The sequence below is a fragment of the Streptomyces sp. NRRL S-1022 genome, assembly GCF_000720135.1.
In the GTDB taxonomy this organism is placed as follows: Bacteria; Actinomycetota; Actinomycetes; order Streptomycetales; family Streptomycetaceae; genus Streptomyces.
The window spans coordinates 56199-110474 of record NZ_JOIU01000005.1 but is presented as its reverse complement, the minus strand read 5'-3'; the positions used below and the strand labels follow the sequence as shown (position 1 = coordinate 110474).

59 protein-coding genes, 2 pseudogenes and 2 riboswitches (1 of these 63 cut by a window edge) are annotated in these 54276 nt (G+C 73.1%); of the genes and pseudogenes, 36 read left to right on the top strand and 25 right to left on the bottom strand.

Annotation, left to right across the window (positions count from 1 at the left end; genetic code table 11):
• The 5 genes from IG05_RS0106565 to IG05_RS0106545 all read left to right on the top strand — a co-directional run.
• On the top strand, positions 1–1216 hold the 3' portion of the coding sequence (locus IG05_RS0106565) for an NADP-dependent succinic semialdehyde dehydrogenase (RefSeq protein ID WP_030340035.1). 170 nt of this gene lie to the left of the window's left edge; 1216 of the gene's 1386 nt are visible here — the last part of the coding sequence; its start codon lies off the left edge, out of view; it ends in the stop codon at positions 1214–1216.
• 26 nt (positions 1217–1242) lie between these two features.
• Positions 1243–1476: a DUF6213 family protein gene (locus IG05_RS0106560; protein WP_030340034.1), complete on the top strand. Its 234-nt coding sequence runs from the start codon at positions 1243–1245 to the stop codon at positions 1474–1476.
• A 174-nt stretch (positions 1477–1650) separates the two neighbouring features.
• Positions 1651–2715, top strand: a complete 1065-nt coding sequence (locus IG05_RS0106555; RefSeq protein WP_030340032.1) for a type III polyketide synthase — start codon at positions 1651–1653, stop codon at positions 2713–2715.
• Positions 2712–3929 (top strand): cytochrome P450, encoded by a 1218-nt coding sequence (locus IG05_RS0106550; RefSeq protein ID WP_030340031.1) that lies wholly within the window; start codon positions 2712–2714, stop codon positions 3927–3929. Before IG05_RS0106555 ends, IG05_RS0106550 begins: the two co-directional genes overlap by 4 nt.
• A gap of 7 nt (positions 3930–3936) precedes the next feature.
• On the top strand, positions 3937–4476 hold the full coding sequence (locus tag IG05_RS0106545; RefSeq protein WP_030340029.1) for a cupin domain-containing protein: 540 nt from the start codon (positions 3937–3939) through the stop codon (positions 4474–4476).
• Positions 4477–4494: 18 nt separating this feature from the next.
• On the opposite strand, the gene IG05_RS0106540 is transcribed toward IG05_RS0106545, so the two are convergent.
• Positions 4495–5724 carry an acyl-CoA dehydrogenase family protein gene (locus IG05_RS0106540; protein WP_030340028.1) on the bottom strand — a complete coding sequence of 410 codons (1230 nt, stop codon included), beginning with the start codon at positions 5722–5724 and terminating at the stop codon, positions 4495–4497.
• A gap of 171 nt (positions 5725–5895) precedes the next feature.
• Here IG05_RS0106540 and IG05_RS0106535 point away from each other — a divergent pair, with 171 nt between their 5' ends.
• Positions 5896–6540 carry a TetR family transcriptional regulator gene (locus IG05_RS0106535; RefSeq protein WP_030340026.1) on the top strand — a complete coding sequence of 215 codons (645 nt, stop codon included), beginning with the start codon at positions 5896–5898 and terminating at the stop codon, positions 6538–6540.
• Between the two features lie 15 nt (positions 6541–6555).
• Here IG05_RS0106535 and def read toward each other — a convergent pair whose 3' ends face one another.
• On the bottom strand, positions 6556–7110 hold the full coding sequence (def, locus tag IG05_RS0106530; RefSeq protein ID WP_030340021.1) for a peptide deformylase: 555 nt from the start codon (positions 7108–7110) through the stop codon (positions 6556–6558).
• A gap of 152 nt (positions 7111–7262) precedes the next feature.
• Here def and IG05_RS0106525 point away from each other — a divergent pair, with 152 nt between their 5' ends.
• The 8 genes from IG05_RS0106525 (at position 7263) to rocD (ending at position 14539) form a co-directional block, all read left to right on the top strand.
• Entirely contained in the window at positions 7263–8501 is a 1239-nt protein-coding gene (locus tag IG05_RS0106525) for a MurT ligase domain-containing protein (RefSeq protein ID WP_030340019.1), read from the top strand.
• Between the two features lie 21 nt (positions 8502–8522).
• Positions 8523–9251 carry a type 1 glutamine amidotransferase gene (locus IG05_RS0106520; protein WP_030340018.1) on the top strand — a complete coding sequence of 243 codons (729 nt, stop codon included), beginning with the start codon at positions 8523–8525 and terminating at the stop codon, positions 9249–9251.
• A gap of 214 nt (positions 9252–9465) precedes the next feature.
• On the top strand, positions 9466–10491 hold the full coding sequence (locus IG05_RS0106515) for a 6-phosphofructokinase (RefSeq protein WP_030340016.1): 1026 nt from the start codon (positions 9466–9468) through the stop codon (positions 10489–10491).
• A 133-nt stretch (positions 10492–10624) separates the two neighbouring features.
• Positions 10625–11575, top strand: a complete 951-nt coding sequence (locus tag IG05_RS0106510) for a cytochrome c oxidase assembly protein (RefSeq protein WP_030340015.1) — start codon at positions 10625–10627, stop codon at positions 11573–11575.
• 82 nt (positions 11576–11657) lie between these two features.
• Positions 11658–11837, top strand: coding sequence for a hypothetical protein (locus tag IG05_RS0106505; protein WP_030340013.1), 180 nt, complete (start codon positions 11658–11660; stop codon positions 11835–11837).
• 37 nt (positions 11838–11874) lie between these two features.
• A complete protein-coding gene (locus IG05_RS0106500; protein ID WP_030340011.1) occupies positions 11875–12360 on the top strand; it encodes an Lrp/AsnC family transcriptional regulator in 486 nt (161 codons plus the stop codon).
• 152 nt (positions 12361–12512) lie between these two features.
• Positions 12513–13322 carry a dimethylargininase gene (ddaH, locus tag IG05_RS0106495; RefSeq protein ID WP_030340010.1) on the top strand — a complete coding sequence of 270 codons (810 nt, stop codon included), beginning with the start codon at positions 12513–12515 and terminating at the stop codon, positions 13320–13322.
• Positions 13322–14539, top strand: a complete 1218-nt coding sequence (rocD, locus tag IG05_RS0106490) for an ornithine--oxo-acid transaminase (protein ID WP_030340008.1) — start codon at positions 13322–13324, stop codon at positions 14537–14539. The genes ddaH and rocD overlap by 1 nt, the downstream gene beginning before the upstream one ends.
• A gap of 50 nt (positions 14540–14589) precedes the next feature.
• On the opposite strand, the gene IG05_RS0106485 is transcribed toward rocD, so the two are convergent.
• Together IG05_RS0106485 and IG05_RS0106480 are read right to left on the bottom strand one after the other, a co-directional pair.
• A complete protein-coding gene (locus IG05_RS0106485) occupies positions 14590–15234 on the bottom strand; it encodes a DUF305 domain-containing protein (protein WP_030340007.1) in 645 nt (214 codons plus the stop codon).
• 92 nt (positions 15235–15326) lie between these two features.
• Entirely contained in the window at positions 15327–15725 is a 399-nt protein-coding gene (locus tag IG05_RS0106480) for a DUF6153 family protein (RefSeq protein ID WP_030340005.1), read from the bottom strand.
• A gap of 42 nt (positions 15726–15767) precedes the next feature.
• Here IG05_RS0106480 and IG05_RS44680 point away from each other — a divergent pair.
• From IG05_RS44680 to IG05_RS0106470, 3 genes and pseudogenes are all read left to right on the top strand, one after another.
• A pseudogene (locus IG05_RS44680) lies at positions 15768–16190 on the top strand (MMPL family transporter); the annotation flags it as partial.
• A gap of 93 nt (positions 16191–16283) precedes the next feature.
• Positions 16284–16871, top strand: a complete 588-nt coding sequence (locus IG05_RS0106475) for an RNA polymerase sigma factor (RefSeq protein WP_030340004.1) — start codon at positions 16284–16286, stop codon at positions 16869–16871.
• Between the two features lie 6 nt (positions 16872–16877).
• Positions 16878–17912, top strand: a complete 1035-nt coding sequence (locus IG05_RS0106470; RefSeq protein ID WP_420707566.1) for a MerR family transcriptional regulator — start codon at positions 16878–16880, stop codon at positions 17910–17912.
• A 130-nt stretch (positions 17913–18042) separates the two neighbouring features.
• Here the strand turns inward: IG05_RS0106470 and IG05_RS0106465 are convergent, their stop codons facing one another.
• A complete protein-coding gene (locus IG05_RS0106465) occupies positions 18043–19416 on the bottom strand; it encodes a cryptochrome/photolyase family protein (protein WP_030340001.1) in 1374 nt (457 codons plus the stop codon).
• Between the two features lie 441 nt (positions 19417–19857).
• On the opposite strand from IG05_RS0106465, the gene IG05_RS41930 reads away from it, so the two are divergent.
• Positions 19858–20118 (top strand): WhiB family transcriptional regulator, encoded by a 261-nt coding sequence (locus IG05_RS41930; RefSeq protein ID WP_030339999.1) that lies wholly within the window; start codon positions 19858–19860, stop codon positions 20116–20118.
• Between the two features lie 42 nt (positions 20119–20160).
• Here IG05_RS41930 and IG05_RS0106455 read toward each other — a convergent pair whose 3' ends face one another.
• The 4 genes and pseudogenes from IG05_RS0106455 to IG05_RS0106440 form a co-directional block, all read right to left on the bottom strand.
• Complete coding sequence (locus IG05_RS0106455; RefSeq protein WP_030339998.1) at positions 20161–21165, bottom strand: DUF5914 domain-containing protein; 1005 nt, start codon at positions 21163–21165, stop codon at positions 20161–20163.
• The gene (locus IG05_RS0106450) at positions 21162–22193 is read right to left on the bottom strand and encodes a phytoene/squalene synthase family protein (RefSeq protein ID WP_030339996.1); all 1032 of its coding nucleotides are present in this window, start codon (positions 22191–22193) and stop codon (positions 21162–21164) included. The genes IG05_RS0106455 and IG05_RS0106450 overlap by 4 nt, the downstream gene beginning before the upstream one ends.
• Positions 22194–22714: 521 nt before the next feature.
• Positions 22715–24247: pseudogene (locus IG05_RS0106445) on the bottom strand (phytoene desaturase); the annotation flags it as partial.
• Positions 24244–25602 (bottom strand): polyprenyl synthetase family protein, encoded by a 1359-nt coding sequence (locus tag IG05_RS0106440; protein WP_030339993.1) that lies wholly within the window; start codon positions 25600–25602, stop codon positions 24244–24246. The pseudogene IG05_RS0106445 and the gene IG05_RS0106440, both read right to left, overlap by 4 nt.
• A gap of 247 nt (positions 25603–25849) precedes the next feature.
• Here IG05_RS0106440 and IG05_RS0106435 point away from each other — a divergent pair, with 247 nt between their 5' ends.
• The 6 genes from IG05_RS0106435 (at position 25850) to IG05_RS0106410 (ending at position 31651) form a co-directional block, all read left to right on the top strand.
• Entirely contained in the window at positions 25850–27103 is a 1254-nt protein-coding gene (locus IG05_RS0106435; protein ID WP_030339991.1) for a lycopene cyclase family protein, read from the top strand.
• Positions 27100–27828, top strand: coding sequence for a class I SAM-dependent methyltransferase (locus IG05_RS0106430; RefSeq protein WP_030339989.1), 729 nt, complete (start codon positions 27100–27102; stop codon positions 27826–27828). Before IG05_RS0106435 ends, IG05_RS0106430 begins: the two co-directional genes overlap by 4 nt.
• Positions 27825–29405 (top strand): NAD(P)/FAD-dependent oxidoreductase, encoded by a 1581-nt coding sequence (locus tag IG05_RS0106425; RefSeq protein ID WP_324604994.1) that lies wholly within the window; start codon positions 27825–27827, stop codon positions 29403–29405. Before IG05_RS0106430 ends, IG05_RS0106425 begins: the two co-directional genes overlap by 4 nt.
• On the top strand, positions 29405–30187 hold the full coding sequence (locus IG05_RS0106420; protein WP_030339986.1) for an MEDS domain-containing protein: 783 nt from the start codon (positions 29405–29407) through the stop codon (positions 30185–30187). Before IG05_RS0106425 ends, IG05_RS0106420 begins: the two co-directional genes overlap by 1 nt.
• A complete protein-coding gene (locus IG05_RS0106415) occupies positions 30184–31137 on the top strand; it encodes a sensor histidine kinase (protein WP_030339984.1) in 954 nt (317 codons plus the stop codon). Before IG05_RS0106420 ends, IG05_RS0106415 begins: the two co-directional genes overlap by 4 nt.
• 142 nt (positions 31138–31279) lie before the next feature.
• Positions 31280–31651 (top strand): STAS domain-containing protein, encoded by a 372-nt coding sequence (locus IG05_RS0106410; RefSeq protein ID WP_051789550.1) that lies wholly within the window; start codon positions 31280–31282, stop codon positions 31649–31651.
• A gap of 54 nt (positions 31652–31705) precedes the next feature.
• On the opposite strand, the gene IG05_RS0106405 is transcribed toward IG05_RS0106410, so the two are convergent.
• The 3 genes from IG05_RS0106405 to IG05_RS0106395 all read right to left on the bottom strand — a co-directional run bounded on the left by IG05_RS0106405 (position 31706) and on the right by IG05_RS0106395 (position 33824).
• Positions 31706–32458, bottom strand: a complete 753-nt coding sequence (locus IG05_RS0106405) for a CbtA family protein (protein ID WP_030339981.1) — start codon at positions 32456–32458, stop codon at positions 31706–31708.
• A 21-nt stretch (positions 32459–32479) separates the two neighbouring features.
• The gene (locus tag IG05_RS0106400) at positions 32480–32701 is read right to left on the bottom strand and encodes a CbtB domain-containing protein (RefSeq protein WP_030339979.1); all 222 of its coding nucleotides are present in this window, start codon (positions 32699–32701) and stop codon (positions 32480–32482) included.
• A 36-nt stretch (positions 32702–32737) separates the two neighbouring features.
• A riboswitch (cobalamin riboswitch) is annotated at positions 32738–32881 on the bottom strand.
• Positions 32882–33176: 295 nt separating this feature from the next.
• Positions 33177–33824, bottom strand: coding sequence for a superoxide dismutase (locus IG05_RS0106395; RefSeq protein WP_030339977.1), 648 nt, complete (start codon positions 33822–33824; stop codon positions 33177–33179).
• Positions 33825–34146: 322 nt separating this feature from the next.
• Here IG05_RS0106395 and IG05_RS0106390 point away from each other — a divergent pair, with 322 nt between their 5' ends.
• Positions 34147–34869 (top strand): DUF998 domain-containing protein, encoded by a 723-nt coding sequence (locus IG05_RS0106390; RefSeq protein ID WP_051789546.1) that lies wholly within the window; start codon positions 34147–34149, stop codon positions 34867–34869.
• Between the two features lie 224 nt (positions 34870–35093).
• On the top strand, positions 35094–35819 hold the full coding sequence (locus IG05_RS0106385; protein ID WP_030339974.1) for a lysophospholipid acyltransferase family protein: 726 nt from the start codon (positions 35094–35096) through the stop codon (positions 35817–35819).
• Between the two features lie 89 nt (positions 35820–35908).
• On the opposite strand, the gene IG05_RS0106380 is transcribed toward IG05_RS0106385, so the two are convergent.
• From IG05_RS0106380 to IG05_RS0106345, 8 genes are all read right to left on the bottom strand, one after another.
• A complete protein-coding gene (locus IG05_RS0106380) occupies positions 35909–37504 on the bottom strand; it encodes an alpha/beta hydrolase (protein WP_030339972.1) in 1596 nt (531 codons plus the stop codon).
• Positions 37505–37648: 144 nt separating this feature from the next.
• A complete protein-coding gene (locus tag IG05_RS0106375) occupies positions 37649–38416 on the bottom strand; it encodes an urease accessory protein UreD (RefSeq protein WP_030339970.1) in 768 nt (255 codons plus the stop codon).
• Positions 38404–39081, bottom strand: coding sequence for an urease accessory protein UreG (ureG, locus tag IG05_RS0106370; protein WP_030339968.1), 678 nt, complete (start codon positions 39079–39081; stop codon positions 38404–38406). Before ureG ends, IG05_RS0106375 begins: the two co-directional genes overlap by 13 nt.
• 80 nt (positions 39082–39161) lie before the next feature.
• Positions 39162–39836: an urease accessory protein UreF gene (locus IG05_RS0106365; protein ID WP_030339966.1), complete on the bottom strand. Its 675-nt coding sequence runs from the start codon at positions 39834–39836 to the stop codon at positions 39162–39164.
• A gap of 10 nt (positions 39837–39846) precedes the next feature.
• Positions 39847–41568: an urease subunit alpha gene (locus IG05_RS0106360; protein ID WP_030339964.1), complete on the bottom strand. Its 1722-nt coding sequence runs from the start codon at positions 41566–41568 to the stop codon at positions 39847–39849.
• The gene (locus tag IG05_RS0106355) at positions 41561–41872 is read right to left on the bottom strand and encodes an urease subunit beta (protein WP_030339962.1); all 312 of its coding nucleotides are present in this window, start codon (positions 41870–41872) and stop codon (positions 41561–41563) included. The genes IG05_RS0106360 and IG05_RS0106355 overlap by 8 nt, the downstream gene beginning before the upstream one ends.
• 10 nt (positions 41873–41882) lie before the next feature.
• The gene (locus IG05_RS0106350) at positions 41883–42185 is read right to left on the bottom strand and encodes an urease subunit gamma (protein ID WP_030339960.1); all 303 of its coding nucleotides are present in this window, start codon (positions 42183–42185) and stop codon (positions 41883–41885) included.
• Positions 42186–42411: 226 nt separating this feature from the next.
• Positions 42412–42690: a type II toxin-antitoxin system Phd/YefM family antitoxin gene (locus tag IG05_RS0106345; protein WP_030339959.1), complete on the bottom strand. Its 279-nt coding sequence runs from the start codon at positions 42688–42690 to the stop codon at positions 42412–42414.
• An 86-nt stretch (positions 42691–42776) separates the two neighbouring features.
• Between IG05_RS0106345 and IG05_RS0106340 the strand changes: the two genes are divergently transcribed.
• The 3 genes from IG05_RS0106340 to IG05_RS0106330 all read left to right on the top strand — a co-directional run bounded on the left by IG05_RS0106340 (position 42777) and on the right by IG05_RS0106330 (position 44776).
• Complete coding sequence (locus IG05_RS0106340) at positions 42777–43412, top strand: ATP-dependent Clp protease proteolytic subunit (RefSeq protein ID WP_030339958.1); 636 nt, start codon at positions 42777–42779, stop codon at positions 43410–43412.
• Between the two features lie 7 nt (positions 43413–43419).
• A complete protein-coding gene (locus IG05_RS0106335; RefSeq protein WP_030339956.1) occupies positions 43420–43725 on the top strand; it encodes a hypothetical protein in 306 nt (101 codons plus the stop codon).
• A gap of 341 nt (positions 43726–44066) precedes the next feature.
• A riboswitch (cyclic di-AMP (ydaO/yuaA leader) is annotated at positions 44067–44299 on the top strand.
• Between the two features lie 3 nt (positions 44300–44302).
• Complete coding sequence (locus tag IG05_RS0106330) at positions 44303–44776, top strand: C40 family peptidase (protein WP_030339954.1); 474 nt, start codon at positions 44303–44305, stop codon at positions 44774–44776.
• A gap of 7 nt (positions 44777–44783) precedes the next feature.
• Here IG05_RS0106330 and IG05_RS0106325 read toward each other — a convergent pair whose 3' ends face one another.
• Entirely contained in the window at positions 44784–45401 is a 618-nt protein-coding gene (locus IG05_RS0106325) for a LysE family translocator (RefSeq protein WP_030339952.1), read from the bottom strand.
• A gap of 84 nt (positions 45402–45485) precedes the next feature.
• Here IG05_RS0106325 and IG05_RS0106320 point away from each other — a divergent pair, with 84 nt between their 5' ends.
• Positions 45486–46409 carry a LysR family transcriptional regulator gene (locus tag IG05_RS0106320; protein WP_030339951.1) on the top strand — a complete coding sequence of 308 codons (924 nt, stop codon included), beginning with the start codon at positions 45486–45488 and terminating at the stop codon, positions 46407–46409.
• Positions 46410–46463: 54 nt separating this feature from the next.
• Here the strand turns inward: IG05_RS0106320 and IG05_RS0106315 are convergent, their stop codons facing one another.
• Positions 46464–46919 (bottom strand): ATP-binding protein, encoded by a 456-nt coding sequence (locus IG05_RS0106315; protein WP_030339949.1) that lies wholly within the window; start codon positions 46917–46919, stop codon positions 46464–46466.
• A gap of 213 nt (positions 46920–47132) precedes the next feature.
• On the opposite strand from IG05_RS0106315, the gene IG05_RS0106310 reads away from it, so the two are divergent.
• Both IG05_RS0106310 and IG05_RS0106305 read left to right on the top strand, forming a co-directional pair.
• Positions 47133–47993, top strand: a complete 861-nt coding sequence (locus IG05_RS0106310; protein WP_030339947.1) for a helix-turn-helix domain-containing protein — start codon at positions 47133–47135, stop codon at positions 47991–47993.
• A gap of 9 nt (positions 47994–48002) precedes the next feature.
• Positions 48003–48224 (top strand): DUF397 domain-containing protein, encoded by a 222-nt coding sequence (locus IG05_RS0106305; RefSeq protein ID WP_030339946.1) that lies wholly within the window; start codon positions 48003–48005, stop codon positions 48222–48224.
• A 57-nt stretch (positions 48225–48281) separates the two neighbouring features.
• Here the strand turns inward: IG05_RS0106305 and IG05_RS0106300 are convergent, their stop codons facing one another.
• Positions 48282–49409 (bottom strand): 8-amino-7-oxononanoate synthase, encoded by a 1128-nt coding sequence (locus tag IG05_RS0106300; RefSeq protein ID WP_030339944.1) that lies wholly within the window; start codon positions 49407–49409, stop codon positions 48282–48284.
• A 147-nt stretch (positions 49410–49556) separates the two neighbouring features.
• Here IG05_RS0106300 and bioB point away from each other — a divergent pair, with 147 nt between their 5' ends.
• The 4 genes from bioB to IG05_RS0106280 all read left to right on the top strand — a co-directional run bounded on the left by bioB (position 49557) and on the right by IG05_RS0106280 (position 53647).
• A complete protein-coding gene (gene bioB, locus IG05_RS0106295; protein ID WP_030339943.1) occupies positions 49557–50777 on the top strand; it encodes a biotin synthase BioB in 1221 nt (406 codons plus the stop codon).
• Positions 50770–52050 (top strand): adenosylmethionine--8-amino-7-oxononanoate transaminase, encoded by a 1281-nt coding sequence (locus IG05_RS0106290; protein WP_030339941.1) that lies wholly within the window; start codon positions 50770–50772, stop codon positions 52048–52050. The genes bioB and IG05_RS0106290 overlap by 8 nt, the downstream gene beginning before the upstream one ends.
• Before the next feature lies 1 nt (position 52051).
• On the top strand, positions 52052–52768 hold the full coding sequence (bioD, locus tag IG05_RS0106285) for a dethiobiotin synthase (protein WP_030339940.1): 717 nt from the start codon (positions 52052–52054) through the stop codon (positions 52766–52768).
• A gap of 186 nt (positions 52769–52954) precedes the next feature.
• On the top strand, positions 52955–53647 hold the full coding sequence (locus tag IG05_RS0106280) for a class I SAM-dependent methyltransferase (protein ID WP_030339938.1): 693 nt from the start codon (positions 52955–52957) through the stop codon (positions 53645–53647).
• On the opposite strand, the gene IG05_RS0106275 is transcribed toward IG05_RS0106280, so the two are convergent.
• Both IG05_RS0106275 and IG05_RS0106270 read right to left on the bottom strand, forming a co-directional pair.
• Positions 53648–54022, bottom strand: coding sequence for a hypothetical protein (locus IG05_RS0106275; RefSeq protein WP_030339937.1), 375 nt, complete (start codon positions 54020–54022; stop codon positions 53648–53650).
• A gap of 4 nt (positions 54023–54026) precedes the next feature.
• A complete protein-coding gene (locus IG05_RS0106270; RefSeq protein WP_030339935.1) occupies positions 54027–54269 on the bottom strand; it encodes a toxin-antitoxin system HicB family antitoxin in 243 nt (80 codons plus the stop codon).
• Positions 54270–54276: the final 7 nt, after the last annotated feature.

Genomic DNA, 54276 nt, shown 5'->3' with positions numbered 1-54276 from the left:
GCTGGACGAGGACCAGCGGGAGATCGGCCGGATCATGACCACCGAGATGGGCAAGCCGGTCAGGCAGGCCCGCGCGGAGGCCGCGAAGTGCGCCAAGGCGATGCGCTGGTACGCGGAACGCGCCGAGGGGCTGCTGGCCGACGAGGAGCCCCCCGAGACGGACGTGCGCGACTCCGGTGCCTCCCGGGTCCGGGTCCGCTATCGGCCACTCGGCCCGGTCCTCGCCGTGATGCCCTGGAACTTCCCGCTGTGGCAGGTGATCCGGTTCGCCGCGCCCGCGCTGATGGCGGGCAACGTGGGCCTGCTCAAGCACGCCTCCAACGTCCCGCAGACGGCCCTCTACCTGGAGGACCTGTTCCACCGGGCCGGCTTCCCGGAGGGCTGCTTCCAGACGCTGCTGATCGGCTCGGGCGCGGTGGACGACATCCTGCGCGACGAGCGTGTGAAGGCGGCCACCCTGACCGGCAGCGAGCCCGCGGGCCGGGCGGTCGCCTCCACCGCCGGGCAGATGGTCAAGAAGACGGTGCTGGAGCTGGGCGGCAGCGACCCCTACGTCGTCATGCCCTCCGCCGACGTGGACCGCGCGGCCGAGGTCGCGGTGACCGCGCGCGTGCAGAACAACGGGCAGTCCTGCATCGCCGCCAAGCGGTTCATCGTGCACACCGACGTCTACGACGCCTTCGCCGAGAAGTTCGTCGCGGGCATGCGGGCGCTCAGGATCGGCGACCCGCTGGCGGAGGACACCGAGATCGGGCCGCTCGCCAGCGAGCGGGGCAGGACCGACCTGGAGGAGCTGGTGGACGACGCCCGGCGCAGCGGGGCCGAGGTGCTGTGCGGCGGACAGCGGCCGGACGGGCCCGGCTGGTACTACCCGCCGACCGTTCTGTCCGGCATCACGCGGGAGATGCGCATCCACCGCGAGGAGGCCTTCGGACCGGTCGCCACGCTGTACCGGGCGGACGACCTCGACGAGGCCGTGCTGATCGCCAACGACACGCCGTTCGGGCTGAGTTCGAACGTATGGACGCGGGACGAGAACGAGGTGGAACGGTTCGCGCTGGACCTGGAGGCCGGCGCCGTGTACGTCAACGGGATGACCGCCTCGCACCCGGCGTTCCCGTTCGGCGGGGTGAAGCGGTCCGGGTACGGGCGTGAGCTGTCCGGGCACGGAATCCGGGAGTTCTGCAACATCACCACGGTTTGGCAGGGTGCGTGAGCACCACGCGGCTACCATCCCGTTTTGTGAACCGCGAAGTGACCCTGCCTCTGATCGTCGACGACCGCGGTACCTTGCAGGTGGCCGCGGCCGACGTGAGTAAGTTGTTGCGGACCGTGGGTGCGCGATGGCTGCATCTGGTCGAGGCCGGGGAGCAGGTGCTGGACGAGGACACGGTCGCCGCGCTGACCATCGAGCTGGCGAAACTGGCGGACCGCATCGACGTCGCGTGCATCGCGCACAGCAGCGGGGCGCCGTAACGGTCCTTCCCGTGTTTTCCCTCGTCCGGCGGCATGAATCGCCCGTCGGGCCGGACCCGGGGGTCCCCGGTTCGGAGTAATCCAGCGCGAGATCGTCGTCCTCCCGGGTGACGGTGGGTGGAGCACCCAAAAGGTGTGGACCACCTTCCGGACAGCGGAAAGCAGGGACGGTTCATGGCGACTTTGTGCAGACCCTCGGTGTCGGTCCCGGAGCATGTGATCACGATGGAGCAGACGCTGGAACTGGCGCGCTCCCGCCACCCGGACCACCCCCAACTGCCACTGGCGCTCAGGCTCATCGAGAACACCGGCGTCAGGACGCGGCACATCGTGCAGCCCATCGAGGAGACCCTGAAGCATCCGGGCTTCGAGGAGCGCAACAAGCTCTACGAGGCCGAGGCCAAGGCACGGGTACCCGCGGTGATCCAGCGCGCGCTGGACGACGCGGAGCTGCTGACCAGCGACATCGACGTGATCATCTACGTGTCGTGCACGGGCTTCATGATGCCCTCGCTGACGGCCTGGCTGATCAACGAGATGGACTTCGACAGCACCACCCGCCAGCTCCCGATCGCCCAGCTGGGCTGCGCGGCCGGCGGGGCGGCGATCAACCGGGCGCACGACTTCTGCTCGGCCTACCCGCACGCCAACGCCCTGATCGTGGCCTGCGAGTTCTGCTCCCTGTGCTACCAGCCCACCGACCTCGGTATCGGCTCGCTGCTCTCCAACGGCCTGTTCGGCGACGGCATCGCCGCGGCGGTGGTGCGCGGCAACGGCGGCACGGGCGTGCGGCTGGAGCGCAACGGCTCGTACCTGATCCCGAAGACGGAGGACTGGATCGCCTACGACGTCCGGGCGACCGGCTTCCACTTCCTGCTCGACAAGCGGGTGCCGACGACGATGGAGCCGCTCGCCCCGGCGCTGAAGGACCTGGCAGGCGAGCACGGCTGGGACGCCTCCGACCTGGACTTCTACATCATCCACGCGGGCGGCCCCCGAATACTCGACGACCTCAGCAAGTTCCTGCAGGTCGATCCGCACGCCTTCCGGTTCAGCCGGGCCACGCTCACCGAGTACGGCAACATCGCCAGCGCCGTCGTCCTGGACGCGCTGCGCCGGCTGTTCGACGAGGGCGGCGCCGAGGACCGCGCCCGTGGACTGCTCGCCGGCTTCGGCCCCGGTATCACCGCCGAGATGACGGTGGGCCGCTGGGTCAACGCCGACGGGAACACCCGATGACCGAGCGGACCACGCTGGCAGGGACCCGGCCTCCGGTCCGGCACTGGCCGGCGCTCGACCTCACCGGGACGGACTTCGACCCGGTGCTGGCGGAGCTGATGACCGAGGGCCCGGTCACCCGGGTCCAGCTGCCCAACGGGGACGGCTGGGCCTGGCTGGTCACCCGGTACGACGATGTACGCAGGGTGACCAACGACCCCCGCTTCAGCCGCGCGGCGGTCCGGGACCGGCAGGTCACCCGGCTCGCCCCGCACTTCATCCCCGACCGGGACGCGGTCGGTTTCCTCGACCCGCCCGACCACACCCGGCTGCGCCGCTCGGTCGCCGCCGCCTTCACGGCGAAGGGCGTCGAGCGGGTCCGCGCCCGGGCCCGCGCCGTGCTGGCCGAGCTGGTCGAGGACCTGCTCCGGGGCGGTCCGCCCGCGGATCTCACGGCGGCGGTCCTCGGCCCGTTCCCCATCGCGGTGATCTGCGAGCTGATGGGCGTCCCGGCCGGCGACCGGCACCGCATGCACACCTGGACCCAGCTGATCCTGTCCGCCGCGCACGGCAAGGACGTCAGCGAGACGGCCAAGCGGGAGATGAGCGCCTACTTCGCCGACCTGATCGCCGGGCGGGCGGACAGCACCGGGGAGGACGTCACCTCGCTCCTCGGCGCCGCCGTGGCCCGGGGCGAGGTCACGCCCGAGGAGGCCGTCGGCCTCGCCGTCCTGCTCCAGATCGGCGGCGAGGCGGTCACCAACAACAGCGGGCAGCTGTTCTACCTGCTGCTGACCCGCCCCGGCCTGCTGAGGCGGCTGCGCGCGGAGCCGGGGCTGCGGCCCCGGGCGATCGACGAGCTCCTGCGCTGGATCCCGCACCGCAACGCGGTCGGGCTCTCCCGGATCGCCCTGCGGGACGTGGACATCGGCGGCGTCCGCATCCGTGCCGGCGACGCGGTCTACGTCTCCTACCTGGCCGCCAACCGCGATCCGGCCGTCTTCACCGACCCGGACACCATCGACTTCTCCCGCGACCCGAACCCGCACCTGGCGTTCGGCTTCGGCCCGCACTACTGCCCCGGCGGCATGCTGGCCCGGCTTGAGGAGGAACTCCTGATGGACGCCCTGCTGGACCGGACACCGAGCCTGCGACTGGCCGTACCACCGGACCAAGTGACCTTCCGCAAGGGCGCGTTGATCCGCGGCCCCGAATCCCTCCCGGTGACCTGGTGAGACGCCCATGACCGAGACCGAGGGACTGACCGGGACCGAGGGACTGTACGTGCCGCCGGGCCACGGCCGGGTCGTGGCGACCCCGGCCCAGCGGGTGACCTTCAAGGTCACCGGCACCCACTCGCGGATGGCCTCCACCTTCGAGGTGGAGGTCCCCCCGGGCTTCGACGTGGGCGCCCATGTGCACACGCGCAGCGAGGAGCTGTTCTACGTCCTCGAAGGCGAGCTGGACGTCCTCGCCTTCGAGCCGCGCGTCCGCACCCCCGACAACTGGCGGAAGTGGGAGTCGCGTTCGGGCAGCCGGGTGGTCCGCGCGACACCGGGCACGGTCATCGTCGTACCACCGGGCTGCCCCCACGCCTTCGCCAATCCGACGGAGAGCGTGGCCCGGATGTTCTTCCAGGCCTCTCCCCCACCGGACCACGAGCGCTACTTCGAGGAGCTGCTGGAGATCCTGGCCGACGGCGGGCCGCCGGACCAGGAGGCGATCGAGGCGCTCCGGGCCAAGTACGACATCGAGCAGCTCACGCCGCTCAGACACCGGTGAGCGCCCCGCCTCCGGGAGCTACCGGATCGGCATCCCGGACAGGGTCCGGGCGATGACGAGCCGCTGGATCTCGCTCGTTCCCTCGAAGATGGTGTAGATCGCCGCGTCCCGGTGCATCCGCTCGACGGGGTACTCACGGGTGTAACCGTTGCCGCCGAGGATCTGAATCGCCTGGGCCGTGACCTTCTTGGCGGTCTCGCTGGCGAACAGCTTGGACATGGAGCCCTCGGCCGCCGTGAACGGCTTGCCGTTCACCGCCATCCACGAGGCCCGCCACACCAGCAGGCGCGCGGCGTCGATCTGCGTCCGCATGTCCGCGAGCTGGAAGGCGACGCCCTGGTTGTCGATGATCGGCCGGCCGAACTGCTCCCGGGTCGCGGCGTACTCCAGGGCGACCTCGTACGCGGCCCGGGCGGTGCCGACCGCCATGGCACCGACGGCCGGGCGGGAGGCCTCGAACGTGGCCATCGCCGCGTTCTTCACCCGCTCGCCGCCGCCGGCCTTCGCCCTCTCCCGGGCCCGGGCCAGCCGCTCGTCCAGCTTCTCCTTGCCGCCGAGCAGGCACGAGCCGGGCACCCGGACGTGGTCGAGGACGACCTCGGCGGTGTGCGAGGCACGGATGCCGTGCTTCTTGAACTTCTGCCCCTGGGACAGACCGGCCGTACCCGGCGGCACGATGAAGGAGGCGTGTCCCTTGGAGCCCAGCTCCGGGTCGACCACGGCGACGACGACGTGGACGTTGGCGATGCCGCCGTTGGTCGCCCAGGTCTTCGTGCCGTTGAGCACCCACTCGTCCGTGGCCTCGTCGTACACCGCGCGCGTGCGCATGGAGGCGACGTCGGAGCCGGCGTCCGGCTCGGAGGAGCAGAACGCGGCGACCTTGACGTCGTTCTGGTCGCCGTACATCTGCGGGATCCAGGTGCCGATCTGCTCCTCGGTCCCGTTGGCGAGGACGCCCACGGCGGCGAGGCCGGTGCCGACGATGGACAGGGCGATGCCGGCGTCGCCCCAGAACAGCTCCTCCATCGCCATCGGGATGCCGAGGCCGGTGGGGTCGAAGTACTGCTGCGCGTAGAAGTCGAGGGAGTAGATGCCGACCTTCGCGGCCTCCTGGATGACCGGCCAGGGCGTCTCCTCGCGCTCGTCCCACTCGGCCGCTGCGGGACGGATCACATCCGCGGCGAAGCCATGGAGCCAGTCGCGTACTTCCCTCTGTTCCTCGTTCAGCTCCATGGTGAACTCGGCCATGTCCCCTCCAGCGGCGGCGGTGCGATGTTACTAGCGGTAACGCGAGTCTGTTACTGATCGGTAGGAAAAGTCAATCGGTGGTGACACCTCGGCATCCCCGTTCGATGTCGGGGGCGCGGTCAGTGTTAGTTTGCGCAGGCGTCACCGAATCAGCACGGGTGGGGAGAGCACATGGACACCACGCAGCGGACCGAGCAGCAGCGGTCCGCCGACCGCCGACGGCGCGAGCTGCTGGAGGCCGCCGACCGGGTGGTGCTGCGCGACGGCCCGCAGGCGTCGATGAACGCGATCGCGGCGGAAGCGGGCATCACCAAGCCGATCCTCTACCGGCACTTCGGCGACAAGGGCGGACTGTACGCGGCGCTCGCCAAGCGGCACACCGACGCACTGCTCGACTCCCTGCGGGCGGCCCTCGACGCCCCCGCCGACCGGCGCGAGCGGGTCGAGTCCACGCTGGAGACCTATCTGGCCGCGATCGAGGCGCGGCCCCAGGTGTACCGGTTCCTGATGCACCCGGCGGAGGGCAGCACCGGGGGCGACCAGGGCTTCGACGTCGGCAAGCACAGCGCTCCCCTGCTCCGGCGGATGGGCGAGGAACTCGCCCGGGTCATCGAGGAGCGGGTCGACCTGGGCCCGGAGAGTCAGCAGCTGGCCCGGGTCTGGGGGCACGGCATCGTCGGGATGATGCATGCCGCGGGTGACTGGTGGCTGGGTGAACGCCCCTGCTCCCGGGCCGAGTTGGTGCGGTCCCTCGCCGATCTGCTGTGGGGGCGCCTCGCGGCCGCGGGCGACCGGGTCGGGGGCCCGGGGTTCTGACGGCCCCCGCCCCCCTCAGGCCGGTGCGCCCGCCCGGTGCCAGGAGGCCCTGGCGACCTGCCTCAGCAGCCTGCGCTTGCGCCACCCCGTGAGGTGGTCCGCGTACACCCGGCCCTCCAGGTGGTCGCACTCGTGTTGCAAGCATCTGGCAAAGAAGCCGGTGCCGTGGACGGTGACCGGCTCCCCCGTCACCGTGAAACCCTCGACCACCGCGTGGTCGTAGCGCTCGGTTCCCGCTTCCAGACCCGGCAGGGACAGGCAGCCCTCCGGGCCCCGGACCACCACACCGTCGGCCTCCACCAGCCGCGGGTTCACCACGTGGCCGAGGTGACGGACGTCCTCGTCGTCGGGGCAGTCGTACACGAACACCCGCAAACCGACGCCGATCTGGTTGGCTGCCAGGCCCACCCCCCGCGCCGCGTACATCGTGGCGAACAGGTCCTCCACGAGGTCCGCGAGGCCGGGGCCGAAGTCGGTGACGTCCCCGCAGGGCTCGCGCAGCACCGCGTCGCCGTGCAGGGTGAGGGGCCGGACGCGCCCGTGGGCGCCCGGAATGGAACCGTGTCGCATGGCGGCAAGGGTACGGTTCCTTCAGCTCATGCCCGCCGCCCAAGGCCCGGACCGGGATTCGGGTGTGGGAACGGATCTCGATAGGCTGAGGTTCACACCACGTAGCCGGATGGCCCCAGGCGCGGCGCGTACGCAAGGAGGATCGAGAACTGATGGCAGGCAACTCGGACCCGCTCTCGCCGCGGGCCAAGCTGGCCGTGACCGCGGGCAAGGCGGTCGCTGCGGCATCGCGCGCCGCAGGACGCGGCAGCGGGTCGGTGATCGGTGGCCGGGTCGCGCTGAAACTCGACCCCGATCTGCTCGGGCGGCTCGCCCAGAACCTGGACGTCGTCCTGGTGTCCGCCACCAACGGCAAGACCACGACCACCCGGCTCATCGCGGAGGCGCTGCGCGCCGCGGGCCCGGTCGTGTCGAACGCGCTCGGCGCCAACATGCCGGCCGGCATCACGTCCGCGCTGGCGGGCGGCTCGGACGCGAAGTTCGGCGTTATCGAGGTGGACGAGAAGTACCTGGCCGGAGTGGCCCGGGACACCGCCCCCAAGTGCATCGCCCTGCTGAACCTGTCCCGCGACCAGCTGGACCGGGCCGCCGAGACCCGGATGCTCGCCGAGAACTGGCGGGAGGGACTGGCCGGTTCCAAGGCGGTCGTCGTCGCCAACTGCGACGACCCGCTGGTGGTGTGGGCCGCGTCCTCCTCCTCGAATGTGATCTGGGTCGCGGCCGGACAGATGTGGAAGGACGACGCCTGGTCCTGCCCGTCGTGCGGCGGCGTGATGCAGCGCCCCGGCGACGACTGGTTCTGCGGTGAGTGCGGCTTCCGCCGGCCCACGCCGAGCTGGGCGCTGTCCGGGGACCACGTGCTGGACCCGCACGGGTCCGCCTGGCCGATCCACCTGCAGCTGCCGGGGCGCGCCAACAAGGCGAACGCCGCCTCCTCCGCGGCCGTCGCCGCCGTCTTCGGGGTGCCGCCGCAGGTCGCCCTGGAGCGGATGTACCAGGTGCAGGCGGTGGCCGGCCGGTACGACGTCGTCCAGTTCCAGAACCGCGACCTCAGGCTGCTGCTGGCCAAGAACCCGGCCGGCTGGCTGGAGACGTTCTCCCTGATCGACCCGCCGCCCGCGCCGGTGATCCTGTCCGTGAACGCCCGTGGCGCCGACGGCACCGACACCTCCTGGCTGTGGGACGTCGACTACACCCGGCTGACCGGCCACCCGATCTTCGTCGTCGGCGACCGGAAGCTGGACCTCGCCGTCCGCCTGGAGGTCGCGAACCAGCACTTCCAGGTCTGCGACAACCTCGACCAGGCCGTGCAGATGTGTCCGCCGGGCCGGATCGAGGTCATCGCGAACTACACCGCGTTCCAGGACCTGCGCCGCCGCGTCGGCAATTGATCTTCGAAGGGCGATCACCTCATGAGCGACAACCAACTGCGGCTGGTGTGGATCTACCCGGACCTGCTCAGCACCTACGGCGACCAGGGCAACGCCCTCGTCGTGGAGCGCCGGGCCCGGCAGCGCGGCCTGGACGTGGCCCGGCTGGACGTGCGCAGCGACCAGCCGATCCCGACCTCCGGCGACATCTACCTGATCGGCGGCGGCGAGGACCGTCCGCAGCGGCTCGCGGCCGAGCGGCTGCGCCGTGACGGGCACCTGCACCGGGCGGTGGAGAACGGCGCGATCGTCTTCTCGGTCTGCGCCGGCTACCAGATCCTCGGCCACGAGTTCATCAACGACCTCGGCCAGCGCGAGCCGGGCCTCGGGCTGCTCGACGTGGTGTCGGTGCGCGGCGAGGGCGAGCGGTGCGTCGGCGACGTGCTGGGCGACATCGACCCGCAGCTCGGCCTGCCCCAGCTGACCGGTTTCGAGAACCACCAGGGCGTCACCCACCTCGGCCCCACCGCCCGCCCCTTCGCCCGCGTGCAGATCGGCAAGGGCAACGGCACCGGGGACGGCACGGAGGGCGCGTACAACGGGACGGTCTTCGGCACGTACATGCACGGGCCGGTGCTGGCCCGCAACCCGCTGATCGCCGACCTGCTGCTGAAGCTGGCGCTGGACGTCAACGCCCTGCCGCCGATCGACGACCGCTGGTACGAGGCGCTCCGCGACGAGCGCATCGCGGCGGCGCAGCAGCCCGCGTAGTGGCGGCTGCGTAACCCGTTCTTCAGCTGGATGTCAACGGGGTCCGGCAGACTCCCGGCGGGCCCGCCTGACGGTCCGTCCGCTCACATGTGCGGGCGCGTCCAGCAGGCGGACGCCCGCTACGGAGCCACCCCCTCACGCCGGTAGGGTGGCCGGGAATCCGCCGGACAACGTGGTCCGGTTACCCGGCCCACGTTGAGAAGGTATTCGGGCTATGCGCATTGGTGTCCTCACGTCCGGCGGCGACTGCCCCGGCCTGAACGCCGTCATCCGGTCCGTCGTGCACCGTGCCGTCGCCGACCACGGCGACGAGGTCATCGGTTTCCGGGACGGCTGGAAAGGCCTCCTGGAGTGCGACTACCTGAAGCTCGACCTCGACGCCGTCGGCGGCATCCTGGCCCGCGGCGGCACCATCCTCGGCTCCTCCCGGGTCCGCCCGGAGCACCTGCGGGACGGGGTGGAGCGGGCCAGGGGCCACGTCGCGGAACTCGGCCTGGACGCGATCATCCCGATCGGCGGCGAGGGCACGCTGAAGGCGGCCCGGCTGCTGTCGGACAACGGGCTGCCCATCGTGGGCGTGCCCAAGACGATCGACAACGACATCGCCGTCACGGACGTGACCTTCGGCTTCGACACCGCGGTGACCGTGGCGACCGAGGCCCTGGACCGGCTGAAGACCACCGCCGAGTCGCACCAGCGGGTGCTGATCGTGGAGGTCATGGGCCGGCACACCGGCTGGATCGCGCTGCACTCCGGTATGGCGGCCGGCGCGCACGCCGTCGTCGTACCCGAACGGCCCTTCGACATCGACGAGCTGACCCGGAAGGTCGGCGAGCGGTTCGAGGCGGGCAAGCGGTTCGCCATCGTGGTCGCCGCGGAGGGGGCCAAGCCGCGGCCCGGGTCCATGGAGTTCGACGAGGGCGGCAAGGACATCTACGGCCACGAGCGGTTCGCCGGCATCGCCCGGCAGCTGTCGGTCGAGCTGGAGCAGCGACTCGGCAAGGAGGCCCGGCCGGTGATCCTCGGGCACGTGCAGCGGGGCGGCACGCCGACCGCGTACGACCGGGTGCTGGCGACCCGGTTCGGCTGGCACGCGGTGGAGGCCGTGCACCGGGGCGAATTCGGCCGGATGACGGCGCTGCGCGGCACGGACATCGTGATGGTGTCGCTGGCGGAGGCGGTGGAGACGCTGAAGACGGTGCCCACCGAGCGGTACGACGAGGCGGAGTGCGTCCTCTGACCCAGCCCAGTGGTTCGGGTGAGGACGAACCGGCCCCGGTCACCGCGGTGACCGGGGCCGGTTCTACTCTTGGTGCGGACACAGACAGCTGTGGACAGACACCGCACAACCCCCATGAACCAGGAGACGCCGGATGGATCACAGCGGACACGGCATGATGACGGATCTGCCGCCGTTCACGCTGGGGCGGGGTCTGCAGTGGTCGGCCGACCCGTTCTTCCTCGTGGCCTGCCTCGCCGGTCTGGCGCTCTACGGCTGGGGTGTCGTGCGGCTGCGGCGGCGCGGGGACGCGTGGCCGGTGTCGCGCACGGTGTCCTACGTCGTCGGCGTGCTCACGATCGCGCTGGTGATGTGCACCAGGCTGAACGACTACGGCATGGTCATGTTCAGCGTGCACATGGTGCAGCACATGGTGATCAGCATGCTGTCGCCGATCCTGATCCTGCTCGGCGCCCCCGTCACGCTGGCGCTGCGCGCCCTGCCCGCGGCCGGCCGGGGCCGCAAGGGCCCGCGCGAGCTGCTGCTGATGCTGCTGCACAGCCGGTACATGCGGATCATCACCCACCCGGCGTTCACGATCCCGCTGTTCATCGCGAGCCTGTACGGCCTGTACTTCACGCCGGTCTTCGACTTCCTGATGGGCTCGAAGACCGGGCACGTCGCGATGATGGTGCACTTCCTCGCGGTCGGTGTCGTGTTCTTCTGGCCGATCATCGGTATCGACCCGGGCCCGCACCGGCCCGGTCACCTGATGCGGATGCTGGAGCTGTTCGCGGGCATGCCGTTCCACGCGTTCTTCGGCATCGCGCTGATGATGGCGTCGACGCCGATGGTGGAGACCTTCCAGAACCCGCCGGCCTCGCTCGGCGTCGAGGCGCTGTCCGACCAGAGCGCGGCGGGCGGCATCGCCTGGGCGTTCAGCGAGATCCCGTCGGTGCTGGTGCTGATCGCGCTGCTGTTCCAGTGGTACGGCTCCGAGCAGCGGCAGGCCAAGCGCAAGGACCGGGCCGCAGACCGGGACGGCGACAAGGAGCTGGAGGCGTACAACGCCTACCTGGCGTCGCTGAACGCGCGCGAGGGCTGAGCAGCCGCGGCGTCCGGGCAGGCGCCGTATCCCGGGATCCGGGGCACCATGGTCAGGGACGGACCATGAGGAGGGTGTCGCGATGCCCGGTTCCATGAACGGTTCCACGAACGGCTCCATCAGGACGATGGGGGCACTCACGGTCGGCGGGCTGGTCCTCGTGACCGCCTACACGGTCGCGCTCGGCAGCAACGGCTGGCTGTGGTTCGGCTGGGTGGTGCTGGGGCTGCTCACCCTCACCCTGATCGTCACCCAGTCCTGAGCCGTGCGGCGCGGGCGGGGCTGGCTACAGTGCCCGCATGAACAGCAGGACGCCCTCGTTCGACGAGCTGGACCGCCGGATCATCACCGCGCTCATGGCGAACGCGCGGACCAGTTTCGCCGAGATAGGGGCGGCGATCGGGCTGTCCGCCACGGCGGTCAAACGGCGGGTGGACCGGCTGCGCGAGACCGGGGTGATCACCGGGTTCACGGCGACCGTCAAACCGTCCGCGCTGGGCTGGCGCACGGAGGCGTACGTCGAGGTGTACTGCGAGGGCGCGGCCCCGCCCCGGCGGCTGGCGGAGGTCGTCCGCAACCATCCGGAGATCGCGGCGGCGATGACGGTCACCGGCGGCGCCGACGCGCTGCTGCACGTGCGCGCCCGGGACGTGGAGCACTTCGAGGAGGTGCTGGAGCGGATCCGCGCCGAGCCGTTCATCCGGAAGACGATCAGTGTGATGGTGCTGTCCCATCTGCTCCCGGAAAGCCCGGAAGCCGGCGCCACCCACGCGGCCCCCGAGTGATCGCGGAGCGCGAAGGTAACGTGCGTCTCGGCTTGTGAGAACGCAGCGATGCTGCGCATCTGCGCAGCTTTTCTCGCTTGTCGTCCGTCTCCTTCCCTTCCTACCGTGGTGTCACCCCTCAGTGACACACAGGAAAGCGGAGGAAACCCTCTGTGCCCGAAAGCCGTGTGCCGCGTTCCCGGCGCTTCCTCGTCTGCGAACCCCGACACTTCGCCGTCCAGTACGCGATCAATCCCTGGATGCATCCCGACCGGCCCGTCGACGTGGACCTGGCCCAGGAGCAGTGGCAGTCGCTGATCCGCGCCTACCGGGCGCACGGCCACACCGTCGACGCCGTCGAGCCGGTCCCCGGCCTGCCGGACATGGTGTTCGCCGCGAACGCGGCCTTCGTCGTCGGCGGCCGGGTCTTCGGCTCCCTGTTCCACGCCCCGGAGCGCCGCCCGGAGTCGGACCACTACGACACCTGGTTCAAGGCGGCCGGCTACGACGTCCACCGGCCCGAGTCGGTCACGGAGGGCGAGGGCGACCTGGTGTGGACGGGCCGCTACGTGCTCGCCGGCACCGGGTTCCGCACCACCCGCGAGGCGCACCGGGAGGCACAGGAGTTCCTCGGCCACCCGGTGATCGGCCTGACCCTGGTCGATCCGTACTTCTACCACCTGGACACCGCGCTGTTCGTCCTCGACGACGACAACGTCTGCTACTACCCGGAGGCGTTCTCGCCGGGCAGCCGGGAGGTCCTGCGGCGGCTGTACCCGGACGCGGTGCTCGCCACCCGCGAGGACGCGATGGCGTTCGGCCTGAACTCCGTCTCCGACGGCCGGAACGTCTTCATCGCGCCCCGCGCCGAGGCGCTCGCCGAGCGCCTCGCCGACCACGGCTACGTCCCCGTCCCCGTCGACCTGTCCGAGTTCCACAAGGCCGGCGGCGGCATCAAGTGCTGCACCCAGGAGATCCGCTGATGACCGCACCCGTGCGCACGCGTACGTCCGACGACCTGATCCGCGCGGAGGAGCCGGTACTCGCGCACAACTACCACCCGCTGCCCGTGGTCGTGGCCCGGGCCGAGGGCACGTGGGTGGAGGACGTCGAGGGCAACCGCTACCTCGACATGCTGGCCGGCTACTCGGCCCTGAACTTCGGCCACCGGCACCCGGCGCTCGTCGAGGCGGCCCACCGCCAGCTCGACCAGCTGACGCTGACCTCCCGCGCCTTCCACAACGACCGGCTCGCGGAGTTCGCCGAGCGGCTGACGGCGCTGACCGGCCTGGACATGGTGCTGCCGATGAACACCGGTGCGGAGGCGGTGGAGAGCGGCGTCAAGGTGGCCCGCAAGTGGGCGTACGACGTGAAGGGCGTCCCGGCCGGGCAGGCGACGATCGTGGTCGCGGCGGACAACTTCCACGGCCGGACGACGACCATCGTCAGCTTCTCCACGGACGAGACGGCCCGCGCCGGCTTCGGCCCGTTCACGCCCGGCTTCAAGGTCGTGCCGTTCAACGACCTGGCCGCGCTGGAGGCGGCGGTCGACGACACCACGGCGGCGGTGCTGATCGAGCCCGTCCAGGGCGAGGCCGGTGTGATCGTCCCGGACGACGGCTACCTCACCGGGGTACGCGAGCTGACCCGCCGCAAGGGCTGCCTGTTCATCGCCGACGAGATCCAGTCGGGCCTCGGCCGCACCGGCCGTACCCTCGCCGTCGAGCACGAGGACGTCGTCCCGGACGTGCTGCTGCTCGGCAAGGCGCTGGGCGGCGGCATCGTGCCGGTGTCGGCGGTGGTGGCCCGGCGCGAGGTGCTGGGCGTGCTGCACCCGGGTGAGCACGGCTCGACGTTCGGCGGAAACCCCCTCGCGGCGGCGGTCGGCACGGCCGTGGTCGGTCTGCTGGAGACCGGTGAGTTCCAGCGGCGGGCGGCCGAGCTGGGCGTGATCCTGCGGGACGGGCTGACCGAGCTGGCCGGCAGGGGCGTCACCGGGTTCCGTTCGCGCGGGCTGTGGGCCGGGGTGGACGTCGACCCGGCGCTCGGCACCGGCCGCGAGATCAGTGAGCGCCTGATGCGCGAGGGGGTCCTGGTCAAGGACACCCATGGCTCCACGATCCGGCTGGCGCCGCCGCTGACCATCACGGCGGAGGAGCTGCGCTCCGCGCTGGCCGCGCTGGAGAAGGTGCTGGCCTGAGGACGGGCGGGCGGGGGCCGGTGCTGCACCGGCCCCCCCCCGCCGCGCCGTCACTCGGTGCCGAGGAGCTGCCTCATCTCCTTGATCTCGGCGTTCTGCGCGGTGACGATGTCGTCCGCCATGGCCTTGGCGGCGCCGGAGCGGCCCTTGGCCTGCTCGGTGGCGGCCATCGCGACGGCGCCCCGGTGGTGCTCGACCATCAGGGTCAGGAACCGGGTGTCGAAGTCCTTGCCGGTGGCCTTCTCCAGGGCCGACATGTCGGCCTCGCTCATCATCCCGGACATGCCCGGCATCCCGGAGTGGCCGGAGTGGTCCATGCCGGCCATGGGTACGTCCTCGCCCCAGGACGTCAGCCAGCCGGTCATGGTGCGGATCTCCGGGTCCTGCGCCTTCTCGATGCGCGAGGCGAGGTCCTTCACCCGGGCCGAGGCGGCCCGGCCGGCGGCCAGCTTCGCCATCTCCAGGGCCTGCCGGTGGTGCGGGATCATGCCCTGCGCGAAGGCGACGTCCTGCGCGTTGTGCGAGGTGGCCGAGGCGCTCGGCGCGGCGGAGGTGCCGTGGCCGCCGTGGGCGCCGCCGCCGCTGTCGCTGTCGCCGCCGCAGGCGGCGAGGACCAGGGCGCCGGTCACGGCGACCGTGGCCAGCGCGGCGCGGCGGAGCAGAGTACGGCGGGTCAGGGAACGGGTGGTGGTCATGCGGGAACTCCTGCTGTTCTGAGGGATCTTCGGGCACGCGTGAGCACGACCGCGACACCTGCGCTCGGCAGGGCGGGCGGCCGGCGCGGCCTCTAGATCCGCAGGAGTTGGAGTTCGGCCAGGTCGGGCGGGGCCCGGGCGCTGTCCGGTGCCGTGGCCGGGGCGGAGCGCGGGCAGCGGGCCGGCGCGGCGGCCACGGGGCCGGGGGCCGGCGCGGGCAGCTGCGGGGCGCCGTCCGGCGCGCCCGAGGCACAGCTGGGGTCGGCGTGGTGCAGCTGGTGACCGCCGCAGTGACCGGCACCGCCCGGGCAGTCGTCCGGCGCGGTGACGGCGACGGTTCCGTGCACGGCCGGAGCGTGTCCGGCGTGGGCCATGCCGCCGCCGGGCGCCAGGGCGTGCATGCCGAGCAGCCCGGCCAGCAGGGCCAGCACGAGCAGCGCGCGGCGCCGCCACAGGGGCGGTCGCGGAGCGTGCGCTCGGGTGCCGGTCATGGGGGACATCGTACGAGGCCCGGGATCGGCCGCCGCGCAGGGCGCACCGCGCTGCACGCGCTGCCCGGCGCGGACGCCCTGGTCGGCGGCTACACCGCGCAGCAGTACGACACCCTGCGCGCGGCCGAACGCGACCGCACCGTCATCGTCCCGGTCGTGCTCGCCGTCATCCTGGCCATCCTCGTGCTGCTGCTGCGCTCCTTCGCGGTCCCCGTCCTGCTGATGCTGACCGTCGCCCTCAACTTCATCGCGACCCTCGGCGTGGCGGCGTCCGTCTTCCGCGGTCTGTTCGGGTTCCGTGCCGCTGTACGGGTTCGTCTTCCTGGTCCCGCTCGGCTGCGGCACGGCGCCCGCCACCTTCGCGGCGCTGGGCGTAATCCCTCTCGCGTTCCTGGTGCAGACCTGCCGGTGCCGGCGCTGGTCCGGGACGCGGGGAACCGCGTGTGGTGGCCCACCACGGGATAAGTCGATGCAGAGTCGATGCGAGTTGCCCCCGCAAGCGTGCCGGACGGACCGTGGCCGTCAGACGGGGAGCCACCCCGGACAAGGGAGCAGGCCATGACCGCACTCGCTGTGACCGAATCCGAGCCCGTGCCCCTGGCGCGTCCGGAGGACGAACTGGCCTCGCGTTTCGCGGCCGGTGACGAGGACGGCATGGAGGCCGTCTACCGCCGCTGGGCCCCGCTCGTCCTGTCCCTGGCGCGGCAGTCCCTGGGCGACGGCGCGGAGGCCGAGGACGTCACCCAGACGGTGTTCCTCGCGGCCTGGCGCGGACGCCACGGCTACCACCCGGGCCGTGGACCGCTGCCCGCCTGGCTCGTGGGCATCGCCCGGCGCAAGATCGCCGACGCGCTGTCGGCCCGCACCCGGCGCACGGACGTGGCCGCGGCGGCGGCGCGCGAGTCACCCCCCTCGCCGGTTACGTCGTACGCGCAGGACGCCGTACTGAACCGCGTGGACGTGACCCGGGAACTGCGCCGCCTCCCCGAGGCCCAGCGGCGGGTGCTGTGCCTGGCCTTCTACGGTGACCTGACCCAGACGCAGATCGCCCGCGTCACCGGCTGGCCGCTGGGTACGGTCAAGAGTCACACCCGGCGCGGCCTGCTGCGCCTGGGCCGCAGCCTGGACGCCGAGGCCACGGGGTGAGCACACTTGACGGAAGAGGACCACGTGACCGCCGCCCGCTCCGCCGCGCAGCCTGACCCCGGACCGCCCGCCGTACCGGCCGACGCCGGACTGACCACCGGTGTGCTGGCCCGCCGCCTCGGCGTGTCGCCGATGACGCTGCGCTCGTGGGACCGCCGCTACGGCATCGGGCCGACCGCACGCACCGGGGGCGGGCACCGGCGCTGGACCGCGGCGGACGTGGCGACGGTCGAGGAGATGTGCCGGCTGACGGCGACCGGCATCCCGCCGGCGGACGCGGCCCGCGCCGCCCGTACGGCCACCGCGGGCCCGCCCGCCGCGGCGGGAGCCGCCACCGCCGCACCGCCCCCGGCTCCCGCGGGGCGGTCGCGGGCCGCGGGCGCGCTGCCCCTCGGTGATGTGCGTCTGGAGTGCCGGGGCCTTGCGCGCGCCGCCGTACGGCTGGACGCCCCCGCGCTCGAACAGCAGCTCATCGCCGCCGTGGAGCGCTACGGCCTGGTGGCCGCCTGGCAGGAGGTGATGGTTCCCACCCTGCACGCCGTGGGACGCCGCTGGGCCTCCTCCGAGGACCAGTACGTGGAGGTGGAGCACCTGCTCGCCTGGCACGTCTCCACCGTGCTGCGCCGCAGCACGCCGCCCGCCGCGCCCGCCGCCTCCCCCGGGGCCGGCTGCGTGCTGCTGGCCTGTGTCCCCGGCGAACAGCACACCCTGCCCCTGGAGGCCCTGCACGCGGCACTCGCGGGTGAAGGGGTGCCGGTGCGCATGATGGGCGCCGCGCTGCCCGTCGAGGCGCTGGACGCGGCGGTACGCCGGCTCGGCCCGGTCGCGGTCGTGCTGTGGGCCCAGGAGAGCGCACGCGCGGCCCCCGCCCTGGCCCGGCACGTCGCCGGCCTGCGCTGGGGCATGAAGGGGACGCGGCGCGGTCCGGCGGTGCTGCTGGGCGGCCCCGGCTGGAGCCGGTCCCGGCCCGCCGGCGTGCTCAGGCCCGCCGGGCTGGCGCAGGCGGTGGAGGCGTTGCGCGCGCTGCACACCGCGGGGTGAGCCGGGGGCGCGACTGCACCGGGTGGTGAGCCGCGGACGCGCGTGCACCGCGGGATGAGCCGCGGGTGCGCTGTACACCACGAGGTGAGCCGCGGGCTCGTCCTCGGCCTCCCGCCGCACCGCCGCTTCCTCAGAGCCGTCCCCGGGCCTGCTTGAAGCGGTCGAGGCCCTCCGCCAGCGACACCACGGGCTCGGGGTAACCGGTCGCGGAGCGCACCGGTGCCGGGAGCTTCCACGGCTCGTGCGCGGCCGCACCGGCCACGTCCGCCAGTTCCGCCACCCAGCGCCGCACGTACGTCCCGTCCGGGTCGTACCGCTTGCCCTGGGTGACGGGGTTGAGCACGCGGTAGGGGCGGGTGTCGGTGCCCGTGCCGGCCATCCACTGCCAGTTCAGCTGGTTGTTCGCCACGTCGCCGTCGACCAGCAGGTCCAGGAAGTGCCGCGCGCCCACCCGCCAGTCGACGTACAGCGTCTTGCTGAGGAAGCTCGCCGCCAGCAGCCTGGCCCGGTTGTGCATCCAGCCCTCGTGGCGCAGCTGACGCATCGCCGCGTCGACCACCGGGTAGCCGGTGCGGCCCTCCCGCCACGCCTCGGTGTCCGCCTCCGCCTCCTTGCCGCGGCGCCACCGGTCGCGCTGGGTGCGGTAGTCCTGCGCGGCGGCGTCGGGGCGTGCGGCGAGCACCTGCCGGTTGAAGTCGCGCCAGGCGACCTGCCGTACGAACGCCTCCGCGCCCGCGCCGCCGGCCCTCCGGGCCCGGTGCACCACCTCCACCGGTGACAGCGTGCCGAAGTGCAGGTGGGGAGAGAGACGGGAGGTCGCGTCGCCGGCCAGGTCGTCGTGCCGTTCCTCGTAGGCGTCCACGCCGGCACGCAGCCACGCGGTGAGCAGGCGCCGCCCCTCCGTCTCGCCGCCCGAGCACAGCCCCGGCGACACGCCGCGCACGCCGGCGCGCTCCGGCAGCGGGGCGGAGCCCACCTCCTCCGGCACGGTGATCGCCCGCGGCGCGTCCAGCACGTCCCGCGTGCCCTGCGCGGACCAGCACCGGTAGTACGGGGTGAACACCGCGAAGTGGTCGGAGGAGGCCGGCGTCACCGCGCCCGGGGCCACGGCGGTGCTCACCGTCTCGTGGACGTACAGACGCCGCCCGTCGGCCTCCAGCGCCCGCCGCAGCCGCCGTTCGCGCCCGTGCGCGAAGCCGCTGGCGTCGCCCGCCATGTGCACCTCGTCGGCGTCCGCCTCGGCGGCCACCCGGCACACCTCCGTGACCGTGTCGCCCTCGCGCAGCACCAGCCGGCCGCCCCGCTCGCGCAGCCGGGCGTCCAGGTCCCGCAGGCAGTCGGCGAGGAACGCGAGCCGGTTCGGCGCGGCGAAACCGGCTCGGTCCACGGCTGGGTCACGCACGAACAGCGGTACCACGCGGCCTCCTCCGTGCAGGGCCGCACGCAGCGGAGGATGGTCCGACAGGCGCAGATCGCAGGTGAACACGACGACCGAGGTCTGCATGGGGCTCACTTTCCGCTTCCGGTGGGGTCACTCTCGAAATGGATTCGCCCCGTGGGCCGGCGACGGATGCGGTGTGGCGCCGGCGGTCCCCCGTTCGGGTGCGGGCGCATCCGCGACGACGGCCGACGGGGAAGTACCGCCCGTCCGGGAGCGGGGGAACCGCGGGGCGCGCACGGTCGAAATGGCCCGACGGTGCACGGCGGTGTCTCCGGGGCCGGGCGCCGTGCCGCGTGACGCGGCGGACGGGGCGGTGTGCCGTGTACCCGCGAGGCCGCCGCGTCCGCTGCCGGGCCGGCCTCGCGGGCGAGACCCGTATGTCCGGAAAGTCGGCTATGGCGTTCCGTGGCCGGGCGGCGTTAGCATGGCGTCCGCCTCTGCCGGGAACCGTGGCTCTCCTGCCGCGGTGTCACCGCTGCCCTGGTGGGCCCGTGGAGGTGCGACATGACACGTTCACCGGCGTTCCCGAATCCCGAACCCGACTGGCGCGTCCGGGCGCTGTGCGTCGGCGAGGACCCGGAGCTGTTCTTCCCCGTGGCGGAGACGGAGGTCGCGACCGCGCGTGCCCGCGCGGTGTGCCGGCGATGCCCCGTGCTGGTCGCCTGCCGTGACTGGGCCGTCCGGCACGGCGAGGCGGACGGTGTCTGGGGCGGCACGACCGCGAGCCAGCGCAGGGCCATCCGCCGTGCAGTAATGGGCCGGTGAGCGCCCGGTACCAGGACGGCCCCGCCGGCCCCCGTTCGCCGTTCAGCCGGGGAAGCGGCCCGTGGACCGCAGCTGCCAGCGGCGCTCGGCGTAGGCCAGGTCGTCCCGCCACAGCCGCCCGGCCGCGGCTCGCATCACGGGACGCAGCAGCGGTGCGACCCGGCGGGCGGCGGCGAAGCCGGGACGGCGCGAGGCTGCCACCACCGCCTCGACGACGGCGGTTCGCGGGCGGCCCGACCGGTCCGCGCCGAGCGGAGTCGCATGGGTCTCCACGACGGATCCCACTCCCTCGCCCTCGGTGATGTGCATGACGACCGTGCGGGGTTCGGGTGCCGTGAAGACGGCGCGGACCGGCACCACCAGCCGGCCCGCCAGCTTGAACGACACGTCGACGGTCAGGGCGTCCCGGCCCTCGTCCGCCGCGCCGTCCGTGCCGGGCGCGTCCACCACCGTCAGGTCGACGAACGAGTACGGGTGGAACCACGCTCCGTGCCACGGATCGAGCCGGTTGGCCACCACGTCCTCGGGCTCGCAGACACCCACTGCGGTGTAGACGGCCGTCAGGGCCCGCGCGGGCTCGGGACGCCGCGGTACGACCGGTGCCTCCAGCGGCTCCTCGCCGCCCACCGCGTCCAGCCGCACCCACACCAGTACGCCGTCGTCGTGCACCGGCAGCGGCAACCAGCCCGCGTACGGGCCGCCGTCCAGGGCCAGCCCGTGCCAGTGGCACACCAGCGTGCCGCAGCGCACCGGGCTGTCCCGCAGCGGCGCCCCCAGGTGCGGGCAGATCCCAGGTCCGCCGACGAGGCGCCCGCCGGGCCCCCGCCAGACCACGACCTCCTGCCCCGCCACGGTCCGTGCCAGCTTGCCGTCCCCGCGCAGGGCGCGGGAGGCGCCGACGACGTACCAGTTCCCGGACGGGCGGGCCTGCACCCGTTTCAACGCCGCGGCGATCACCGCGGGCCGCGCCTCGCGCCAGGTGGGCCGCTGGGCCTCCCAGGGCACGGCACCGCGGCGCAGCGACAGCGGCGGACGACGGCGGTTCACGCGACCTCCCCGGAGGAGCGGACGGCCACCGCCGGCGAGAGCACGGCCACGGGCGGAGGACCGGCGGGCGCGGGGGGCCGGTGCCGGGGCCCGGAGCGCGCGCGCAGCCGGGCCGCCGCCACCCGGACCAGCCCGTCGGCGGCGACCACCGCCCTGCGCCGTGTGCGCACCACCGACCGCCGGTGCAGCACCGTCCAGCCGTCGCGGGCGACGGCGTCGAGGATGCCGCCGTACAGGACGGCCGCGGTGCGGATGCAGGGCCGCGCCACCGGTTCCAGCAGGTCGATGCCGGGCACCGCCTCCCGGTACACGCCACGGGTCAGTGCCTCGAACTCCCTCAGCGCGGCGGTGATCCGGCGGTCGGGGCGGCCCGTCGCACGGCTCCACAGCAGCAGTTCCCGGTCGACACCATGACCGCCCAGCAGGTCGGCGGGCAGGTAGACGCGGCCGCGGTCCAGATCCTCGCCTACGTCCCTCAGGAAGTTGCTCAGCTGGAAGGCGACGCCGAGCGCCGCGGCGTACGGCTCGGCCTCCTCCCGCGGCACCACCGTGCCCAGCACCGGCAGCATCTGGAGTCCGATCACCGCGGCCGAGCCGTGCATGTAGGCGCTCAGGTCGGCGTAGCTGGGATAGGCCGTCACGCTCAGGTCGGAGCGCATCGCGGTCATGAAGTCCAGGAAGTGTGCGTGGTCGATGGCGTAGCGGCGGGCGGTGTCGGCGAGGGCGCGCACGACGGGCTCCGCGCCCCCGCCCCGCCGCAGTCCCTCCTCCAGCTCCGCCTGGAGGAGGGCCAGGGCCCGCGCCCGCGCGTCCGTTCCGGAGCCGGGGGCCGGCGAGTCGACGATGTCGTCGGCCCAGCGGGCGAAGCCGTACAGCGCGTGCACGGCGGGCCGGCGCTCGACGGGCAGCAGCCGCGTGGCGAGGAAGTAGGTCCGGCCGTGCCGGGCGTTGAGGTCGCGGCAGTGGCGGTAGGCCGCGCGCAGGGCCGGATCGGTGATCCCCGCCGCGTCCAGTTCTCGAACGGTCATCCTGCCCTGCCTTCGGTCGCGGGGGCCATGGGGCCGGCCGGCGGGTTCTGCGGTGCTTCCGGCCGCCTCGTGACGGCCGGGGACTCCGGCGGGCGGGCCGGCGGGTTCTGCGGTGCTTCCGGCCGCCTCGTGGCAGTCCGGGACTCCGGCGGGCAGGCCGACGGTTCCTGCGGTGCTTCCGGCCGCCTCGTGGCAGCCGGGGACTCCGGCGGGCAGGCCGACGGTTCCTGCGGTGCTTCCGGCCGCCTCGTGGCAGCCGGGGACTCCGGCGGGTGGGCCGGCGGGTTCTGCGGTGCTTCCGGCCGCCTCGTGGCAGTCCGGGACTCCGGCGGGCAGGCCGGCGGTCCTTGCGCGGCGGCAGCCCGGGTGCGCGGCGGTGTCGCCCTCGGCGGTGGGCTCGACGCGCTGGACGTGCCAGCCGTAGGCCTCGTCCCGTGCGCTCGCGGCCCGGCCGCCGGCTCCGGCCCGACGGCTCGGGGCGCGGACGAGGCCGGGGCCGGGGAGGCGGTGGGAGCCGTACCGCGGGTCCGGCCGGGGAGGGCGGAGGGGCGGGAGCGGGCGCTCCCCCGCCCGGGCGGCCCCGTGACGCGGGCGGCGGCCAGCTTCCCCGACAGCAGCACGGTCGGCACGCCGACGCCCGGGGTGGTGCCGCAGCCGGCCAGGACCGCGTTCTCCGTGCCGCGCACCAGGTTGCGCGGCCGGAACGGCCCGGTCTGAGCGAAGGTGTGGGCGGCCGAGAAGGGGGTTCCGGCGGCGTGGCCCTGGGCGTGCCAGTCGGCCGGGGTGACCAGGCACTCCTCCTCGATGGCGGCTTCGATGCCGTCCAGTCCGCGTCGCTCCAGCTCCCGCAGCAGCGTGTCCCGGTAGCGCGGGCCGAGGTCGGACCAGGCCGCCGCGCCCGGCCCGATGTCGGTGTTGGGGCAGGGGGCGAGGATGTAGTGCAGGTGGCGGCCGGGCGGCGCGAGCCCGGGGTCGGTGGCGGTGGGGCGGGTGACGAGCAGGGACGGGTCGCTCATCAGCCGCCCGGCGCGGGTGAGTTCGTCGAACGTCGAGTGCCACGCCGCGCCGAACGAGATCGTGTGGTGGGCGAGCCGGGGCCAGGTGCGGTCCGTGCCGGCGTGCAGCACGACCGCGGAGGGTGAGTGGCGCAGTCCGACCGGTCTGCGCGGCCGGCGGCCGAGCAGCCGGTAGGCGACGGGCAGGTCCGGGGTGAGGACGACCGCGTCGCAGGGGATGCGGCCGGCGTCCGTGACGACGGCCGTCATGCGCTCGCCCGACCGCTCCAGGCGGGTCACCCGCTGCCCGAACCGCAGCTCGGCGCCGGCCGCGGCGGCGGCGTCCGCCATCGCCCGCGGCAGGGCGTGCATGCCGCCCCGGGGGAAGTACACGCCGGCGACCGTGTCCATGTAGGCGATGACCGCGTAGGCGGCCAGCGCCCGCGCTGGGGGCACACCCGCGTACAGGGCCTGGAAGGAGAACACCCGGCGCAGCCGCTCGTCGCCCAGGAACCGGCCGATCCGCGCGTCGAGGCGACCGAACCCGCCGAGGGCGGCCAGCCGGGCGAGGTCGGCGTTGAGCAGGCCGAGCGGCGAGTCGAAGTTGGCGTCGATGAACCGGCGCAACTGGGCCCGGTACAGCCGCTGGAGCCAGTCGCGCAGCCGCCGGTAGCCCGCCGCCTCGGCCGGCCCGGCGAACCGCTCGACCTCCGCGGCCATCGCGTCCGCGCCGGTGTGCACGTCGAGGCTGCTGCCGTCCGCGAAACAGGCCCGGTAGGCCGGGTGCAGGGGGATCAGCTCGACGCGCTCGTACAGGCTGTCCCCGACGGCGGCGAACGCCTCGTCGGCCAGCTCGGGCATGGTCAGCACGGTGGGCCCGGTGTCGATCCGGTAGCCGGCCAGGTCGAGGCGTCCGGCGCGGCCGCCGGGCAGCTCGTCACGCTCGACGACGGTGACCCGGCGTCCGGCACCCAGCAGGTGCAGCGCCGCCGACAGGCCGGCGAGTCCGGCGCCGACCACCACCACGTGGTCCGTGGCACCGGGCAGGGTGCGGGTCACCGGCCGCTCCCCGCGCCGCCGCGGGCCGGTGCGGCGTACGGATCCGGTGCGGGACGCGGACGCGGACGCGCGGCGGCCTCCCCGGCCGGCCGCGCCCCGCCCGGCCGTGCCCCGGCCGTCGCGAGCAGCAGGGCGCGCAGCGGCCCGGCGCCCTCCGGATCGAGGGCGGCGCCGTCGAAGTGCCGCATCCCCTGCGCGGCCAGCCGGTCGATCTTCGTCTCCACGGTGGCGCGCGCACCGGTCGTGACCAGTACCTCCCGCACCTCGTCCAGGGCGCGCCCGGTGAGGGCCGGGTCACCGAGCCACCGGTCCAGCACGGCGAGCGCGGCACCGTCGCCGGCGGCCTCGGCCCGCGCGCGGGCGACCGCGACCAGATAGGTCGGCTTGCCCTCCCGGATGTCGCCGCCGGACGCCTTGCCGGTCTCCCCCGGGTCGCCGAAGACGTCGTCCAAGTCGTCGCGCAGCTGGAACGCCAGGCCCACGCAGCCTCCGGCGTCGCACAGCCGGCGCAGCGTCGCGTCGTCCGCGCCCGCCACGGCGGCTCCGAGGGCCAGGGGCCGCTCGACCGAGTAGAGGGCGCTCTTCAGGCGGGCGGCGCGCAGCACGCGGGGCAGGGACCGGGCCGCGGTGACCTCGCCCTGCACGTCCAGGTACTGGCCGGCCACCATCTCCGTGCGCATGTCGCTCCACAGCCGCCGCACCACCACCCCGGTCCACGCCGCCAGCGGGGTCTCCGCCACCAGATCGTCGGCCCAGGCCAGCGCCAGGTCCCCGGCGAGCACCGCCGCCGACTGCCCGAACCGCCGGGCCCGCTCGGGCCCGGCCCGGTCGGCGTACCTGTCGGTCAGGTCCGTGTGCAGCGTGGGCCGGCCCCGCCGCAGGACGGCCCGGTCCATCACGTCGTCCTGGACGAGTGCGCACGTCTGGAGCAGTTCCAGGGCGGCCGCGATCCGCAGGGCCGCCGCCGCGGCAGCGGGGTCCCGGCCGGCGCAGGCCCGCGTGGCCCACCACACCAGCTGCGCGCGTGTGCGCTTGCCACCCTGGAGGGTGAAGCGCGCCACCCGTTCGGCCACGTCCTGCGCGAACAGGGGATCCGCCAGCCGTGCGCGGCGCAGGCGCTCCTCCAGCACCTGGTCGAGCGTCCGGCCGACGGCGCCGGGCACGTCGGCGTCGACCCGCCGCACCCCGGCGGGCCCGTCCGGGAGCGGCCCGCACGTCGCGGGGCACGCCCCGGTCCCGTCGGGTCCCTCCCCGCCGCCGGTCGCCGGCCTGCGCGGAAGCGCCGCACCGGGCACCGTCGCGACCGGCCGCGGCGGCGCGGCAGCAGGGTGGTCCTTCGCCTGGGTGGGACGCATCCCGGTTCCCTCCGTCGTCTCCGTGTCCGTCGTTCCCGTCACCCGACTGCTTCCGCCCGGGCGGCACGGACGGATGCGCGAACGCCCCGCCCGATCGCGGGGTCCACCGGGGATCCGCCCTCTCCACCGTGCTGCACCCGGCGTCGGGCCGCTCGCCGTCGGGGGGCGCCCTGCATCCGCCGGGGTAAAGACTGCGGAAGACCGGACCGGGGCATCCGCCCCTCACCGCCGTGCGAGAGGAGACGCCGTGCCGGAAGCGGACGTGGCCGTCGTGGGCGCGGGCGCGGCCGGGCTGTCGCTGGCCCACCGGCTCGCCGGGGACCTTCCCGGCCTGCGGACACCGTCCGTGGTGCTGGTGGACGCACCGCCCGGCCCGCTGCGGCCGCCGCCGCGGACCTGGTGCCACTGGACGGCGGGACCGGGGCGGTTCGACGCGGCGGTGCGGGCCGAGTGGCAGCGGCTGAGGGTGCGCCCGCGCTCCGGCGCCCCGGTCGAGGGGGACATCGCCCCGTTGCGGTACCGCATGATCCGTTCGGACGACTTCGAGCGCGTGGTCCTGGCGGACCTGGCCCGCAGCCCGAACGTGCGGCGCCTCGAAGCGACCGTCGAAGCGGTCGAGGACGTCCCCGGCGGGGCGCACGTCCACCTGAGGGACTCCGCCGGCCGGATGCGGGTGCTGAGGGCCCGCTGGGTGCTCGACTCCCGGCCCCTCGGCAGCCTCCCGGCCGCCCGCACCGTCCTGCTGCAGCACTTCCACGGCTGGTTCGTGCGGACGGCCCGGCCCACGTTCGACCCGGCCGCGGTGGAGCTGATGGACTTCCGTACCCCGCAGCCCGCCCACGGCCTGTCGTTCGGCTACGTCCTGCCGACCGGGCCGTGCGAGGCGCTCGTCGAGTACACCGAGTTCTCCGCGCGCACACTCGCTCCGGACCGGTACGAGGCCGCCGTACGGCACTACGCCGACGAGGTGCTGCGGCTCGGCGACCGGCAGGTCCTGGCCAGGGAGACCGGTGTCATCCCGATGACCGACGCGCCGGTCGCGCGGCAGACCGGGGCCTCGGTCTTCCGCATCGGCGCCGCCGGCGGAGCGACCCGGCCCGCCACCGGCTACACCTTCGCCGGGCTGCAGCGCCAGACCCGGGCCGTCGCCGACGCGCTGCGCCGCGGGCGGCCCCCGGTGCCGCCCGCCGCCCACCGGGCGCGTTCGCGTGCCATGGACGCCGTGCTGCTCCGCGCCCTGGACAGCGGCCGGGCCGACGGCCCGGAGCTCTTCGGCCGTCTGTTCACCCGCGTGCCCATGGCACGGCTGCTGCGCTTCCTCGACGGGAGCACCCGCCTCCACGAGGACCTGTGCATCGGCCTGCGCACGCCCGTCGGGCCCATGCTGCGCTCCGCGCTGGAGCTGCCCCGCCTGCCCCGCCGCCCCTTCGACCTGCCCGTGCCCCCGCACGCGCCGGCACCACCCGCCGACCCGCCCCTGCCTCCGACGGAGACCGCATGACGCTGCTGCGCGACGAGCACCTCGCCGCCGCCTTCGACCACGCCTCCCGCACCTACGACACGCTGGTGGCCGCCAACCCCGGCTACCACGCCCACCTGCGCCGTTCGGTGCGCCGGCTCGGCCTGCCCGGACAAGGGCAGGGGCTGCGCCTGCTCGACCTCGGCTGCGGGACCGGCGCCTCCACCGCCGCCCTGCGGTCCGTCCTGCCCGCCGCCGGCATCACCGCCGTGGACGCCTCGGCCGGCATGCTGCGGCGGGCCGCCGCCAAGCCGTGGGCGGACGGGGTGGCCTTCGTGCACGCCCCCGCCGAACGGCTGGCCGAGGCCGGGGTGCGCGGCCCCTTCGACGCCGTGTTCGCGGCCTACCTCGTCCGCAACGTCACCGATCCCGACGCCGTCCTCGCCGCCGTGCACGGGCTGCTGCGGCCGGGCGGCCGGCTCGGCGTGCACGAGTACACCCTCAGCGGGCGCCGCGCCGACCGCGCGACCTGGGCGCTGGTGTGCCGCGGTGTCGTACAGCCCGTGGCGACCCTGCTCGGGGACGGACCGTTGTACCGGCACCTGTGGCGCAGCGTGGTCGAGTTCGACACGGCCGGGCGGTTCGAGCGGCGGCTGGCCGCGGCCGGCTTCGAGCGGGTCCGGGCCGTGCCGCTGCCGGGCTGGCAGACGGGCATCACCCACACCTTCGTCGCCCGCCGGCCGTACGACCACGAGGCGGACGCGTGAGGACCCCGCGCCAGGGCGGCGCACGCCGGGGACGCGACCGCCGGGCCCGGGTGCTGCCCGCCCGGCCCGGCGCCCCCCGGGTGCAGGGGACGCCGCCGTCGGTGGCGGTGGTCGGCGCGGGCATCGCGGGCCTGGCCGCCGCCACCGTGCTCGCCGAGCGCGGGGTGGCCGTCACCGTGTACGAGAAGCGGCCGTACCTCGGCGGACGGGTGGGCGGATGGCCGACCGGACTGCGCGACGGCACCACGGTGACCATGAGCCGCGGCTTCCACGCCTTCTTCCGCCAGTACTACAACCTGCGCGGACTGCTGCGCCGGACCGACCCCGGCCTCGAACGGCTCGTCGCCCTCCCGGACTACCCGCTGCTGCACGCCGGCGGCCTGCGCGACAGCTTCCGGCACGTCCCGCGCACGCCGCCGCTCAGCGCGCTCGGTTTCGTCGCGCTCAGTCCCTCCTTCCGGCTCGCCGACCTGCGCGCGATGGACCCCCTGGCGGCCCTGCCGCTGCTCGACGTGCGGGTGCCGGAGGTGTACGACCGTCTGGACGGCACCAGCGCCCACGCCTTCCTGGACGCCGTGGGCTTCCCCGAGACCGCCCGCCACCTGGCCTTCGAGGTGTTCTCCCGGAGCTTCTTCGCCGACCCGCGGGAGCTTTCGGCGGCCGAGATGGCGCTGATGTTCCACATCTACTTCCTCGGTTCCGCCGAAGGACTGCTGTTCGACGTGCCCCGGGCGCCCTTCCCCGCCGCCCTGTGGGACCCGCTCGCCGGCTACCTGGCCCGGCACCGCGCGCAGGTGCGCACCGGCACCCCCGTCGAGCACGTCGCACCCGTCCCGGACGGCGGATTCATGGTCGCCTCCGACGGGGCGGAACGGCGCCACGACGGGGTCGTCCTCGCCCTGGACGGCGCGGGCCTGCGCGCACTGGTCGAGCACTGCGGGAACCTGGGCGACGCGGCCTGGCGCGAGCGGATCGGACGGCTGCGCACCGCACCGCCCTTCCTGGTGAGCCGGCTGTGGCTGGACCGGCCCGTCGCGCCGGACCGTCCCGGCTTCCTCGGCACCAGCGGCTTCGGCACCCTCGACAACATCAGCGTGCTGGAGCGGTACGAGGACGAGGCGGCCCGCTGGTGCGCGCGCACCGGCGGCTCCGTGGTCGAGCTGCACGCCTACGCCGTACCGCCCGGATCCGCCCGGGACGTCGAACAGAAGCGTCTCCTCGGCCAGCTGCACCGCGTCTATCCGGAGACCCGCACGGCCACGGTCGTCGACGCCCGCCACGAGTGGCATGAGGACTGTCCCCTGTTCCCGGTCGGCGGCTACGGCGACCGTCCCACCGTCCGCACCCCGCACCCCGGCCTGGTCGTGGCCGGCGACCTGGTCCGCACCGGTCTGCCCGTGGCGCTCATGGAGCGGGCGGCGACGAGCGGCTTCCTCGCGGCCAACGCACTGCTGGAGCGGTGGGGGGTACGGGGACAGACCCTCTGGACGGTTCCGGACCGCGGGCGGAGCGCGGTCCTGAGGACCCTGGCCGCACGGGTGCCGGTAGAGTCAGGTGAGGAGGCCGAGGAGGGGTAGTGAGAGCGCCGCGCACCCTGACGAGCCTGGACGAGGCCGACTCCGGTGATCACGTCTGCCAGATGCTGGACCACGCCGACGATGTCATCGACCGCAGCCGGGCCTTCGTCGCGGACGGAGCGCTGCACCGCGACAAGGTGGTGATCGTCGGTCCGATGCCGCGTACGGAGAGCGGGTTCCCGCGGGTCGTGCTCGACCCCGCCAGGTTGCGGGGTTCCCTCCTGGCCGCGGTGCGCCGGGAGGCGGCCACCGCCGGCCGGCAGGGATTCCGTTCGCTCCGTGTGCTGCACCACGTCGGCCCCGGCTGCTGCCCCGAGCAGGCCGAAGAGCTGCTGCGCAGCGAACTCGACCTGGAGGAGTTCGCCGCCGACACCGGAGCCCTGGTGGTCTGCGCCTACCACGGCCCCGACTGGGATCTCCCCACTCTCCAGCGGATCGGGTGCGTGCATCCCCACTGGCTGGGCAGTCGTCCGGTATCTCCCGCTTTCCGGGTGTTCCGGGCAGGAAAGGAGAGCTGGGCGGTGAACGGGATCGTCGACAGCGACGGCGCGGCCGCCTTCGGCGCCGTCGTCTGCGCACTCCTGGCGCAGGCTGCGACGGTGCGCCTGCTCTGCCACACCCTGGAGTTCTTCGACGCGGCCGGGATGAGTGCCCTGGCCGACGCCGTCAGGCTCCTTCCGGACCGCAAGATCGTCCTGGAAGGCGGCAACGACACCGTGCGGCTCTCCTGGGAGCTGTCCGGCTTCGCCGGCCCCGACGTCCCGGTGGTGATGGCGCCGTGACCTCCTTCGCGTCCGCCTCCGCCGCGGCCGGCCCCGGATACCGGCACGAGCTGTACCCGTACTCCGGCAGGGACGAGTTCGTCGAGGGCACCCTGCGTTTCATCCGCGACGCACTCGACGGCGACGAGGCCGTCGTCGTGGCCGTACCGCAGGACAAGGCGTCCCTGCTGCGCGCCGAGATCCGCGAGGACGACGCCGTGCACTATGTCGACACGAGCCGGGTGGCGCACCATCCGGGCCGGCTGATCGCCGCCTGGCAGGAATGGCTCCAGGAGTACGCCTCGGAGGGGCGGCCCGTCCGCGGGATCGGCGAATCGCCCTGGGACAAGGTCAGCTGCCAGGCCGAGGCCCAGGAACTGCGCTACCACGAGTGGCTCCTGAACAAGGCCTTCGCCCAGGGGCCGGCCTGGTGGCTGCTGTGCCCCTACGACACCGCCCAGGACGAGGCCGCGCTCGCACAGATGGCCGGCTGCCACCCCGAGCTGCGCGAGGGCGGCCGGACGGTGCCGTGCGAGGCGTACGACCCGCGGGCATCCTATGCGTTCACGCCTCTCACCGGCCCCTGCGATCCGTACGACGAGTTCGCCTACACCAAGGGAGAGCTGTCCGCCGTCCGCGACAAGATCGCCGCCTGCGCCGAACAGCACGGCCTGACGGGCCGGCGCCTGCGCGAGCTGCACCTCGCCGCCACCGAGGTGGCCACCAACAGCATCCGCCACGGCGGCGGACACGGCGTGCTGCGGACGTGGAGCGAGGACCGCCGGCTCGTGTGCGAGTTCCGTGACGACGGCTACATCGACGACCCCCTGGCCGGACGGAGGAGGCCGGACCCCCGGCAGACGGGCGGACGCGGTCTGTGGCTGGTCCAGCAGCTCTGCGACCTCGTGGAGATCAGGTCCACCCCGCACGAGGGCACCACGGTACGTCTCCACACCGCGCTGTCCGGGTGATCCACCGGTGCCGGCCGATTCCCGCCGGCGTCCCGCTACCCTGAAGCCAGGCCGGTTGAAGGCAGGAGGGCGGGTAGGCGTAGAAGAGTGCCCATGCGGCGCTGGACAGGACAAACGGTCAAGATGGGAGCACCTTCACCCCATGCTCACCGTGCGGATGCAGGGCGAGAACACGACAGTCGCACAACTCCCCGAGGAGATCGATTACGACACCGCCCCACTCGTCGGCGCCCAGTGCGAGGACTTGATCCGGCAGGGCTGCGCCACCCTGGTACTGGACGCGTCCCGGCTGGAGTACCTCGACTCGTCGGGCGTCAGCATGCTCATCACGCTGTGGCGCATACTCGACGACCGCGCCGGCACCCTGCGCCTCGCCGCTCTGAACAGCCACTACCGGCACGTGTGGAACATCCTCGGCCTGAACGCACTGCTCCCCGTCTTCCCCTCGGCGGAGGCCGCCCTCGACGCACCCGCCCCACCCGGCCGCGTGGACGCACACGAGCAGACGGCATAACCGGCCGCCCGTCAGCCGGATGGTTCCGGAATGCCGTCTGTCGTCCGGAAGGGATCAGTGCGCGGCCGGGACCGCGGGGCCGCTCGCTGCCGTCGCCGGCCTGGGGTTGAGCAGGCGTTCCGCCAGTTCCCCGAAGAGCAGGCCGAAGCCGGCCCACAGGACGGACTGGATGCCCAGTGCGGACAGCCGGAACCGCCACAGCACGGCGGCCGGGAAGTCCTTCGGCACCTCGTTGACGACGGGCAGGAACTCGTAGGCCAGACCGATCACGACGGCGAACGCGGCCACCGCGACGACCGTGGCCCACCAGGTGCCCAGAGCGGGCGCCAGGCGCTTGCCCAGGATGGTGGCGGCGACCGCGAGGAGGACGCTGAGCAGCATCATCAGGAAGTACAGCGTGGTCCGCTTGCCGATGGTGTCGGGGTCACCGACCGACGGCGGGTTCGCCGGGTACTTCAGGAAGGGCACGACGTAGACGGCGAGCAGGGCACAGCCGGACAGCAGCAGCGCGGTCGCCCGCGGACCGAAGCGGCCCACGCGGCCCAGGGCGAAGCAGTACGCGAGCGCGGCGATGCCGCCGAAGGCGACGCCGTAGACGAGGACGCCCGTGGCGAGGCCGGCCGTGGACTGCAGGGAGCGGGAGACGACTTCCATCTCGTGCTCGTGGGAGTGGGCGTCCTCGAAGGCGATCGCCTTGTCGACGCTCGGCTCGCCGAGGAGGTAGGCGGCGACGAGGGCGAGCACGCCGGCCGCGAGGCCGGCGAGCATGCCCCGCACGAGAAGGTTTCTTACCGTTGCGGAGTTCATGGGCGTGCGGCGTCCCTCGCGTCAGTGGCAGGGGAAGCCGAGCAGGTGGCGGGCGTCGTGCACCCACTCGTGGACGTCGGTGCCGTTGAACACGGAGGTGGCACCCTGCTCCGCGCCGACGAAGTACAGCAGAACGAGCATGAGGATGCCGAAGAAGACCGCCCAGGGAGCTATCGCCTTCAGCGGCAGCGTGGCGGGAACGGCGGGGGTGGTGGTTGTCGGCTGGGCGACGGTCTGCGCCATGGCAGAACCTCCTCTGGGAGTTCGCGTCCCATCTCGGTGGTGCACAGGACGACGGCCACGGGTCTGACTCACCAGACACCCTGAGGGTGTCTCGCATACAGTGGCGCGACCGTGCCGGATTCCCACCGGCTTCCGTCTCGCCGTCGTCGATATCGGTCAGACCGTACCGCGTGACGCATGCACGGCCAAGACCGCGTCCGCCTGGCGCCATCCTGAGCGTGGTCGCGAAGTCCCGTGGCCGCCTTCGCCATGACCCGCCATCACACCCGGTCGGGCGCAGCGGTCAGTGCACGCGTTCACCGCACTGTGCCGGGAACAGGACGGCGCCGGGCGGCGGTTCACCCGGACGCCGTCCCGTCACCCGCAGGCACGCGTCAAGAGAGCCGTCCACTGTCGTGCCGTAGGACGGGTGCTACGCAACGACAGGACAAGGTGAGAAGACGATCACGAGCAGGACATCTGGTTGACCGCGTCCTCAGGGGCGCAGGAGCAGGCTGTCGCCGCGCTCCTTGGCGGCGGCGTAGCGCTTGGCCACGTCCTGCCAGTTGACGACCGCCCACATGGCCTCGATGAAGTCCACCTTCTGGTTCTTGTACTGCAGGTAGAAGGCGTGCTCCCAGGCGTCGAAGACCAGGATCGGGGTGGATCCCTGGCCGACGTTGCCCTGGTGGTCGTAGACCTGCTCCACGATGAGACGGCCGCTCAGCGGCTCGTACGCCAGTACGCCCCAGCCGGAGCCCTGCGTGGTGGCCGCGGCCTTGGACAGCTGCGCCTTGAAGCCGGCGAAGGAGCCGAAGGACTCGGTGATCGCGTCCGCCAGGTCACCGACGCCGTCCTGGGCCAGGGGCTCGCCGCCGCCGTCCTTCGGGCCGGTCATGTTCTGCCAGTAGATCGAGTGCAGGATGTGCCCGGAGAGGTGGAAGGCCAGGTTCTTCTCCAGGCCGTTGATCGAGCCCCACGACTCCTTGTCCCGTGCCTCGGCGAGCTGCTCGATCGTGTCGTTCGCGCCCTTGACGTAGGCCGCGTGGTGCTTGTCGTGGTGCAGCTCGATGATCTCGGGGCTGATCACGGGCGCGAGCGCCGCGTAGTCGTACGGAAGCTCCGGGAGCGTGTAAAGCGCCATGTCCAACATCCTCCGACGTTATTGCGAATGATATGCAGCTGCACGCTAACAGCAAGAACGGTACTTCGCGATCAGTCGTCGGACCTAGGACTTCAACGCGTCGGGTGTGAAGCCCAGCCCCGGCGGGACGGTTCGGCACGGATGCCGCTCCCGGCGTGCAGCCACCACCGCCACCGGTGTCCGGTCACGTCTCTTCCGTGTCGCCGCCCATCGACCGGGCTATGTCCACCGCCGTCCCAGGGCAGCCCGTTCCTCCGGGCGCGGTGGGGTCTCCCCCACCCTGGTCCAGGGGGCTTGTCGGAGTGCCCGAGCCCGGCGCCGCATGATCGGCTCTCCGTACGTGATCCGCGTGGCGGAAGGTGGACAGGTGAGAATCCGGATCGGGTATTCGGCATGGATCGTGGGCGTGGTGCAGTTCTTCGTCATCCATCGGATTGCCGAGTCGGCTTGGGCCAGACCGTACAGCTGGGCGGGGAACAACATCAGCGACTTGGGCAACGCCCACTGCGCTCTGCAGCCACATCCTGAGCCGCGGTACATCTGTTCACCCGACCACGGTCTGATGAATGGTGCGTTCGTCGCTCTGGGGGTGCTGCTGGCTGTCGGTGCCGCCCTGAGCGATGGTGCCCTCTGGCGCGGGGGACGGACCGCTGCCGTGGCCCGTCTGCTGCTCGCCGGTGCCGGCGTGGGATTCGTCCTGGCCGGGCTGGCTCCCGCGGACGTCAGTGAGAACCAGCATGTCCTGGGTGCCCTCTTCATCATGGCAGCGGGCAACATCGGTCTCGTCGTGGCGGGGTTCGGCCTGGCAGCACAGGTACCGACCTGCCTGCGGTGGGGCACCAGCCTGCTGGGAGCCGTGGCGATCACCGCCTTCGGGCTGTTCATCTCCCGTCACTATCTCGGTCTCGGCATGGGGGGTATGGAAAGGGTCGCCGCTCTTCCGCTCCTGTTCTGGGCGCTGGCTGCCGGCGTTCGCGGCCTTTTCCGCCCGGCGGGTCGTATGCAGGAGACGACGGCGGCAGAGCGTCTCAGCCGCGCTGGATGAGAGCTCGGACCACATGGAGGAATGTGCGGTCGGCTCCGGCTCGCCGGCAGGGCCACACGCCCGGCGCCTGACTATCCATCAGCCGACTCGGCAGAGGGTCAGCATGAGTGCGCCCCAACCTGGTTACAGATGACGACGGGCGCATATCGGCCCATGTCCGGGATGACTCGTTGACCTGGGAAGACGCCGGTCCCAAGGGGAGCTGGTGGAGTGAGGAGAGAGCCGTGTTCTACTACCTGCTCAAGTACGTGTTCCTGGGTCCGCTGCTGAGACTGGTCTTCCGGCCGCGGATCGAAGGTCTGGAGCACGTGCCCGCGTCGGGGCCGGCCATCGTCGCCGGGAACCACCTGTCCTTCTCCGACCACTTCCTGATGCCGGCGATGCTCAAGCGTCGCATCACCTTCCTCGCCAAGGCGGAGTACTTCACCGGGCCCGGGGTGAAGGGCCGGCTCACCGCGTTCTTCTTCCGCAGCGCCGGGCAGATCCCGGTGGACCGCTCCGGCAAGGAGGCGGGGCAGGCGGCGATCCGTGAGGGTCTCGCGGTGCTGCGCAAGGGCGAACTGCTCGGCATCTATCCGGAGGGCACCCGTTCGCACGACGGCAGGCTGTACAAGGGGAAGGTCGGCGTCGCCGTGATGGCGCTCCGGGCGGGGGCCCCCGTGGTGCCCTGCGCGATGATCGGCACGTTCGAGGCGCAGCCGCCCGGCAAGGTGGTCCCCCGGATCCGCCCGGTGACCATCCGCTTCGGCGAACCCCTCGACTTCTCCCGCTACGCCGGCATGGAGAACGAGAAGACCGTACTGCGGGCGGTCACGGACGAGATCGTCTACGCGATCCTCACGCTGTCCGGACAGGAGTACGTCGACGAGTACGCGGCCGATGTGAAGGAGCGGCAGGCGGCGGAGCAGCGGGCCCGGGAGCGCCGCTTCCCGCGGGCGCCGCTGGTCTGACGCCCGGCGACGGGGCGGGGGCGGGGCGGCGGTATGCCGAAGGGGCGGCCGGACAGGTCCGGCCGCCCCTCGTCACCGTACCGGTGCGGTTACGGCTGGGGCGTGGCGTGCGGGGCGCAGGTCACGTCCTTGGCGTCCAGCTTGCCGTCGACCAGGTAGGCGTCGACGCGCTGGTTGATGCAGGGGTTGACCAGGCCGGTCACACCGTGGGAGCCCGCGTCCTTCTCGGTGATCAGACGGGAGCCCTTGAAGCGCTTGTGCAGTTCGACGGCGCCCTCGTACGGGGTGGCGGCGTCCCGGGTGGACTGCACGATCAGGACCTTCGGCAGGCCCTTGTGGGTCGTGACGTCGATCGGCGTGTGCTGCTTGGCCGACCAGGTGGCGCACGGGAGGTTCATCCAGGCGTTGGCCCAGGTCAAGAAGGGGTTGCTCGCATTGAGCCGGGTGTTGTCCCGGTCCCACTTCCGCCAGCTGGTGGGCCACTTGGCGTCGGCGCACTCGACGGCCGTGTAGACGGCGTTGCTGTTCTCCGCGGCGATGTTGCCCGCGGTGTCCGACAGGTCCGGGGCGGCCGCGTCGACCAGCGCCTGCGTGTCACCGGCGAAGTACTTGCTGAACACGGTGGCGACCGGCACCCACGAGGAGTCGTAGTACGGCGCGCCCTGGAAGAAGGAGATCAGCTCGGCCGGGCCGACGACCCCGCCGATCGGGTGCTTCTTCGCGGCGGCCCGCAGCTCAAGCCACTTGGCCTGGACGGCGGCGCGGGTGGTGCCGAGGTGGAAGGCGGCATCGTTGGCGGCGACCCAGTCCTGCCAGTCCTTCCAGCGGCCCTCGAAGGCGACGTCCTGGTCCAGGTTGGCCTGGTACCAGATCTTCTCCCGCGACGGGTCGACCACGCTGTCCACGATCATGCGGCGCAGGTGGCCCGGGAAGAGGGTGCCGTAGACGGCGCCCAGGTAGGTGCCGTAGGACACGCCGAGGTAGTTGAGCTTCTTCTCGCCCAGCGCGGCACGGATGACGTCCAGGTCGCGGGCGGTGTTCGGCGTGGTCATGTGCGGCAGCATCGCGCCGCTGCGCTCGGCGCAGCCGTCCGCGTACGCGCGGGCCAGCTTGCGCTGCGCGGACTTGTCGGCCCGGCTGTCCGGGACCGGGTCCATCTTGGGCGCCTTGACGAACTCCTGCGGGTCGATGCAGGAGATGGGCGTCGAGTGGCCGACGCCGCGCGGGTCGAAGCCGACGAAGTCGTAGGCCTTGGCGACGTTCGCCCAGATGGCGTTCTTGGTGGTGACCCGGCGCGGGAAGCGCAGGCCGGAGCCGCCGGGACCGCCCGGGTTGTAGACGAGCGCGCCCTGGCGCTCCTTCTTGGTTCCGGTGTTGCCGATGCGGTCCACGGCGAGCTTGATCTGCTTGCCGTAGGGGTGGGCGTAGTCGAGCGGCACGCTGACCCAGCCGCACTGGATGGGCTTCTCCAGCCCCCAGTCGGCCGGGCAGTCCTGCCACTTGACGCCCGCCTTGGCGGCGCGGGCGGCGGCTGTCTCCGCGCCCTTGGCCTCCCGGTCCGGCGCGGTGCGCCCGACGGCGCCGGCCGTGGGCGCCGACACGACGCCGGCGATCAGGGTGGCGGTGACGAGTGCTCCGGCGGAACCGAGTGCCAACAGGCGGCTCTTCGGTCTGTTCTCCCTCAAGTGGGCCCCTCCCCGTACCTCGCTGTGAGTGGTCAGGCGGGGATCCTCTCGGCTGTGGGGCCGCTGAGAACAGGGTTTGCCGGGCTTCTTTACCAATCCGATAACCGGATGATCATGTTCGGGTCGCGGACCGCCGTCCCTGGCTCAGTCGAGCCTGGTCAGCGCCTCGTCCAGGAGCCGCCGCAGTCGCAGGGCGTCCGGGGCGACGGCACTGACCAGAACCGCCGGGCCGGCCAGCGGGACCAGGGCCGCGCACTCCCCCAGCACCTGCGCCTCCACCGCGTGCTGTGCGAACTCCGGTCGCACGACGACGAGTTGGCCCACCGCCCGGCACCCGGCCAGCACCGCCGGCCCGTCCCAGCCGCCCGGTGCGCCGGGACCGCAGGACAGCTCCTGGTCCAGTACGGTACGGCCCGCGACCCGCACGGTCAGCCGGCTGGTGAGCCGGCCCGGCTGTTCCCCGGTGCGCCCCAGCACCTGCTCCTCGCGGAGCACCAACCGGGCGCCGGCGCCGAGTTCGGCCCGGGTGGTGACGCGCAGGTCGCTGCCGTCGGCGGAGATCAGCTGCTCGGGCAGCCAGTGCAGGGCGGCCCCGTCGGCCACGTCGAGCCGGACGTCGTAGCGGGCTTCGCCCTTGGCCTGGCCCGGCAGGGCGAGGGTGGCGGCGGCGGATCCGACGTGCAGCCGGGCGCCCTCCTCCACCCGGGCGGACAGCGTGAAGCGGTCACCGCCGAGCGGTCCGCTCATCGCGCCGACGACCATGACCTTCGTCTCCGGTCCGGTCGACCGGGTGCGGCGCAGCGCCAGCGGGCCCTCGCCGTCCAGGACGGGCAGGGCCGTACCGCCGCGGCCGTCGGCGCGGGCGACGATCCGGGCGTGCGCCCGGACCCCGGTGACGGTCACGCCGTCCACGCGGCGAGCCGCTCACGGACCCACGCGGCCACGTCCGCGACCCCCCGCTCGCCGCGCAACGACTGCAGGACGACGGGGAGTCCGGCCCGCTGCGCCTTGGCGTCGGCGGCCATCCGGGCGAGGTCGGAGCCGACGTGGGGGGCGAGGTCGGTCTTGTTGACGACGAGCAGGTCGGCGGTGGTGACGCCGGGGCCGCCCTTGCGCGGGATGTCGTCGCCGCCGGCCACGTCGATGACGAAGACCTGGGCGTCCACGAGCCCCTTGGAGAAGGTGGCGGTGAGGTTGTCGCCGCCGGACTCCACGAGGATCAGGTCGAGCGGGCCGACCGCGTCCTCCAGGTCCTCGACGGCTTCCAGGTTGGCGGAGATGTCGTCACGGATCGCGGTGTGCGGACAGGCGCCCGTCTCGACGGCGGTGATCCGCTCGGGCGGCAGCACGGCCTCCCGGAGCAGGAACTCGGCGTCCTCACGCGTGTAGATGTCGTTGGTCACGACCGCGAGGGACAGCTCGTCGCGCAGCGCCCGGCAGAGTGCGGCGACGGTGGCGGTCTTGCCGGACCCGACGGGGCCGCCGAGCCCGATGCGCAGGGCGCGGCGGGTGCCGTCGGGACGGCGGGCGTCCGCGCTGACGGCGGCGGGACCGGAGTGCGTGTGGTCGAGATGCATGTACGGCTCCTTGTGCGAGCGGCCCGGTGCCGGCGGGGCCGCTGTTCCTGCGGGGAAGTCGGTTCGGCGGGTGGGCGGGGTCAGGACGCGAACAGCCGCACGGGCCAGGCGGCGTGGGCCTCGGCCATGACCTCCAGCAGCGGTGCCGAGGCCGCCGGCAGGGCGTCGGCACCCTCGACGGCCACCCTGCGCGCCGCCTCCACCGCGGTGTCCGCGACGCGGTCCAGCTCGGGCGCCAGCCGGGCGAGGACCCCGGTCGCGTCGAACGGGTCGAGGCTCAGCAGCCGTACGGTGGCCGTCGCCGGTCCGCTGACGCTCTCGTACGCCGCGCAGTGCGCCGCGTCCTCGGGTCCGAGTCCGGCCGCGCGGGCGGCGAGGCCGAGCACCACCGGCTGGTGGGCACCCTTGGGGAACCGCCGGGCCACGGCGTCCAGTTCGGCGGAGGGCCAGGTCGCCCGGGCGGCCCGCAGCAGCTGCCGGCCGAGGCGCCGGGCGGCGGCCCGCAGGGCCGGTGACGGGGTGCGGGCGTCGGCCGCCGCGTCCAGCACGGCGGGATCGGCGCCGAGCACGGCCGCCGCCGCGAGGGCCCCCGCGACCAGCCCGGCGGTGTGCAGCCGGCCCCGGCAGAAGTCCTCCAGGCTCGCGGCGTCGGTGATGCGACCGGCCTTGACGGCGGCCTCCGCCCCGCCGGAGTGCGCGTGCCCTCCGGCGGGGAAGCGGCCGTCGGCCAGGACGAGGAGTGCTGCCCGTGACATCACGCCGTCCCTAGAAGAGGAAGTAGCGCTGGGCCATGGGCAGTTCGACGGCCGGCGTGGCCTCGACCAGCTCGCCGTCGATGTGCACGGCGAAGCTGTCGGGGTCGATCCGGACGTCCGGCAGGGCGTCGTTCTCCCGCATGTCGGCCTTGGTGACCGCGCGCGTGGACTCGATCGCCGCGAACCGCTTGCCGAGGGCCAGCCGCTCCGGCAGCCCGTCCTCGATCGCCAGGCCCGCCACGAAGTTGACGGAGTTGGCGGCGGGGGCCCGGCCGATGGCGCCGTACATCGGGCGGGGCAGGATCGGCTGCGGGGTGGGGATGGACGCGTTGGCGTCGCCCATCTGCGCGTACGCGATCTGCCCGCCCTTGATGACGAGGAGCGGCTTGACCCCGAAGAACGCTGGCTCCCACAGCACCAGGTCGGCGAGCTTGCCGGTCTCGACGGAGCCGATCTCGGCGGCGAGGCCCTGGGCGAGCGCCGGGTTGATCGTGTACTTGGCGACATAGCGCCGTACCCGGTGGTTGTCGGCGCGGCCGTCGCCGGGCAGCGCGCCCCGCCGGCGCTTCATGACGTGCGCGGTCTGCCAGGTGCGCAGGACGACCTCGCCCACCCGGCCCATGGCCTGGGAGTCGGAGGAGATGATCGAGATGGCGCCGAGGTCGTGCAGGATGTCCTCCGCGCCGATGGTGGACGGGCGGATCCGGGACTCCGCGAAGGCGAGGTCCTCGGGGACGGCGGGGTTGAGGTGGTGGCACACCATCAGCATGTCGAGGTGTTCCTCGGTCGTGTTGACGGTGAAGGGCCGGGTCGGGTTGGTGGAGCTGGGCAGCACGTTCGGCCGCGAGACCACCGTCATGATGTCGGGCGCGTGGCCGCCGCCGGCACCCTCGGTGTGGTACGAGTGGATGCCCCGGCCCGCGATCGCGGCGAGGGTGTCGCCGACGAAGCCGGCCTCGTTGAGGGTGTCGGTGTGGATGGCGACCTGGATGCCGGTGCGGTCGGCGACGGTCAGCGCGGCGTCGATGACGGCCGGCGTGGAGCCCCAGTCCTCGTGCAGTTTCAGGCCGACGGCGCCGCCGCGGATCTGGGAGAGCATCGCCTCGTGGCTGACGGTGTTGCCCTTGCCGAGGAAGCCGACGTTGACCGGGTAGGCCTCCATCGCCTCCAGCATCCGGGCCAGGTGCCAGGGGCCGGGGGTGACGGTGGTGGCCTTGGAGCCCTCGGCGGGGCCGGTGCCGCCGCCCACCAGCGTGGTGATGCCGGAGGCCAGCGCCTCGTCGGCGACCTGCGGGCAGATGAAGTGGACGTGCGCGTCGATGGCGCCGGCGGTGAGGATGCGCCCGTTGCCCGCGATGATCTCGGTCTCGGGGCCGATGACGAGGTCCGGGTGGACGCCGTCCATGGTGTCCGGGTTGCCGGCCTTGCCGAGCGCGGTGATCCGGCCGTCGCGGATGCCGACGTCGGCCTTGACGATGCCCCAGTGGTCGACGACGACGGCGCCGGTGATCACGGTGTCGGGGGTGCCCTCGGCGCGGGTGGCGCGGGACTGGCCCATGGACTCGCGGATGACCTTGCCGCCGCCGAAGACCGCCTCGTCGCCCGAACCGCCGGGCCCGCCGGAGCGGTCCTCCTCGATCTCGATCAGCAGGTCGGTGTCGGCGAGCCGGATCCGGTCGCCGGTGGTGGGGCCGAACAGGTCGGCGTAGGCGGCGCGGGAGATCTCAGGCATCGAGGGCACCTCCGGTCTCCCCGCGCAGCCCGGGCACGATGCGGGCGCCGCTCAGGGGCACGAGCTCGACCTCCACGGGGATGCCGGGCTCGAAGCGGACGGCGGTGCCCGCGGCGACGTTCAGCCGCTTGCCGCGGGCGGCGGCGCGGTCGAAGTCCAGGCCCGGGTTGGCCTCGGCGAAGTGGTAGTGGGAGCCGACCTGGACGGGCCGGTCGGCGGCGTTGAGGACGGTCAGCCGGGTGACCTCGCGGCCCTCGTTGCAGACGACGGGGTCCTGCGCGAACAGGATCTCTCCGGGAATCATCGCGGCCCCCTCAGATGATCGGCTCGTGCACGGTGACGAGCTTGGTGCCGTCCGGGAAGGTGGCCTCCACCTGGACGTCGTGGATCATCTCCGGGACCCCGTCCATGACGTCGTCCCTGGTGAGGATCTTGCGGCCGGAGGACATCAGTTCGGCGACGGTGCGGCCGTCGCGCGCACCCTCAAGAATGTGCGACGTGATGAGGGCGACCGCTTCCGGGTGGTTGAGCCTGAGCCCGCGGGCCCTGCGCTTCTCGGCCACGTCGGCCGCCACGTGGATCAGCAGCCTCTCTTGCTCGTGCGGGGTCAGTTGCACGTCCCACCTCACAGTCCTTGCTCCGGACCGTGCGGGGTCCGGCTGCCGCAGCCACCGCGACGGGGACAGGTGTAACACACAGACAAATCCCCGGATCGTCGTCAATCCGGGCAGAAAAACCCCTGGTGGCGTGGATCGGCAGGCTAGAGCGCCGGAGTTTCAACGACGTTAACCAGACCTTGATCCACTCATGACCGGCCGATGGGATCCGCCAGAGGCGGGCGGGTCAGGGCGCGCCCGGCCCGCGGTGCTCCGCGGCGATCCCGAAGCGCTGCCGGTCGCGGGGCGGGGAGCCGGCCTCGTGGACGTGGGACACCGAGCTGACGACCTGTTCCCCGGCCGGCTCGTCGAGCGCGTCGAGCCGCTCCAGGTCGGCGGCCGAGACCAACGCGACCAGCGGCTTGCCGTGCCGGGTCACGACGACGCGCTCACCGCCGTACACGACGCGGTTGATCAGGTCGGCGAGTTCAGCCCTGGCTTGCGTCACCGGAATCTCGTAGGCCATACCTCCATCATAACGTCACGTACGTCCTGTACATTTTTTACGGAAGTCGAGCCCTAGGGGGCTTCGTCATGAGGAGGGGTATGTCCATGCACCGACCGGCCGCCCGCCGTGTGCTGCCCGAGTTCGGCGAGCGCACCGGGAACGCCGTCCGCACGCTCGACCCGTACGCGAAGCTGTTCGAGGACCGGATCGTCTTCCTCGGCACCCCGGTCGACAACGCGGCCACGAGCGATGTGACCGCGCAGCTGATGTACCTGGAACACGCGGCGCCGGACCGGGACATCACGCTGTACGTGAACTCGCCGGGTGGCTCCTTCGACGCCATGGCGGCGATCTACGACACGATGCGGTACGTCAGCTGTGACGTGGCGACCTACTGCCTGGGCCAGGCGGGCGCCTCGGCCGCGGTGCTGCTCGCGGCCGGCGCCCCCGGCAAACGGTTCGCGCTGCCCGGCGCCCGCATGGTGCTCGGGCAGCCCGGGCTGCCCGAGCCGGTGCGCGGGCAGCCCAGCGACCTGCTCATCCAGGCCGAGGAGTTGGCCCGGATCCGGGCGACGCTGGAGCGGATGCTCGTCCGGCACACGGGGCGCACCGTCGAGCAGGTGCACGAGGACCTCGAACGTGACCTGATCCTGGACGCCGCCGGGGCCGTCGCCTACGGTCTGGTGGACGGCATCGTGCCCGGCCGCCGGGACACGCCCCGCGCACCGGACGCGAGGTGAGCCGCCCGTGCTGCCGGACCTCCCGCCGCTGCCGGCGCTGACCCGCGCCGAGGGCGAGCTGATCGACCGTTACCTGGAGGCCGTCGACCTGCTGGGCCGTATCAACCCGGCCCGGCCCGGGGACACCTACGGCGGACTGCGGGCGGCCCAGGCGCTGGTGCGCAAGGCGGCAGAGCTGCGCGACGCGCTCGCGCTGATGCACCGGCGGGGCGAGACGGAGCTGCACGGGGACACGCTGGCACGGGCATTGCGGGTGCTCGACGGTGAGCGCCGGGCCGCTCGCGTCGCGCTCCCGCCGGACGGTGCCGGCTGAGGCGGACACCCGTCCGGCCCGGTGGGCCCCGGGCGTCGACGCGCGTCGTTCGGACGGGGGATGAAATGCCCCGAACGACGTACGTCCGACCGGTGTACTTCCAGATCGTTTTCCGGGCTTCCCGAGTTGCGCGGCGCGCGGATCCATGAGCCACCGGGAGACGCTTCGTCCCAGGTCGCGGGCTACGTACGGAACTTGACGGAGGCTCGAACGGAACAGTGTCCACCCGAACGGGTGAGTGGTGAGTAACGCCACAAATCCCCGATTCCGTTGGGATTTTCGGACAGTAGTGAGTCAAGATCCCTGTCTGACGACAAGCCCCCGCCACCGCGGCGGGGCGGTCCGGGCGGACGCCGAGTCCTGCCGCCGCCCGGATGACCGGTCGACAGGAGTGGATCGGCAGGAGTGGAGGACCCAGGCAAGACGGGTCGCCGGACCGGATGTACGTCCGTTCGAGACGGATGGGCATCAGGCTCCGAGCAGCCCTTGGGGTGAAGCCGCGGCAACGCGGCCGGGCAACTTCGCCAGCCCGAATCCGACAGGTCATCCTTCACAGGCGGCTGACGAAGGGTTGCGCATGACTGCGCTCAATCGTGTCCCGTCGCTGATGGCCCGGGCCGGCACGGCCTCGGCTCTCACCCTCGCCGCCGTGGGCGGCTCGATCGCGGTGCCCGGCCTCGCCACCGACGCCTCCGCCGCGACCATGGCGACGAAAGCACTCAAGGTCGCGGCCTCCAAGAAGGGCGCCCCGTACGCGTGGGGAGCGACCGGCCCGCGCAGGTTCGACTGCTCGGGGCTGACGCTCTACTCGTACAAGAAGGTCGGCAAGAAGCTGCCGCGCACCGCCGCCCAGCAGTACAACAAGACGCACCACATCTCCGCCCGCAGCCGCAAGGCGGGCGACCTGGTCTTCTTCCACTCGGGTTCCAGCGTCTACCACGTGGGCATCTACGCCGGCCACGGGAAGATCTGGCACGCCCCGAAGACGGGGGACGTCGTGAAGCTCCAGAAGATCTGGACGAAGAGCGTCTGGTACGGCCGGGTCAGCTGATCCGCCGTCAGGCCAGGAGCGGCTCCAGCAGCAGGGCCGCTCCGAGCGCCGTCAGCGCCACCCCGGTGCCCGCCTGGAGTCCACGGGCGGCCCGGGGCCGGCGCAGCCACCTGCCGAGCCGCTCCACCAGCAGGGCGACCAGCTGGAACCAGGCCAGCGCCAGCGTGCAGACGATCAGCGCGAGCAGCAGGGTCCGGGGCAGCGCGGGGCTGCCCGCGGGCACGAACTGCGGCAGCAGGCTCAGGAAGGTCAGCGAGGCCTTCGGATTGAGCACGTTGGTGACGAACCCCTGCCGGAGCGGGTGGGCGGCCCCGGCAGCGGTCTCCCCGGGGGCACCGGCGGGCCGTCGCAGCGTCCACAGGGCGCGCAGCCCGAGGTGCAGCACATAGGCGCCGCCGAGCAGCTGCAGGGCCCGGAACAGCGCGGGTACGGCGACCAGGACGGCGGCGACGCCGGCCACCGCCAGGGTGGTGTGCACCAGGAGCCCGCCGGCGATGCCGAGCCCGCAGACCGCGCCGGCCCGGCGCGAGACGAGCGCGTTGCGTACGACCACTGCGAAGTCCGCGCCCGGCATGGCGACCAGGCCGGCGGCGATGCCGGTGAAGGCGATGAGCTGTCCGTCCATGCCGCCCAGCCTGCCCCGTCGGAGCCTTCAGCAGGTATGTCGAATGAACAGGGTCTGGCTTAAGCAGTGCTTTAGGCTGAGGCCATGTACGACCCGATCCGGCTCGCCGCGCTCGTCGCGGTCGCGGAGGCCGGTTCGATCACCCGGGCCGCCGACCGGCTCGGCTACACGCCGCCCGCGCTCTCCCAGCAGCTGGCCAAGCTGGAGCGGGAGGCAGGCACGGCGCTGCTGGTGCGTCACCACCGCGGGGCCCGGCTGACGGAGGCGGGCGAGGTGCTGGTGGCCCACGCCCGGAGGGTGCTCGACGAGCTGGAGCGGGCGCGGCACGAACTGGCGCGGCTGACCGGGCTCACCGGCGGCGCGCTGCGGCTCGGCACCTTCCCGACCGCGGGGGTGCACCTGCTGCCGCCGGCGCTGAGCGCGTTCCGCCGGGCGCATCCCGACGTACGTCTGTCGGTCGCGGACTACGACCCGCCGGCGGGGGTCACCGCGGTGGCCGCCGGCGAGGTGGACCTGGCGCTCACCCACACCTACCACCCGGCCGAGCCCGTCCCGGTGCCGACGGCGGTGCGGTTGGAGCCGGTGCTGGTGGAGGAGCTGGTGCTGGTGACCGCGCCGGGGCACGCGCTCGGCAGTTCCTCCTCGCGGCTGCCGCTGGCGGAGCTGGCCGGGCAGCCGCTGATCAGCATGGCGCCGCACCACCAGGCCCGGCGGGAGATCGAGGCGCTGCTCGCCGAGGCGGGTGCCACACCGGCGCTGCTGGTGCCGACCCCCGGGTATGCCGTGGTGTGCGCGCTGGTCAGTGCCGGGCTGGGGGTGGCGGTCGTACCGGAGATGGTGGCGCGGACCGCGACCACGCCGGTGGGGGTGCGGCCCCTGGAGGGCGGCCGGCTGCGGCGGACCATCTCGGTGGCGTACCGCGCGGAGGAGACGAACCCGGCCGCGGACGCCTTCCGCGCGCTGCTGCGAGGGGCGTTCGGGCGGGCGGGGAGAAGCACGGGTGCCTGAGCACCCCGGTCCGTGGGCCACCGGCGCGGCACCGGGGTGGCCCGTCCGGAGGGCCTAGGGCTCCTGCTGGCCCGCCGGGACCGGGGCGGCCGGGCTGCTCCAGGGGAGTTCGATGGAGACCGTCTTGCCACCCTCGCGGGTGGGGCGGATGCGGAGTCTGCCGCCGCACTCGGCGGTGAGCCAGCGGATGATGACCATGCCGCGCCCGTTGTCCTGCTGGACGGCGGCGGGCAGTCTCTTCGGGAGGCGGGGATGGCTGTCCGTGACGCCGATGCGCAGGTGTTCGTCATGGTGCAGCGCGATGTCGACCGTGAAGGTGGGTGACTGTCCGAAGGTGTGCTGTACGGCGTTCGTGGCGAGTTCGGAGACGATGAGCCGGACGGTGTCGGCCGTCTCGGTGTCCGACGGCAGACCCCACTCCGCCAGGGTGCCCACGACGTAGGAGCGGGCGGCGGAGACCGAGGCGGGGGCGCTCGGCAGAGTGACGGATGCTTCCAGGTGGTCTGCCATGGCGACGTCGTCCCTTTCCCACGGGACCGCGGTCCGACAGACGGCGGGGGGTTCGAGTACGGTCCCGGACTGGTGCTTGCTCGCCAGACTGCCACCACCGGGCCGGTCACGGGATGCCATCCACCAAGATATGCATATATCTGTCGCCCGAAGCGGTGAACTCTGCGACGAGAGACCGTATGTGGGCGGCCCGGAAGGAGTAAGGAGAAGCCCATGCAGAACGGTCCGGCGGTAAGGCGCCGCAAACTGGGCGCCGAACTGCGCATGCTGCGTACCGGCGCCGGGCTCACGAGCGGTGACGCGGCCCGGCTGGTCGGCTGGCACCAGTCGAAGGTGAGCCGTATCGAGACCGGTGCCAGCGGGGTGAAACCGGCCGATCTGCGGTTACTGCTGGACGCCTACGGGGTGCGGGACAGGCAGCTGCGCGAGTTGCTGCTGATGCTGGCGGGGTCGGAGGACGCGGGCAGCCGGCACCGCTGGTGGCACGCCTACCGCGGGGTGCTGCCGCCCACGTACCGCGATTTCATCAGCCTGGAGTCGCAGGCCGGCGCGATGCGCACCCTGGAGACCACGGTGGTGCCCGGGCTGCTGCAGACCGCCGAGTACGCCCGCGCGGTGACCCGGGCGGCCGTGAAGGACCTGGACGAGGAGCGCCTGGACACTCTGGTGGAGGTGCGTCTGGCCAGGCAGGACGTGCTCCGTTCGGACCCGCCGCTGGTGCTGAGCGCCGTACTGGACGAGGCGGTGCTGCGCCGCGAGGTGGGCGGTCCGGAGGTGATGGCCCGGCAGCTGGAGCGGCTGATGGAGGCGGCGCGCCTGCCCCAGGTACGGCTGCAGGTCCTGCCGTTCGCCGCGGGAGCGCATGTCGGCCTCACCGGGCCTTTCGTTATCTTCTCATTTCCGAGCACTTCTGATCTGGACGTGGTTGTTCTCGACCAGTTGACGAGTAGCCTCTACCTGGAACGGAAAGAAGACCTCAAGGCCTACTCCGAGGCCTTCAACACCCTTCAGTTCCACGCCCTTTCCCCCGAGGAATCGTTGGACTACATCGCCGGGATAGGTGACGGCGCGTAAGGAGGCACCATGTCAGTACTGCCTCGGAACGTCCCTGCCAGTACCGACCTGCACGAGGTGCGCTGGCTGCGCAGCAGCTACAGCACCGGAGCCAACAACTGCGTGGAGACGGCACGGCCGCGCTCCGGCCCCGCGGCCGGACTGCTCGCCGTGCGCGACTCGAAGCAGCCGACCGGACCCGCCCTGCTCTTCTCCCACAGGAGCTGGACGGGTTTCCTGACCGCACTCTGATCAGAACCGATCAGTATCTGACCACTCTCGGGCGACACACGGCCGTGTCACGCCGACTCATGGTCGCGTTTCGCCGATAACTCGTACAGCGCGCTCGATCTCCGCCCCGGTGAGGTCCGCGCGGGCGGTCAGCCTCAGCCGCGAGATGCCGTCGGGCACGGAGGGAGGGCGGAAACAGCCCACGGCCAGCCCTGCCGTACGGCAGTCGGCCGCCCAGCGCACCGCCTGCTCCGGGGACGGAGCCCGCACGGAGACCACCGCGGCGTCCGGACGTACCGCTTCCAGACCCGCGGCGGTCAGCCGCGCGTGCAGTTCCGCGGCCACCTCGCGGGCCCGCGCCGCCCGGCCGGGTTCGCGCTCCAGCAGCCGCAGCGCCGCCAGCGCGGCACCGGCCGCCGCCGGCGCCAGACCGGTGTCGAAGATGAACGTCCGGGCCGCGTTGACCAGGTGGTCGACCACCCGGGCCGGCCCCAGCACCACCCCGCCCTGACTGCCCAGCGACTTGGACAGGGTGGCCGTGACCACCACGTCCTCGGCGCCCGCCAGCCCGGCCGCGTACGGCGCGCCCCGGCCGCCGTCACCCAGGACGCCCAGTCCGTGCGCGTCGTCCACGACCAGTCCCGCGCCGTGCTCGCGGCAGGCCGCGGCCAGCTCGGCCAGCGGGGCCTCGTCTCCGTCGACGGAGAACACCGTGTCGGACACGACGATCGCCGGACCCCCGTGCCCGGCCAGGGCCTTGCGCACGGCCTCGGGATCGGCGTGGCCCACGACCTGCCGCTCGCCCCGGGCGAGCCGGCAGCCGTCGATGAGGGAGGCGTGGTTGCCCGCGTCGGACACGATCAGCGCACCGTGCGGACCGAGCGCGGTGACCGCGGCCAGGTTGGCGGCGTACCCGGAGGAGAACACCAGGGCCGCCTCGAAGCCGCAGAACTCCGCGAGCGCGCGCTCCAGCTCCGTGTGCAGCCCGGTGGTGCCGGTGACCAGCCGGGACCCGGTGGAGCCGCCGCCCCAGGTGCGGGCGGCCGCGGCCGCGCCCTCGGTGACCTCCGGGTGGCGGGCCAGGCCCAGGTAGTCGTTGCTCGCCAGGTCCAGCAGCGGCGAGTCGGCGGGGCGCGGGCGCAGGGTGCGCACGAGTCCGGCGCGACGGCGCGCCTCGGCCTGCTCGTCGATCCAGCCGAACACCATGGGTCCTCCGGTGCTTTTGTAGGTAGCGGACAGACCCTAGCGGTACGACCAGTCACCCAGGGTGTGGCAATACCCACACGGTGAACCGGCTCCGTTGTACGAAGTCTCCTTGGCCAGGGACGGTTCCTTAGGACAGGATCAGGGCTCATGGACCTGCTGAACACGCTGGTGGACAAGGGGCTTCGGCGCGAGCTGCCGACCCGCGAGGAAGCGCTCGCCGTACTGGCCACCTCCGATGACGACCTGCTCGACGTGGTGGCCGCGGCCGGCAAGGTGCGCCGGCACTGGTTCGGGCGCCGGGTGAAACTCAACTATCTGGTCAACCTCAAGTCGGGCCTGTGCCCCGAGGACTGCTCGTACTGCTCCCAGCGGCTGGGCTCCAAGGCCGACATCCTGAAGTACACCTGGCTCAAGCCGGACGAGGCCTCCCAGGCCGCCGCCGCGGGTCTCGCGGGCGGCGCCAAGCGCGTCTGCCTGGTGGCCAGCGGGCGCGGTCCGACGGACCGGGACGTGGACCGGGTCTCGCAGACCATCAAGGCCATCAAGGAGCAGAACGAGGAGGTCGAGGTGTGCGCCTGCCTCGGCCTGCTCTCCGACGGCCAGGCCGAACGGCTGCGCGAGGCCGGCGCGGACGCCTACAACCACAACCTCAACACGTCCGAGGGGACGTACGGGGACATCACGACCACCCACACGTACGCCGACCGGGTGGACACGGTGCAGAAGGCGCACGCGGCCGGTCTGTCCGCCTGTTCGGGTCTGATCGCGGGCATGGGCGAGACCGACGAGGACCTGGTCGACGTGGTGTTCTCGCTGCGTGAGCTGGACCCGGACTCGGTGCCGGTGAACTTCCTGATCCCGTTCGAGGGCACCCCGCTGGCCAAGGAGTGGAACCTCACCCCGCAGCGCTGCCTGCGCATCCTGGCGATGGTCCGGTTCGTCTGCCCGGACGTGGAGGTCCGCATCGCGGGCGGCCGCGAGGTCCACCTGCGCACGGTGCAGCCCCTGGCGCTGCACCTGGCCAACTCCATCTTCCTCGGCGACTACCTGACCAGCGAGGGCCAGGCCGGCAAGGCCGACCTGGAGATGATCGCGGACGCCGGCTTCGAGGTGGAGGGCGCCGGCGAGGTGACGCTGCCGGAGCACCGGGCGGCGGCCGTCGGAGGCGGCTGCGGGTCGCACGCCGAGGCGGGCTGCGGCTCGCACGAGGGCGCGGGCTGCGGCTCGCACGAAGGTGGCGCCTGCGGTTCGCACGAGGGCGGCGGCGTCTGCGGTACGGCGGCCGTCGCCACGGCCGCCGAGCCGCGCACCGATCTGGTCGCGGTCCGCCGCCGGGGTGCCGGAACGGACCTCGCGCCCAATGCCTGACCTCGGTGTGCCGGAGCTGCTGGAGCTGGACCGGCGGCATGTGTGGCATCCGTACGGTCCGATGCCCGGGCGCGTGGAACCGCTCGTCGTGGAGTCGGCGAGCGGGGTCCGGCTCCGGCTGGCCGACGGCTCCGGCGAACTGGTCGACGGCATGTCGTCGTGGTGGTCGGCCATCCACGGCTACGGCCACCCGGTGCTCGACGAGGCCGTCCGCGCACAGGTGGGGCGGATGAGCCATGTCATGTTCGGCGGGCTCACGCACGAGCCCGCCGTCCGGCTCGCGAAGCACCTTGTCGACTTGTCGCCCGACGGCCTGGAGCATGTGTTCCTGGCCGACTCGGGGTCGGTGTCGGTCGAGGTCGCCGTGAAGATGTGCCTGCAGTACTGGCGTTCGCTCGGCCGGCCGGAGAAGCAGCGGATGCTGACCTGGCGGGGCGGCTACCACGGCGACACCTGGCAGCCGATGTCGGTGTGCGACCCGCAGGGCGGGATGCACGAGCTGTGGTCCGGTGTACTGCCGCGCCAGGTGTTCGCGGACGCGCCGCCCGCCGCGTACGAGGAGTCCTACGCGGAGCATCTGCGCGAGCTGATCGGGCGGCACGCGGACGAGCTGGCCGCGGTGATCGTGGAGCCGGTGGTGCAGGGCGCCGGCGGCATGCGCTTCCACTCCCCCGCCTATCTGCGGGTGCTGCGCGAGGCGTGCGACGCGCACGACGTGCTGCTGGTGTTCGACGAGATCGCCACCGGGTTCGGCCGCACCGGCGCGCTGTTCGCGGCGGAGCACGCGGCCGTCAGCCCGGACGTGATGTGCGTGGGCAAGGCGCTGACCGGCGGCTATCTGACGATGGCGGCCACCTTGTGCACCGCGCGGGTCGCCGACGGCATCTCGCGGGGCGAGGTGCCGGTGCTCGCGCACGGCCCCACGTTCATGGGCAACCCGCTGGCGGCGGCCGTGGCCTGCGCCTCCATCGAGCTGCTCCTCGGGCAGGACTGGCGCGCCGAGGTCGAGCGGATCGAGACGGGCCTGCGCGAGGGCCTGGCTCCCGCCGGTGAGCTCCCCGGAGTACGCGACGTCCGCGTCCTCGGGGCCATCGGGGTGGTCCAGCTCGACCATCCGGTGGACATGCGGGCCGCGACCGACGCAGCCGTGCGGGAGGGCGTGTGGCTGCGCCCGTTCCGCGACCTGATCTACACGATGCCGCCGTACGTCACCTCGGACGAGGACGTGGCACGGATCGCGCGCGCGGTGTGCGCCGCGGCGCGGGAGGGATGACATGCCGGTACTGGTGATCACGGGGACGGGCACGGAGGTCGGCAAGACCGTCACCACGGCCGCCGTCGCCGCCGCGGCGCTCGCGGCCGGGCGCTCGGTGGCCGTGGTGAAGGCCGCCCAGACGGGCGTACGGCCGGACGAGCGCGGGGACGCCGACGAGGTCGCGCGGCTCGCCGGTCCGGTCACGGCCACCGAACTCGCGCGGTTCCCCGAGCCGTTGGCGCCGGGTACGGCGGCCCGGCGGGCCGGGATGGCGCCGGTGCACCCGCACGAGGTGGCAGAGCGGGCCGCCAAGCTGGCCACCGAGCACGATCTGGTGCTGGTCGAGGGGGCGGGCGGGCTGCTCGTCCGGTTCGACGCGGCGGGCGGGACGCTGGCCGACGTGGCCCGGCTGCTGGACGCGCCGGTGCTGGTCGTCGCGCAGGCCGGGCTCGGCACGCTGAACGTCACGGAGCTGACGGCCCGCGAACTGCGCCGCCGGGAACTGGAGTGCGCCGGGCTGGTGATCGGCAGCTGGCCCGACGCGCCCGATCTGGCCACCCGCTGCAACGTGGCCGACCTGCCGGAGGTCGCCGGCGCCCCGCTGCTGGGCGCGCTGCCCGCCGGCGCCGGGACCCTGCCCCCCGCGGAGTTCCGCACGGCGGCACCGGGCTGGCTGGCCCCCCGGCTGGACGGCACCTGGGACGCGGAGGCCTTCCGGGTCCGGCAGGCACCGTAACGGGCGGACCGGTACGGCGCCCGGGGGGCGTCCCGGGGTTTCCGCGGGGCGACGGGCGGCCGTGCCGGGTGGGGCGGCAGTGGCGGGCGCCGGATGCGCGGCCGGGCGTAGAGGCGTTCGGGGGGGATGGGTGGGCGTGTCCCGGGGGACACTCTCCCCAGGACCGTGCTGTCCAGGGAGGTTGCCATGCGGCTGCTGTCCGCCCGCTCCGGTCAGGTTGCGCGCAGTCCCGTCCACCATCCGCTGTTCGCCCGCTACTACGCCCGGATCAGCGTGAGCGCCGAGTCCCGGTTCGGGATGGCCGGGGTGCGCGAGCGGCTGCTCGCCGGGCTGTCCGGGCGGGTGATCGAGATCGGCGCGGGCAACGGGCTGAACTTCCGGCACTATCCGGGCACGGTCGCGGAGGTCGTCGCGATCGAGCCGGAGCCGCGGCTCAGGCAGCTGGCGCTGGAGGCCGCGCTGCGCGCCGAGGTGCCGGTCGACGTGGTGCCGGGCGCCGCGGAGGCCCTGCCGGTCAAGAGCGAGGCGTTCGACGCGGCCGTGCTGTCGCTGGTCCTGTGCAGCGTGCGGGATGCCGAGCGGGCGCTCGGCGAGGTACGGCGGGTGCTCCGGCCCGGCGGCGAGCTGCGGTTCTTCGAGCACGGGCGGGGCGGCGGCCGGATGATGACGCTGACCCAGCGGGCCCTGGACCGCACCCTGTGGCCGGTTCTGAACGGCGGCTGCCACCTGTCCCGGGAGCCGGTCGCCGCGCTGCGCGCCGCCGGGTTCCGCCTCGGCCCGCACCGGCGGGTGCTGCTGCCGGACAAGGGTCCGGCTCTGCCGACGTCGTACTGCTCGCTCGGTGTGGCCTGGCGGCCGGACGAACCGGACGCCCGCTGATCAGATGCTCCAGCCGCGCAGTTCCCGCGCGATGTCGTCGACGCTCGCCGCGCCGTCCTTGACCAGCCGGGCGAGGTCCCGGACCTGTTCGGCGGTGATGGCGACCTTCTCGCCGCTGGCGACCAGGTAGGCGTACGCGACCGCCGAGGCGAACAGGGCGTTGGAGCGCTCCAGCGCGGGGACGTGGATCAGCAGCTGGAGCAGGGAGGCGGCGCGGGCGTGCGGGGTGTCGTAGACGGGCACGCCGAATATCTCGGCCCGGTGCCGGGCGACGGCGGCCACCAGGGCGCCCCAGTCGGTGACCTGGGGGTCCCCCGGGGTCCGCTGTTCGGCGAGCATGAGGAGCCAGGCCAGATCGATACCGAGCTCGTTCAACGGATCAGCGGCCGCCTTCGCCGGCGTCGGTGCCGCGGGTCTCGGCGAACTCCTCGGCGAACACGGACTCGTAGCTCTTCATGAAGTCGGCGGCGGCCTCCACGAACGCCCGGCCCGCCTCGCCGGCGTCCTGTCTGACCAGCTCTTCGATGTAGCGGTTGACGCTCATCCCGCGTGCCTGGGCGCGCTCGCGCGCCGCGCGGGCGGTGTCCTCGTCCACGCGCACGTTCAGCTGGGTCTTCGCCATGCCTCGA

Coding starts and splice junctions, on each gene's coding strand:
- IG05_RS0106555 (WP_030340032.1), top strand. CDS start 1,651: ATGGCGACTTTGTGCAGACCCTCGGTGTCGGTCCCGGAGCATGTGATC.
- IG05_RS0106550 (WP_030340031.1), top strand. CDS start 2,712: ATGACCGAGCGGACCACGCTGGCAGGGACCCGGCCTCCGGTCCGGCAC.
- IG05_RS0106545 (WP_030340029.1), top strand. CDS start 3,937: ATGACCGAGACCGAGGGACTGACCGGGACCGAGGGACTGTACGTGCCG.
- IG05_RS0106540 (WP_030340028.1), bottom strand. CDS start 5,724: ATGGCCGAGTTCACCATGGAGCTGAACGAGGAACAGAGGGAAGTACGC.
- IG05_RS0106535 (WP_030340026.1), top strand. CDS start 5,896: ATGGACACCACGCAGCGGACCGAGCAGCAGCGGTCCGCCGACCGCCGA.
- def (WP_030340021.1), bottom strand. CDS start 7,110: ATGCGACACGGTTCCATTCCGGGCGCCCACGGGCGCGTCCGGCCCCTC.
- IG05_RS0106525 (WP_030340019.1), top strand. CDS start 7,263: ATGGCAGGCAACTCGGACCCGCTCTCGCCGCGGGCCAAGCTGGCCGTG.
- IG05_RS0106520 (WP_030340018.1), top strand. CDS start 8,523: ATGAGCGACAACCAACTGCGGCTGGTGTGGATCTACCCGGACCTGCTC.
- IG05_RS0106515 (WP_030340016.1), top strand. CDS start 9,466: ATGCGCATTGGTGTCCTCACGTCCGGCGGCGACTGCCCCGGCCTGAAC.
- IG05_RS0106510 (WP_030340015.1), top strand. CDS start 10,625: ATGGATCACAGCGGACACGGCATGATGACGGATCTGCCGCCGTTCACG.
- IG05_RS0106505 (WP_030340013.1), top strand. CDS start 11,658: ATGCCCGGTTCCATGAACGGTTCCACGAACGGCTCCATCAGGACGATG.
- IG05_RS0106500 (WP_030340011.1), top strand. CDS start 11,875: ATGAACAGCAGGACGCCCTCGTTCGACGAGCTGGACCGCCGGATCATC.
- rocD (WP_030340008.1), top strand. CDS start 13,322: ATGACCGCACCCGTGCGCACGCGTACGTCCGACGACCTGATCCGCGCG.
- IG05_RS0106485 (WP_030340007.1), bottom strand. CDS start 15,234: ATGACCACCACCCGTTCCCTGACCCGCCGTACTCTGCTCCGCCGCGCC.
- IG05_RS0106480 (WP_030340005.1), bottom strand. CDS start 15,725: ATGACCGGCACCCGAGCGCACGCTCCGCGACCGCCCCTGTGGCGGCGC.
- IG05_RS0106475 (WP_030340004.1), top strand. CDS start 16,284: ATGACCGCACTCGCTGTGACCGAATCCGAGCCCGTGCCCCTGGCGCGT.
- IG05_RS0106465 (WP_030340001.1), bottom strand. CDS start 19,416: ATGCAGACCTCGGTCGTCGTGTTCACCTGCGATCTGCGCCTGTCGGAC.
- IG05_RS41930 (WP_030339999.1), top strand. CDS start 19,858: ATGACACGTTCACCGGCGTTCCCGAATCCCGAACCCGACTGGCGCGTC.
- IG05_RS0106450 (WP_030339996.1), bottom strand. CDS start 22,193: ATGACCGTTCGAGAACTGGACGCGGCGGGGATCACCGATCCGGCCCTG.
- IG05_RS0106440 (WP_030339993.1), bottom strand. CDS start 25,602: ATGCGTCCCACCCAGGCGAAGGACCACCCTGCTGCCGCGCCGCCGCGG.
- IG05_RS0106430 (WP_030339989.1), top strand. CDS start 27,100: ATGACGCTGCTGCGCGACGAGCACCTCGCCGCCGCCTTCGACCACGCC.
- IG05_RS0106410 (WP_051789550.1), top strand. CDS start 31,280: ATGCTCACCGTGCGGATGCAGGGCGAGAACACGACAGTCGCACAACTC.
- IG05_RS0106405 (WP_030339981.1), bottom strand. CDS start 32,458: ATGAACTCCGCAACGGTAAGAAACCTTCTCGTGCGGGGCATGCTCGCC.
- IG05_RS0106400 (WP_030339979.1), bottom strand. CDS start 32,701: ATGGCGCAGACCGTCGCCCAGCCGACAACCACCACCCCCGCCGTTCCC.
- IG05_RS0106395 (WP_030339977.1), bottom strand. CDS start 33,824: ATGGCGCTTTACACGCTCCCGGAGCTTCCGTACGACTACGCGGCGCTC.
- IG05_RS0106390 (WP_051789546.1), top strand. CDS start 34,147: ATGATCGGCTCTCCGTACGTGATCCGCGTGGCGGAAGGTGGACAGGTG.
- ureG (WP_030339968.1), bottom strand. CDS start 39,081: ATGCATCTCGACCACACGCACTCCGGTCCCGCCGCCGTCAGCGCGGAC.
- IG05_RS0106365 (WP_030339966.1), bottom strand. CDS start 39,836: ATGTCACGGGCAGCACTCCTCGTCCTGGCCGACGGCCGCTTCCCCGCC.
- IG05_RS0106360 (WP_030339964.1), bottom strand. CDS start 41,568: ATGCCTGAGATCTCCCGCGCCGCCTACGCCGACCTGTTCGGCCCCACC.
- IG05_RS0106355 (WP_030339962.1), bottom strand. CDS start 41,872: ATGATTCCCGGAGAGATCCTGTTCGCGCAGGACCCCGTCGTCTGCAAC.
- IG05_RS0106345 (WP_030339959.1), bottom strand. CDS start 42,690: ATGGCCTACGAGATTCCGGTGACGCAAGCCAGGGCTGAACTCGCCGAC.
- IG05_RS0106340 (WP_030339958.1), top strand. CDS start 42,777: ATGCACCGACCGGCCGCCCGCCGTGTGCTGCCCGAGTTCGGCGAGCGC.
- IG05_RS0106330 (WP_030339954.1), top strand. CDS start 44,303: ATGACTGCGCTCAATCGTGTCCCGTCGCTGATGGCCCGGGCCGGCACG.
- IG05_RS0106325 (WP_030339952.1), bottom strand. CDS start 45,401: ATGGACGGACAGCTCATCGCCTTCACCGGCATCGCCGCCGGCCTGGTC.
- IG05_RS0106320 (WP_030339951.1), top strand. CDS start 45,486: ATGTACGACCCGATCCGGCTCGCCGCGCTCGTCGCGGTCGCGGAGGCC.
- IG05_RS0106315 (WP_030339949.1), bottom strand. CDS start 46,919: ATGGCAGACCACCTGGAAGCATCCGTCACTCTGCCGAGCGCCCCCGCC.
- IG05_RS0106310 (WP_030339947.1), top strand. CDS start 47,133: ATGCAGAACGGTCCGGCGGTAAGGCGCCGCAAACTGGGCGCCGAACTG.
- IG05_RS0106305 (WP_030339946.1), top strand. CDS start 48,003: ATGTCAGTACTGCCTCGGAACGTCCCTGCCAGTACCGACCTGCACGAG.
- IG05_RS0106300 (WP_030339944.1), bottom strand. CDS start 49,409: ATGGTGTTCGGCTGGATCGACGAGCAGGCCGAGGCGCGCCGTCGCGCC.
- bioB (WP_030339943.1), top strand. CDS start 49,557: ATGGACCTGCTGAACACGCTGGTGGACAAGGGGCTTCGGCGCGAGCTG.
- IG05_RS0106290 (WP_030339941.1), top strand. CDS start 50,770: ATGCCTGACCTCGGTGTGCCGGAGCTGCTGGAGCTGGACCGGCGGCAT.
- bioD (WP_030339940.1), top strand. CDS start 52,052: ATGCCGGTACTGGTGATCACGGGGACGGGCACGGAGGTCGGCAAGACC.
- IG05_RS0106280 (WP_030339938.1), top strand. CDS start 52,955: ATGCGGCTGCTGTCCGCCCGCTCCGGTCAGGTTGCGCGCAGTCCCGTC.
- IG05_RS0106270 (WP_030339935.1), bottom strand. CDS start 54,269: ATGGCGAAGACCCAGCTGAACGTGCGCGTGGACGAGGACACCGCCCGC.